The sequence below is a fragment of the Pseudomonas sivasensis genome, from assembly GCF_013778505.1.
Classification (GTDB): domain Bacteria; phylum Pseudomonadota; class Gammaproteobacteria; order Pseudomonadales; family Pseudomonadaceae; genus Aquipseudomonas; species Aquipseudomonas sivasensis.
In genome coordinates this window covers 1-57,671 of sequence record NZ_JAAOWU010000022.1, presented here as the reverse complement: position 1 = coordinate 57,671, position 57,671 = coordinate 1, and the positions used below count along the sequence as shown (strand labels likewise).

The window sequence follows — 57,671 nt, the reverse complement described above, 5'->3', positions numbered from 1 at the left end:
TGATCCGACAAAGTCTTCCAACATCACCTACCGTCAACTGCATCAAAACGTCTGCCGCCTGGCCAACGTGCTGAAAAGCCGTGGCGTGAAGAAAGGTGACCGGGTGTGCATCTACATGCCGATGATCCCGGAAGCGGCCTACGCCATGCTGGCCTGCACGCGGATTGGCGCGGTGCACTCGGTCGTGTTTGGTGGTTTTTCGCCGGACGCCCTGCGCGACCGCATTCTCGACGCCGACTGCCGTACCGTGATAACCGCCGATGAGGGCGTGCGCGGCGGCAAGCCCGTGGCTTTGAAACAGAATGTCGACAAGGCCCTGGCCAGTTGCCCGAATGTCAGCACCGTCTTGGTGGTGCAACGCACCGGTGCCGACGTGAACTGGAGCGAAGGCCGCGACCTCAAATACCAGCAGGCCGTTGACGCTGCGAGCGACGATTGCCCGCCAGAGCCGATGGACGCCGAAGACCCGCTGTTCATCCTCTACACCTCCGGTAGCACCGGTAAACCCAAGGGCGTGTTGCACACCACCGGCGGTTATCTGCTGCAGGCAGCGATGACCTTCAAGTACGTACTCGACTACCGTGACGGCGAGGTGTTCTGGTGCACCGCCGATGTGGGCTGGGTCACCGGCCATAGTTATATCGTGTATGGCCCGCTGGCCAATGGCGCGACCTCACTGATGTTCGAGGGCGTGCCGAGCTACCCGGACAGCTCGCGGTTCTGGCAGGTGATCGATAAACACCAGGTGAATATTTTCTACACCGCGCCGACAGCCCTGCGCGCGTTGATGCGTGAGGGCCACGGACCACTGGAAAGCACCTCCCGCGCCAGCCTGCGTTTATTGGGCAGCGTGGGCGAGCCGATCAACCCGGAAGCCTGGGACTGGTACTTCAACGCTGTGGGCGAACAACGCTGCCCGATTGTGGATACCTGGTGGCAGACCGAGACCGGCGGCATCATGCTCAGCCCGTTAGTCAGCGCCCAGCGGATCAAGCCGGGCTGCGCGACTCAACCGATGTTTGGTGTGCAACCGGTGTTGCTGGATGAGCAAGGCAAGGTCATCACCGGTGCCGGCAGCGGCGTACTCGCCATTAAATCAAGCTGGCCGGGACAGATCCGCAGCGTGTACGGCGACCCGCAGCGCATGATTGACACCTATTTCAAACCCTACCCCGGTTACTACTTCACCGGAGATGGCGCGCGCCGCGATGAAGACGGCGACTACTGGATCACCGGGCGTATCGACGATGTGATCAACGTGTCCGGCCACCGTATCGGTACCGCCGAGGTGGAAAGTGCGCTGGTGTTGCATGACCAAGTGGCCGAGGCCGCTGTGGTGGGCTACCCCCACGACGTCAAGGGCCAGGGCATCTACGCCTTCGTCACGCCCATGAACGGTGTGGAACCCAGCGATGCGCTGAAAAAACACCTGCTTGAGCTGGTCAGCAAGGAAATCGGCAGCTTTGCCAAGCCGGAACTGATCCAATGGGCACCGGCCCTGCCGAAAACCCGCTCAGGCAAGATCATGCGCCGGATCTTGCGCAAGATCGCCTGCAACGAACTCGACAGTCTTGGTGATACCTCGACCCTGGCCGACCCCAGCGTCGTGGACGGCCTGATCGACAAACGCCTGAACCGCTAGGAAAACCTGAGCCGCCATGGAATTTATCCGCAGCCGTATCGAAACCCAGCTGATGAGCCTCACCGGCTTGTCACTGGGGCAACTGGACCTGGAAAACCCCAAGGGCGATCCCGGCCTGTTCGGGCCAGACTCGGTCAGTTGGCAAGTCCATGGTGACTTCAGCAGCATGCTGATCGGCGGCATCAGCGCATTGATGCTGCAAGCCTTGCACCCACTGGCCCTGGCCGGCGTTTGGGACCATTCGAACTTTCGCCAGGACATGCTCGGGCGCCTGCGGCGTACCTCGCAGTTCATTTCAGGTACTACCTTTGGTTCGCGCAAAGACGCCGACTGGCTGATCGAAAAAGTGCGCACCATCCACCTGCAGGTGGTCGGGCATGCGCCGGATGGACGGCCTTATTCGGCGAGCGATCCCGAGCTACTGACTTGGGTTCATGTAGCCGAGGTGAGCAACTTTATGGCCGCTCACTTGCGCTATCGCAACCCGACTCTGTCTAGCCGCGATCAAGATCGTTACTACAGCGAAATCGCCCTGGTGGCGGAGCGCTTGGGGGCGCGGCATGTACCGCGCTCGCGGCAGGAAATTTCCGATTATCTGGAGCGTATCCGTCCGCAATTGCTGTGTGACGAACGCAGCCGCGAAGTACTGCGCCTGCTGCTGAACGCCCCCTCGCCCAGTACTTTAGCCAAGCCGTTTGGCTTCTTGATGATGCAGGCCGGGATCGATCTGCTGCCAGACTGGGCCAGCACCATGCTCGATCAGCATCAGAACCCGCTGCAACGTCAGATGATCCGTGCAGGGGTCAAGCGTAGCGCGCCGTTATTGCGCTGGGCGATGCGCAATGGCTCGGTGCAACGGGCACACAGGCGGATGGGGTTGGTGTAGGCAAGGCACCATAGCTGTTAAACTTCGCGCCCTCATTTACAGCCAGGCGCGCTCCATGTCTCCCTTGAATCAGGCGCTGCGCGCCGCCCTCGATCATCGCCAAGACCTGATCAACGAGCTGCATGCCCAGGGCACCGATTGCTATCGCCTGTTCCACGGCAGCCAGGAGGGCGCCGGCGGCCTGACCATTGACCGTTATGGCCCGCAGTTGCTGGTGCAAAGCTTCCACCAGTCGCTGGAAACCACAGACCTACTGGACCTGCATCAACTGATTAACCAGTACCTGGGCCTGGAGTTGCTGCTCGTGTACAACGACCGCTCCCGCGGCAATTCGCGGATCGACCGCGAAGACACGGTATACCGAGCCGAACCCGCAGCACTGGAAGACATGGTCGGGCACGAATGGGGCCTCAATTACCGTGTTCGCGGGCGCCATGCCGGGCAGGATCCGTTGCTGTTCCTCGATCTGCGCAATACCCGCGGCTGGGTCAAAGATCACAGCGCCGGTAAAAGCGTACTGAACCTGTTTGCCTACACCTGCGGCGTGGGCCTGAGCGCCGCCGCTGGCGGCGCGCGTGAGGTGTGCAATTTGGACTTCGCGGAAGGCAACCTGGCGGTCGGGCGTGAAAACGGCCAGCTCAACCCGCAGCTGCCGAGTATGGAGTTCGTGCAGTCGGACTTCTTTCCGGCGATTCGCCAACTGGCCGGGCTGCCGATCACCCAGCGGCGCGGGCAGAAACTGCCGAGCTACCCGCGTCTTGAACAGCGTCAATATGACTTGGTGCTGCTCGATCCTCCGGCCTGGGCCAAGAGCGCGTTCGGCACCGTCGACCTGTTGCGCGACTACCAGAGCCTGCTCAAGCCCGCACTTCTCGCGACTGCTGACAACGGTGTGCTGATCTGCTGCAACAACCTGGCAAAGGTCAGCATGGAGGATTGGCGCGAGCAGGTCCTGCGATGCGCGGAGAAAGCCGGTCGCCCAGTGCGCGACTGGCAAATCATGACGCCGGGTGCGGATTTTCCCTCACAGGATCAGCAGCCCCCCTTGAAAACGCTGATACTCCAGCTGTAGGAAGCGTCCCAACGCCCCGGCTCTTCGGAACCGAAAACCCGTGCCATACTCCAAGGCACTCCTGTTCGATATAGATGGCGCCGCCCCATGCCCAAAGGATTGATTCGCGCCACTGGCGCCTTGTTGACCGCCCTTGCCCTGTACAGTTTGCTGGGCTTTTTGATTCTGCCGGGCATCGCCCTTCGCGTTGCCAACCAACAATTGGCCCATTACGCCACGGTGCCGGCGCGGCTTGAGCGCATTGAACTCAATCCCTTCAGCCTGGAAGTCACCGCATGGGGCTTGAAGATTGGCGAACCCGGCAAGGAACAGGTGGGCTTCGAGCGCCTTTACGCCAATCTGCAGATTGACAGCCTGTGGACCCGGGCACTGCATTTGGCCGATGTGCAAATGGATCAGCCCAAGACGGAGCTGCTGTTCGACAAGTCTGGCCAATTGAACCTGGCGCAGTTGTTCAAGCTCCCTGCAAGCGAACCCTCCCCTGCCGACCCCAATGCCAAGCCGTTCCCACTGCGTATCGACAGCATCAAGCTGGCAGGCGGCTATGTGCACTTTCAAGATCTGCGCCCCAGCGAACCTATCGAATTTCTCTACAACAAACTCGACTTCGAGCTGAAAAACCTCAGCACCTTGCCTGAAGACAACGCCGATATGACTCTGGTCGCGGCAGGCCCTGAAGGTGGTCAAATTGATTGGAAAGGCAACTTCAGCCTGGTGCCGATCACGTCCGAAGGTACGCTAAAGGTCACTGACGGCAAGATGAAAGCCTGGTGGCCATATGTGCGTGACGCGCTCCCCCTGGTACTCGAAGACGGTGTGCTCAATTTCAGCACCGACTACAAATTCAGCCTGGCCAAAGAAACCGAACTGAACTTGACCAACACCGCCGCCAGCATCGCGCCGTTCGCTCTAAAGGCACCGGATGGCCGCCCGCTGGTGCGCCTGGAACGCCTGGACGTCAGCGAGACCACGGTGGACCTCGCCAAGCAGCAAGTGGTGGTCGGCAAGATCCGCAGTAATAAGCTGGAGACCTGGGCTGCTCGTGAGGCCGATGGGCAATTGGACTGGCAGAAACTGTTCGCCAGCCAACCGAGCAAACCAGCCAAGGCGCCGGAGCCTGCCACTGCGCCAGCTACAGCCGACTCTCCAAAGCCTGCCCCGACTGCGCCAAGCAAGCCTTGGCAAGTGCTGCTCAAAGACGTGCAACTGCGCAACTATCAAGTACATCTGGCCGACCGTCAGGCCAAACCTGCGGTAGCGCTGGAGCTGGGCCCGTTGAATGTGGATGTACAGAATTTCGACAGCCTCAACCAGAGCCCCTTTAACCTCAAGGTCGACAGCGGCCTGGGCAAGCAAGGCAAGATTCAGGCAACGGGCGTGGTCAACCTCAACCCAGTCAGCGCCAAGCTGAAGGTCACCACCAAAGATATTGACCTACGGGTTGCCCAGTCCTATATCAGCCCATTTATCCGTTTGGAGCTGCGTAGCGGCATGCTCGGCAGTGACCTCGACGTGAACCTGAAGAGCACCGAGCCCCTGGCGCTGCAGATTACCGGCCGAGCGCAGGTCGACCAGTTGCATACCCTGGACACCCTCAAGACACGTGACTTCCTGAAATGGCAGCGTCTGGTCGTCGAGGGCCTGAACTACCAGCACGGCGACAGCCTGTCGATCGACAAGGTCAACCTGCTGCAACCATATGCGCGGTTCATGATCAACGATGACCGCACCACCAACGTCGATGACCTGCTGATCCCGCAGCCGGCCGACAGTGGCGCCAAGTCGGCCCCCAAGCCTGCGGCAAGCAAAGATAAACCCCCGGGCATTCGTATCGGGCAGATTGCGATCAACGATGGCTCGGCCAACTTTGCCGACTTCAGCCTGACACCCAACTTCGCCACTGCCATCCAACAGCTCAACGGGCAGATCGGCACGATTGACAGCCGTCAGGCCAAACCAGCCAGCGTCGACATCAAGGGCAAGGTGGACCGTTACGCGCCAGTGACGATCAAAGGCAGCGTGAACCCGTTCGATCCGATGGCGGCGCTGGATATCGCCACCAGCTTCAAGCGTGTCGAGCTGACGACCCTGACGCCCTACTCAGGTAAGTTCGCGGGTTTCCGTATCCGCAAGGGACGCCTCAACCTGGACCTGCACTATGTGATCACCAAGGGCCAGCTGAAGGCCGAGAACAAAGTGGTGGTCGAGCAACTGCAACTGGGTGAGAAAGTCGACAGCGCCGATGCCGTGGACTTGCCGATTCGCTTGGCAATCGCCCTGCTTAAAGACACTGACGGCAAGATCTCCATCGAACTGCCGGTGACCGGTGACCTGAATAACCCGCAATTCAGCGTGATGCCGATTGTGTGGCAGACCCTGCGTAACCTGGTGGTGCGTGCAGCGACCGCACCGTTCAAGTTCATCGGCGGGCTGGTCACCGGCGGCGGAGCGGAAGATCTGAGCAACGTGTCCTTCGCTGCCGGCTCAAGTGAGTTGAACAAAGACGCCGAAAGCGCGCTAAACACCCTGGCTAAAGCGCTGAAGGAACGCCCTGCCCTACGCCTGGAAATTGAAGGCACGGCCGCTGCCAACAGCGATGGCCCCTTCCTCGCAGCGCAACGTCTGGAACGTGAATACCAGTACAACTATTACAAAATCCTGCAGCGCCGTGGCGACAAGGTTCCGGCCCAGGCGTCCTTGCTGGAAGTCCCGGAAAGCGAAAAAGCGCCATTGCTCGAAGGCATCTACCGCATCCGCGTGAAACAACAGCCACCGGCGGAGTGGAAAGACCTGAGCCGCGATGACCGCACGGCCAAGCTGCGTGACGGCGTGATCAAGTTCTGGAGCAACAGCGACGTGCTACTGCGCCAACTCGGTCAGGACCGCGCGAGCACTATCAAAGACTACTTGGTGGATAAGGGCCAGTTGGAAGACGACCGCGTGTACTTCATTGATGCCCACCTGGGACAGGCGGAGAAAGATGGTCGCGTTGTAACGCCTATGCATCTGGATGCTGAATAACCACCGGCACCAGAAATAGAACAGGCCCCGACACAAGTGCCGGGGCCTGTAATGACCACATCCATATGGTCAGTCGCATGAACCTTAGAGGTGCATTTGAGTGGATATCTAACTCACTCGTGGCCGCCGCTTAATTCAAACGAACTGTCGAGCGTTACTCTGCTTTCAGGCCGTCGGCCGATACAGCTTTAACGCCTTTGATTTTCTTGGTGATTGCTACGGCGGTGGCTTTCTGTGCGTCGGTAACAGCTACAGTCGACGACAGGGAAACAACGCCTTTGTTGGTTTCGACTTTGATGTCGGTGCCAGGAATACCTTTCTCGGTAACCAGGTCAGCTTTTACCTTGGTGGTGATCCAAGTGTCGCTGGTGGTTTCTTTGGCGTCATGAGCGGCGCCTTTGGTTTTATCGATACCGTCTGCTTTGGTAGCACCGCCAGCCATCAGGCCATCAGCGGAAACAGCGGTTACGCCTTTGATCTTTTTGGTGATCGAGACAGCAGTAGCTTTCTGTGCGTCAGAGATAGCGACTGTCGAGGACAGGGAAACCACGCCTTTGTTGGTTTCAACCTTGATGTCCGAACCAGGAATGCCCTTCTCGGTCAGCAGGTCGGATTTAACTTTGGTGGTGATCCAAGTATCCGAAACGCTTTCCTTAGCCTTGGTAGCTTCGCCAGCCGCCAACGTCATAGGGGCTTGGGAAGTCTGAGCAAAGGCTACGTTAGCACCCATGGCCAGAGTCAGAGCGGTAGCAGTAGCGAGAGCGAACTTCTTCATACGAGTAACTCCTGTTTTATTAAAAGTCTGCAGTACGTAAACCTTGATGCTGCAGCGTTAACAGGGATATTGCAGGCAGTGTGCCAAGTCGAAGCTCTAAATTAAATCCTTATAAAACAATGACTTAACAATAATGCTAATTTCCGGAATCGTGCAACTTGCATGAAGCCCATCATGCCTGCATGCAAGTTGCGGCTTTTGCAGAGGGCTAAACGGCTGATTTCACTTCACTTTCCCTCGCCCATAAAAAAAGGACCCCGAAGGGTCCTTTCTTTCAGCATAAGCCAGGGGTAATTAAACGCCCGAAGCCTTAGCTGCTGCTACGTCTTTGATGGACAGCTTGATGCGGCCGCGGTTGTCCACGTCCAGCACCAGCACTTCCACTTCCTGACCTTCTTTCAGAATGTCGGTCACTTTCTCAACACGAGCGTCGCTCAACATGGAGATGTGAACCAGACCGTCTTTGCCCGGCAGGATGTTGACGAATGCGCCGAAGTCGACGATGCGCTCAACCTTACCGACGTAGATCTTGCCGATCTCGGCCTCAGCTGTGATACCCAGAACGCGCTGACGTGCTGCCTCAGCCGCTTCCTTGGTTTCGCCGAAGATCTTGATCGAACCGTCGTCTTCGATATCGATCGAAGCCTTGGTTTCTTCGCAGATCGCACGGATGGTCGCGCCACCTTTACCGATAACATCACGGATTTTGTCGGTGTCGATTTTCATAGCGATCATGGTCGGAGCATTTTCCGACAGCTCGGTGCGAGACTGACCAATGATCTGGTTCATCTGGCCGAGGATGTTCAGGCGCGCTTCCAGGGCTTGGCCCAGAGCGATCTCCATGATTTCTTCGGTGATGCCTTTGATCTTGATGTCCATCTGCAGCGCGGTAACACCTTTAGCGGTACCGGCTACTTTGAAGTCCATGTCGCCCAAGTGGTCTTCGTCACCCAGGATGTCGGTCAGGATGGCGAACTTCTCGCCTTCTTTAACCAGACCCATGGCGATACCGGCAACCGGTGCCTTCATCGGCACACCAGCGTCCATCAGTGCCAGGGAAGCACCACAAACGGAAGCCATGGAGCTGGAACCGTTGGACTCGGTGATTTCCGACACAACACGGATGGTGTAAGGGAACACGTCAGCAGCAGGCAGCATGGCCTGAACCGAACGACGCGCCAAACGGCCGTGACCGATTTCGCGACGACCAGCGCCGCCCATACGACCACACTCGCCCACCGAGAACGGAGGGAAGTTGTAGTGCAGCATGAACGGGTCTTTTTTCTCGCCTTCCAGGGTGTCCAGCAGTTGTGCGTCACGGGCAGTACCCAGGGTCGCGACTACCAGAGCCTGAGTTTCGCCACGGGTGAACAGTGCCGAACCGTGAGTTTTCGGCAGAACACCAACTTCGATATTCAGCGGGCGCACAGTGCGAGTGTCGCGACCGTCGATACGTGGCTTGCCGTTAACGATGTTCTCGCGAACGGTGCGGTATTCGATTTCACCAAATGCAGCTTTGACGTCGCTGGAAGATGGCTGACCTTCTTCGCCCGAAAGCTTGGCAACAACCTGGTCCTTCAGCTCGCCCAGGCGAGCGTAACGGTCGGCCTTGACGGTGATGGTGTAGGCGTCGGAAATGGCGGCGCCGAACTCGGAGCGGATAGCGCCCAGCAGTTCGGTAGCTTCGGCTTGCGGAGCCCAGGCCCAAGTAGGCTTGGCGGCTTCAGCAGCCAGTTCTTTAACGGCGTTGATCACAACCTGGAATTCGTCGTGAGCAAACAGTACAGCACCCAGCATCTGGTCTTCGGTCAGCTCTTTAGCTTCCGATTCAACCATCAATACGGCTTCCGAAGTACCGGCAACGACCATGTCCAGGCTCGATGCTTTCAGTTGCTCGTAAGTTGGGTTGAGCAGGTAGCCGGTGCTCTCGTGGAAAGCAACGCGGGCAGCCCCGATAGGGCCATCGAAAGGAATGCCGGAGATAGCCAGGGCAGCCGAAGTACCGATCATCGCAGCGACGTCCGGATCGGTTTTCTTGCTGGTGGAAACGACGGTGCAGACAACCTGCACTTCGTTCATGAAGCCTTCTGGGAACAGCGGACGGATCGGACGGTCGATCAGTCGGGAAGTCAGGGTTTCTTTCTCGGAAGGACGGCCTTCACGCTTGAAGAAACCGCCAGGGATCTTACCGGCAGCGTAAGTCTTTTCCTGGTAGTGAACAGAAAGAGGGAAGAAGCCTTTGCTCGGGTCAGCGGTCTTGGCGCCAACAACGGTCACCAACACGGTGACGTCGTCATCAACGGTAACCAGCACTGCGCCGGAGGCTTGACGGGCGATACGGCCTGTCTCAAGGGTAACGGTCGACTGACCGAACTGGAATTTTTTGATAACCGGGTTCACGGTGTCCTACCTTCTTTGTGGCTCTTGGGGAACTTGTTTTCTTACGAAATTCTTGGGCAATGTCGGGAATCGGCCCAACCCTTGTCCAGGGGGTAAAACGTGTATCCAGATAAAACTTGAGGCTGGGAGCCTACCATGGGCCAGCGGGAATCCCACTGACACACGGCAGACAACCAACCTCTAGCGCAATCGCTTATTAGCGACGCAGACCCAGGCGACCGATCAGAGTCTGATAACGACCCAGATCCTTGCCTTTCAGGTAATCCAGCAGCTTACGACGCTGGTTTACCATGCGGATCAGACCACGACGGGAGTGGTGATCTTTACCGTTGGCCTTGAAGTGACCTTGCAGCTTGTTGATGTTGTGGGTCAGCAGTGCAACTTGCACTTCTGGCGAACCAGTGTCACCAACAGCTTGCTGATAGTCAGCAACGATTTGTGCTTTTTCTTGAACGTCGAGAGCCATGAGGCAATCCTTTTTTCAGGAAACCACCCAAAGGGCAGTCTCAACAGGCCAGGGACAAATCCCTGTATCTAAAAATGAGTGTTGACCGTGCCTGTTAACAGCCACACTCGTTCGGTCATTCTGACCGAATCAGTCTACGTGGCGCGATGCGCCCGTCTTCGCTCACTTCACCGATACCGATAAAGCGACCGTTATGATCCTGTACTCGCACCATGCCGAACTTAGGGGCATCCGGGGCACGTACCGGCTGGCCGTTAAGCCAGTAGAACGCGCTGTGCTCCGAGAAGTGCAGCAATGGCCAATCCAGCAAACCACTGTCCGATGGCATCAGGAAGCGATCAACCGCTTCATTGCCGCCTTCGGCGTGTACCGCTTCCAACTCTTCCAGCGTAACCGTCTGGGCCAGGCTGAAAGGTCCGGCCTGAGTGCGTCGCAGTTCTGCGACGTACGCGCCGCAACCGAGCTGTTCACCAATATCTTCCACCAGGGTACGGATATAGGTGCCTTTGCTGCAGTCCACGGCCAGTCGTGCGGTTTCACCCTCACAAGCGAGCAATTCCAAGCGCGCAATAGTAACAGAACGCGGTTCACGCTCCACTACTTCGCCGGCACGTGCCAGCTTGTAAAGTGGCTGCCCGTCACGCTTGAGAGCCGAGTACATCGGCGGTATCTGACTGATTTGCCCACGAAAAGCGGGCAAAGCGGCTTCGATATCAGCACGACCAACGGTCACGTCGCGAACCTGTAAAACATCACCTTCAGCATCCGCTGTGGTGGTGGTCTTGCCCAGTTGCATCAGGGTTTCGTAACCCTTATCGGAATCAAGCAGGTATTGCGAGAACTTGGTCGCTTCGCCAAAGCACAGCGGCAGTACGCCGGTGGCCAGTGGGTCGAGGCTACCGGTATGCCCGGCCTTCTCGGCATTGAGCAGCCAGCGGACCTTCTGCAACGCCGCATTGGACGTAAAGCCAATGGGCTTATCAAGCAGAATGATGCCGCTGACGTTGCGACGGATACGTTTGACCTGAGCCACCGCTTACTCCTTGGCGTCTTCAGGTGTGGACGGATGCTGGCTGTCTTCAGCCACGGCGCGCTCGATCAATGCAGACAAGTGCGCGCCACGCACGACGCTTTCGTCGTAGTGGAAGTGCAACTGCGGAACACTGCGCAGCTTCATTTCGCGGGCCAACTGCATGCGCAGGAAGCCGGCAGCCGAGTTGAGCACTTTGATGCTTTGTGCGATTTCTTCGCTGTTGTCCTGGCCCATCACGGTGATGAAAATCTTGGCGTGACCCACGTCACGGCTCACTTCAACAGCGGTGATGGTGACCAGGCCAACGCGTGGGTCTTTGACTTCGCGACGGATCAGTTGGGCCAGCTCGCGCTGCATTTGATCGCCGATACGTTGGGTACGGCTGTATTCTTTTGCCATGTCTTGTTACCTGTTACTGCCACACGGTGAAACCCATGGGGTCTGAAAGCGGCAAACGCCCGGCCTGACAAAAGCCAGACCGGGCGTTGCGTTTAGAGTCCGTACGCTGCGCGAGGCATTTGCATGCCCACACGCGGCGTGGCTCCGGAAGTGCGCGAGTTAGAGGCTGCGAGCAACCTGAACCTTCTCGTAGACTTCGATCTTGTCGCCAGCCTTGACGTCGTTGTAGCTCTTGACGCCAATACCGCATTCCATGCCGGCACGTACTTCAGAAGCGTCATCCTTGAAGCGGCGCAGGGATTCCAGCTCGCCTTCGAAGATAACGATGTCTTCACGCAGTACACGGATTGGACGGTTACGGTACACAGTGCCTTCGACAACCATGCAACCGGCGATCGCGCCGAATTTCGGCGAACGGAACACGTCACGTACCTCGGCGATACCCAGGATATTCTCCCGAACGTCACTGCCAAGCATGCCGGTAAGGGCTTTCTTGACGTCTTCGATGATGTCGTAGATGACGTTGTAGTAACGCATGTCCAGGCCTTCCTGCTCGACGATCTTCCGTGCGCCAGCATCAGCACGCACGTTGAAACCGAACAGTACAGCGTTGGAAGCCAGTGCCAGGTTGGCGTCGGATTCAGTGATACCACCGACACCGCCACCGACAACACGCACTTGCACTTCATCGTTACCCAGGCCATTCAAGGCGCCGTTCAACGCTTCGAGAGAACCACGAACGTCAGATTTAAGGACGATGTTAAGCGTCTTCTTCTCTGCCTGACCCATGTTCTCGAAGATGTTTTCCAGCTTGCCAGCGTGAGCGCGAGCCAGTTTGACTTCACGGAACTTGCCTTGACGGAACAGAGCCACTTCACGGGCTTTCTTCTCGTCGGACAGCACGCTCATCTCGTCGCCAGCGTCCGGGGTACCATCCAGGCCGAGGATCTCGACAGGGATGGAAGGACCCGCTTCTTTGATTGGCTTGCCGTTCTCGTCGAGCATGGCACGTACACGGCCATAGTTCGAACCGACCAGCACCATATCGCCTTGGCGCAGGGTACCGTCTTGAACCAGCACGGTCGCAACCGGGCCACGACCTTTGTCGAGACGCGATTCAACCACAACGCCACGACCTGGGGCCGATGGAGTTGCTTTCAGTTCGAGTACTTCAGCTTGCAGCAGGACCGCTTCGAGCAGTTCGTCCACGCCAGTACCGACTTTCGCCGAAACCGAAACGAATGGCGTATCACCGCCCCACTCTTCAGAGGTCACACCGTGAACCGACAGTTCGCTGCGGATGCGATCGAGATCGGCGCCCGGCTTATCGATCTTGTTCACAGCAACAACCAGTGGAACACCAGCGGCCTTGGCGTGCTGGACAGCTTCAATGGTCTGCGGCATCACGCCGTCGTCCGCTGCAACTACCAGGATCACGATATCAGTCGCCTTGGCACCACGGGCACGCATTGCGGTAAACGCGGCGTGACCTGGGGTGTCGAGGAAGGTGACCATGCCGCGCTCGGTTTCAACGTGGTACGCACCGATGTGCTGAGTGATACCACCGGCTTCGCCAGCAGCTACCTTGGCACGACGAATGTAGTCGAGTAGCGAAGTCTTACCATGGTCAACGTGACCCATTACGGTCACAACTGGCGCACGGGAGAACGTCTCACCTTCAAACTTCAGGGACTCTGCCAGGGAATCTTCCAGGGCGGTGTCGCTGACCAGGGTCACTTTGTGGCCCAGTTCTTCGGCTACCAGTTGAGCAGTTTCCTGATCAAGCACCTGGTTGATGGTCGCTGGAGTACCCAGTTTGAACATGAACTTGATGATTTCAGCAGCCTTGACCGACATCTGATTGGCAAGATCGCCAACAGTGATGGTCTCGCCAATCTGCACATCACGCACGACAGGACCGGTTGGGCTCTGGAAACCGTGGGCGTTGCGCTTCTTCAGCTTGGCCTTGCCGCGACCACCGCGACGGAAGCCATCGCTCTCTTCGTCGGTAGTACGTGGAGCAACGCGTGGAGCAGGCGCTTTCTCTTTGACCGAAGCACGATGCGGAGCGTTTTTGCGCTCGCCATCGCCACCACCACCGCGACGATTGTTATCGTCGGCACGTGGTTTGTCCGGACGACGAGGTTCCTCACGCTTACGGGCATCAGCAGCAGGTGCTGGTGCAGCGGCAACCGGAGCGGCCTCACGCACAGCTTCCACAGGAGCGCTAGGCGCGGCGACCGCATCAGCCGAAGCAGTTTGCGCAGCAGCAGGCTGGCGACGCGCTTCTTCTTCGGCGCGACGCTTGGATTCTTCTTCAGCCTTCTGACGAGCAGCATTATCTACTGCGCGACGTTCATCCAGTTCACGCTTGCGCTCGGCTTCAATTTCTTCCGGGCTGCGCTGTACGAAGACTTTCTTCTTGCGTACTTCAACGCTGATGCTCTTGCTACCAGCAACACGCAGGGTGCTGGTGGTTTTGCGCTGCAATGTAATCTTGCGCGGTTCTTCCACTTTCGCCTTGTGGCTGCTCTTCAAGTGAGTCAGCAAAGACTGCTTCTCACTATCGCTCACACCTTCATCGGCGGCGGTGTGCGGCAGACCTGCCTCACGCATCTGCTGCAACAGGCGCTCTACCGGTGTTTTGACCTCATCGGCCAGTTGTTTCACCGTGACTTGCGTCATGCACTTCTCTCCTCAGGCCGCGCCTAATTACTCGAACCAATGGGCTCGGGCGGCCATGATCAACTTGCCGGCACGATCATCGTCAATGCCGTCGATGTCGAGCAGATCGTCAATAGACTGCTCGGCCAGGTCTTCGCGGGTAATTACGCCGCGCACCGCCAGTTCCATCGCCAAATCCTTGTCCATACCCTCAAGCGAGAGTAGGTCTTCGGCCGGATGGGCGTCTGCCAGCTTTTCCTCAGTAGCGATGGCTTTAGTCAACAAACGATCCTTGGCCCGAGCGCGAAGCTCGTTGACGGTGTCTTCGTCAAAGCCGTCGATGTTGAGCATTTCTTCCAACGGTACGTAGGCAATCTCTTCCAGGCTGGTGAAGCCTTCATCTACCAGCACCTGTGCCAGGTCTTCGTCGACTTCCAACTCGTCAATGAAGTTGCGCAGGATGTCACCGGTTTCAGCTTGCTGCTTAGCCTGGATGTCCGATTCGGTCATCACGTTCAGGGTCCAGCCGGTCAATTGGCTGGCCAGACGCACGTTCTGACCACCACGACCAATGGCCTGAGCCAGATTGTCTGCGCCAACGGCGATGTCCATTGCATGGGCATCTTCGTCAACGATAATTGCCGCCACTTCAGCAGGCGACATGGCGTTGATCACGAACTGCGCCGGGTTATCGTCCCACAGGACGATGTCCACACGCTCACCGCCCAATTCGCCCGACACTGCCTGGACGCGCGAACCGCGCATACCGATGCAAGCGCCTTGCGGGTCGATGCGTTTGTCCTTGGAACGGACCGCGATCTTGGCGCGCGAACCCGGGTCGCGGGACGCAGCCATGACTTCGATCAGGCCTTCGGCGATTTCCGGCACTTCGATACGGAACAGCTCGATCAGCATTTCCGGCGCGGTACGCGACAGGATCAACTGAGGGCCACGGTTCTCGGTGCGGATTTCCTTGAGCAGCGCACGCAAACGCACGCCGACACGGAAGGTTTCGCGAGAGATGATGTCTTCGCGGGCCAGCAACGCTTCGGCGTTGTTGCCCAGATCGACGATCACATTGTCGCGGGTAACTTTTTTCACGGTGCCGGAGATAATTTCTCCCAGCCGCTCGCGATAGGCGTCAACGACTTGAGCGCGCTCGGCTTCACGAACCTTCTGCACGATGACCTGCTTGGCGGTCTGTGCAGCAATGCGGCCGAACTCGATGGACTCGATCTTTTCTTCGACGACATCACCAACCTGGGCACCTGGGTGCGTTTCGGCAACCTTGCTTGGCCAGGTTTCGATGGCCGGATCATCAAGATCGGCTTCTTCGACGACCGTCCAGCGACGGAAAGTCTCATAGGCACCGGTGTGGCGGTTAATTTCCACACGCAGATCAACTTCGTCTTCAAAACGCTTTTTGGTAGCAGTGGCCAGAGCCAACTCCAGCGCTTCAAAAATCACGTTTGCCGGTACGCCCTTTTCATTGGATACCGACTCAACAACCAGCAGTACTTCTTTGCTCATCGTACGCCTCGCCTTTCGCAAGCCATTGGATCCGCGGGATCCGCGTCTCAGTCAAAACTGGGAATAATGTTGGCCTTGTCGATCATATCGATCGGCAACAGGAACTCATGGTCTTCTACCTGCACCACGACATCCTGTTCTTCTACACCGCGCAGAAGGCCCTGAAAGTTGCGTCGTCCTTCAAAAGGAGATCGCAGCTTGATCTTCACTTGTTCACCGGCAAATTTTGCAAACTGATCAATAGTGAACAGTGGGCGTTCCATGCCTGGCGAGGAAACTTCGAGGGTGTATTCAACGGAAATTGGATCTTCAACATCCAGCACACCGCTGATCTGACGGCTGACAATGGCACAATCGTCCACCAGCACACCGCCCTCTTTATCGATATAAACGCGCAACATTGAGTGGCGACCTTGAGCCGAAAACTCAACACCCCAGCATTCATAGCCTAGGGCCACGACCACCGGGGCCAACAAGGCCTGCAACTCTTCTAGCTTGCTCGACACCTGAACCCCCTCGTGCATGTATGTGCATGCTGTGCAAAATAAAAAAATGGGCGAAACGCCCATCCTTGAAACGCCGTCGAACAGCGGCGTTGAAAGTGTCCAGCTAACAAAAAGCCCCTTAAAAGGGGCTCCGCTAAAACTGGTTGCGGGGGCCGGATTTGAACCGACGACCTTCGGGTTATGAGCCCGACGAGCTACCAGACTGCTCCACCCCGCGACAAAGCTGGGGCGGAAGTATACGACCGATCCCTTACAGGGTCAATGTAACCTTCCACCTACAAGAAAGCCCGCAACAGCGGGCTCTCCTGATAATTGGTACCGAGAAGGGGACTCGAACCCCTACACCCTATGGGCACAACCACCTCAAGGTTGCGTGTCTACCAATTCCACCACCTCGGCAATACAGCGCTTACAACCCTTCTTACTTCTGCTCTTGAGCTGGAGGTACGTCAGTCGCTGGAGTAGCCGACTTTTGCTCTTGAAGCACCGGGACATCATCAGAAGCCGGTTTTGCTTTTGGTACTTCCAACACTGCTGGGTTTGGCAAACCTACTTGAGTCAGCACATGAGCTTTCTCTTTAGCAAAATAACCTAACCCTAAGCTGGTTATGAAGAAACCGGCGGCAAGTATAGCAGTAAACTTACTAAGAAAGGTAGAGGAACCTTGGCTTCCGAATACAGTATTTGAAGCACCTGCACCAAAAGACGCACCAGCATCCGCACCTTTACCCTGTTGCAACAAAACCAGGGCAACTACGCCCAGGGCTGCCAACAGATGAAAAACGACTACGACTGTTTCCAGCATTTTTTCAGTTTCCCGCGGCGCGACAAATCGCACCGAACTCATCTGCATTCAGGGAAGCTCCACCAATGAGCCCCCCATCGATATCCGGCATGCCGAACAGTTCGACCGCATTGGCCGCCTTCACGCTGCCGCCGTATAGAAGCCGCACACCTTGTGCGATTTCAGAATTCTCTGCCGCTAACTGCGCACGGATGGCTGCGTGCACATCCTGCGCCTGTTGCGGTGTAGCAGTCAGCCCGGTGCCAATGGCCCAGACCGGCTCGTAAGCAATTACCGCCTTTGCGAAAGCACCAACACCCAGCTCCTCGATAATGCTGCCAAGCTGACGCGAGACAACCTCAAGAGTCTTGCCAGATTCACGCTGCTCAAGGGTCTCCCCAATACACAGCACCGGAATCAAGCCACAAGCCTGTGCAGCTGCGAACTTGCGATTGAGTGTTCCATCACGCTCGCCCATCATCTGACGGCGCTCGGAGTGCCCAACAAGCACATAGGAACAACCCGCATCAACCAGCTGACTCGGTGCAATCTCACCGGTCAACGCACCTTGCATGGCTTCCACCGCAGAATTCTGCGAGCCGACCTGAATCGACTTACCTTTCAAGCCATCAACCACTTGGGTGATATGCAAGCAAGGCGGGAACACCGCGATGTCAACACCGCTAGGCAAGGCCAAGTGACGAAGGCCATTGATCAGCTCAGCGACACTGGCGCGGGTACCGTGCATCTTCCAGTTACCAGCTACCATAGTGCGACGCATGCTGTACCTCGTCGGTCAAAGTGGGCGCAGATGTTACCCAACCACATCATCACTGGCAAGCCGAATTCAGGCGCAAACTTCAGTTACCAGTTTTGCCAGGTCTTCGGCGTGGCCGCGAACCTGTATTTCATCGTCACCTTCGACCATAACGCGCACCAAAGGCTCTGTGCCGGACTTGCGTAGCAATACCCGTCCACGACCAGCCATTGCCAGGGTCGCGCGCTCGCAAGCCTCTTTGACAGCAGGGTGGTCGATCGGGTTTTCTCCACCTGCGAAACGCACGTTAAGCAATACTTGCGGGCATTTGCGCAAAGCCTGACGAGCCTGAGCCAGGCTCTCTTCGCGGCGACGCAAAGCCAATAGCACCTGCAACGCAGCAATAATCGCGTCACCGGTGGTGGTGTGCTGGAAGCACACCACGTGCCCGGAGTTCTCACCACCTACCTGCCAGTTACGCTCCAGCAGCTCGGCGATCACATATCGGTCACCGACATTGGCGCGAACAAAAGGAATACCCAGGTCTGCCAACGCAAGCTCAAGCCCAAGATTGCTCATCAGCGTACCGACGACACCGCCTTGCAGCTTGTTGCGCTCATGCAGGTCGCGGGCAATGATAAACAACAGATCATCGCCATCGACCACGGCACCCGTGTGGTCAACCATCAGCACGCGGTCGCCGTCACCGTCGAAGGCAATACCGAGGTCGGCATGCTCGGCCAGGACAGCAGCTTGCAGCTGCTCCATATGGGTCGAGCCGCAGTTCTCGTTGATGTTCAGTCCGTTGGGCTGAGCCGACAGCACAGTCACGTCTGCGCCCAGCTCCTTAAATACGCTTGGCGCGACTTTGTAGGTCGCACCATGGGCGCAGTCGACGACAACCTTCAGGCCGGCAAAGTTGGTACTGGTTGGCACACTGCTCTTGCAGAACTCGATATAACGACCGGATGCGTCATTGATCCGCGACACCTTGCCCAGCTTGCTGGACTCGACCACGGTCATCGGCGCATCCAACAGCTCTTCGATCATCAACTCAATCTCGTCCGGCAATTTGGTGCCCTGCCCCGAGAAAAACTTGATGCCATTGTCGTCATGAGGGTTGTGCGAGGCGCTGATCACAATACCTGCTTCAGCGTGAAACGTACGCGTCAGGTAAGCGATCGCCGGAGTCGGCATCGGGCCCAGCAACATCACATCAGCACCTGCGGCGGACAAGCCAGCCTCTAGCGCAGACTCAAACATGTACCCGGAAATCCGGGTGTCCTTGCCCACCAGGATGCGGCATGCGCCCATGCTGCGGAACGCCATGCCTGCCGCCCAACCCAGCTTGAGCATGAAATCTGGAGTAATCGGAAACTCGCCGACCCGACCACGGATCCCGTCGGTGCCAAAGTATTTTTTTGTCATAAGTGCTCCATCATTCTTATTCGGCAGATTCTACAGCGGCAATCATGCGCACCACATCCACGGTTTCTGCAACGTCATGCACACGCAAGATGCGTGCGCCTTTGGTCACTGCAAGTGCCGCCAGTGCGAGGCCACCATACAACCGCTCACCCACCGGACGGCTCAATGCCAGCCCTATCATGCTTTTGCGCGATACACCGACCAACAGGGGCCGACCAAGGGCATGCAAGGACTCCATGTGTTTGAACAAACTTAAATTGTGTTGCAGGGTCTTGGCGAAACCAAACCCCGGATCAAGGATGATCCTTTCAGGCGCAATACCTACCGCAGCGCATTGGGCAACGCGTTCTGAGAGAAAACCACTCACCTCACCAACCAGGTCATCATAGTGCGGACTGTCCTGCATATTGCCGGGCTCACCCAGCATATGCATCAAACACACCGGCAAACCGGTAGCCGCAGCTGCATCCAGAGCGCCGTCGCGCTGCAGGGACCGCACATCGTTGATCAAGCCGGCACCTAATCGCGCAGTCTCACGCATCACGGCCGGGGTGGAAGTATCAACCGAAATAATCACATCCAACTCTCGAGCGATGCGCTCGACAATCGGCGCCACGCGCTCCAACTCTTCCAGAGGAGAAACAACGCGAGCACCAGGCCGAGTTGATTCACCACCGACATCAATCAAGGTCGCGCCGGCCGCCACCATGGCTTCTGCGTGACGCAGTGCAGCATCAAGTTGGCTGAAGCGGCCACCATCGGAAAAGGAGTCAGGGGTTACATTAAGAATGCCCATAACATGTGTATGGGCCAAATCAAGAACCCGGTTGCCGCAAGGCAACCGGGGGGAGGACGAAGCAAAAGTCATTTCAAACCTTAGTGGTCAGCTGCCGGGCCACCGATTGGGGTTTCAGGGCGCTCGTTCTGAACCACAGGCGGGGTGCCCGAAGTACCCGAACCACCTTCCCAATCACGAGGCTCACGAGGTGCACGACCGGCCATAATGTCGTCGATCTGGTCTGCATCGATGGTCTCGTACTTCATCAATGCATCAGCCATTGCATCGAGCTTGTCGCGATTATCGGTCAGGATTTGTTTGGCCGTGCCATAGCACTGGTCAATGATACTGCGCACCTCGGAGTCAATCAGCTTGGCTGTCTCACCGGAGAAACTGGCGTTTTGACCACCGCCGCCACGACCCAGGAATACTTCACCTTCTTCCTCGGCGTACATCAAAGGACCGAGCTTTTCCGACAAACCCCACTTGGTCACCATGTTTCGCGCAATCTGACTGGCGCGCATGATGTCGTTGGAAGCCCCAGTGGTCACGCCGTCGAAGCCCAATGTCATCTCTTCAGCGATTCGACCGCCGTACAGAGAGCAGATCTGACTGATCAACGCACGCTTGGAGAGACTGTAACGATCCTCTTCCGGCAGGAACATGGTGACACCCAAGGCGCGACCACGAGGAATGATCGACACTTTGTAGACTGGATCATGCTCAGGCACGACACGCCCCACAATGGCGTGACCCGCTTCGTGATAAGCAGTGTTCTGCTTCTCTTTTTCGGACATGACCATGGATTTGCGCTCAGCGCCCATCATGATCTTATCTTTCGCCAGTTCGAACTCTTTCATTTCAACAATGCGCTTGCCGGTACGGGCTGCAAACAGCGAAGCCTCGTTCACCAGGTTGGCCAAGTCAGCACCGGAGAAGCCTGGAGTACCACGGGCAATCACAGCCGGAGCTACGTCGTCACCCATTGGGACTTTGCGCATGTGCACTTTCAGAATCTGTTCACGACCACGAATGTCCGGCAGACCAACCACAACCTGACGGTCGAAGCGGCCCGGACGAAGCAGTGCAGGGTCAAGCACGTCTGGACGGTTGGTTGCGGCTATCACGATGATGCCGTCATTCATCTCAAAACCATCCATCTCGACCAGCAGCTGGTTGAGAGTCTGCTCACGCTCATCGTGGCCACCACCCATGCCGGCCCCACGATGGCGACCAACGGCGTCGATTTCATCGATAAAGATGATGCATGGCGCGTGCTTCTTGGCCTGTTCAAACATATCGCGAACGCGGCTGGCGCCGACACCAACGAACATTTCAACGAAGTCAGAACCGGAAATCGTGAAGAACGGCACCTTGGCTTCGCCAGCAATCGCCTTGGCCAGCAAGGTTTTACCGGTACCTGGAGGGCCGACCATCAGCACGCCGCGAGGAATACGACCACCCAGGCGCTGAAATTTGCCTGGATCGCGCAAGAACTCCACCAACTCGCCGACTTCTTCCTTCGCCTCATCGCAACCTGCTACGTCAGCCAGGGTGGTCTTCACCTGATCCTCAGAGAGCAGGCGCGCCTTGCTCTTGCCGAAGCTCATCGGCCCGCCCTTGCCCCCCGCACCGCCCTGCATCTGGCGCATGAAGAACATGAACACGGCAATGATCACCAGGATCGGGAAGCTTGCCACCAGGAGTTGAGTCCAAATGCTCTGCTGCTCAGGCTGCTTGCCTTCGACAACCACGTGGTTATCCACCAGGTCACCGATCAGACCGTTGTCCTGGATTGCCGGACGAATGGTCTTAAAGCTATCGCCATCGTTGCGTTTGCCGGTGATCACGTAGCCATCAACCGCTACGCGCTCGACCTTGCCATCCTTAACTTGCTGGATGAAGTCGGAATAGTTGAGGGTCTGCGGCTCGTTAGGACTGGAGAAGTTGTTCATCACCGTCACGAGGACAGCCGCGATGATCAACCACAGGATCAGATTCTTTGCCATATCGTTCAATTAACTACCCTCTGAAGCAAGCTCCGCTACTGGCGCGCGCTTCGCATGATATTCACCGGCCTAACTTACTACATTACCTACAACTCTGGCAGGCGCCGTCTGTAACCCTTTGTGAAACTTTGACTACATAATATTCGTAAAGCTTCGTGACGAAAGCGACATAAAAAAACCTATCGCCCTCCTCGAATAAATCAAAAACGCTCTTCACTCGCCGCGCCTTCAACCTCGCGGAACCCGCGGCACAGCAGGTATTGCTCGCGAGACCGGTCCCGGGAAGAGTCCGGCTTTCGCGTCTGCACCTTGTCGAACAGCTTGCGAATGTTCTTGTGATACTCGTCAAAACCTTCGCCCTGGAAGACTTTCACAAGGAAATCACCGCCCGGACGCAACACCCGGCCCGCCAAATCCAGTGCCAATTCACAGAGGAACATGGCCCGCGGCATATCGACGGCCGGTAATCCACTCATATTGGGGGCCATGTCGGAAATCACAAGGTCTACCTGCGAATTTCCCACGGCCTCCAGAATCTCGGCCAATACCGAGTCCTGGGTGAAGTCGCCGTGCACAAAGGTCACATCCGGGATGCTGTCCATCTCAAGGATGTCGGACGCGATCAATCTTCCCTGGCCACCAATCAGACGACTGGTCACTTGAGACCAGCCACCCGGCGCCGCGCCAAGATCAATCACGCTCATGCCCGGACGAATCAATTTGTCCTTGTCTTGGATCTCCAGGAGCTTGTAACTGGCCCGCGAACGGTAGCCGTCCTTCTGCGCCTTTTTGACGTAAGGATCGTTGAAATGCTCTTGCAGCCACTTAAGGCTAGTTTTGGAACGGGCCACGGGCCACCTCGAAAATAAAACGGGTCGTGATTAACTGGGCGGTCCCGGACTCGCTCGGGTAAACTGGCCGCCGCTTTTTACAAGATCAGACGCAGGGGTCAGATTATGCCGCTCACTCAAGAGCAGAAGAAACAGTACAAATCCATTGGCCACCATCTGAAACCAGTTCTGATTGTGGCAGACAACGGTTTGACTGAGGGTGTGTTAGCCGAACTTGAACGCGCATTGGGCGATCACGAACTGATCAAGATTAAGGTCAACATCCTTGACCGCGAAGCGCGCCTGGCCGCCATTGCAGAACTGTGCAAGGTTGGCAAAGCGGACCTGGTTCAGGTCATCGGCAAGATGGCGCTGCTGTATCGCAAGAACTTCAGCGTCAACAAGCAACTGTCGAACGTTCATCGCTTCAAATGACACAAGGGTCACGGGCGTGCTTTGCGCGCCCTGCCACTCCATCCTGGCGCGGGCTGTACTACCAACACCAAGCCGGAAAACCCTAGCACAAGATAGCTGAATAGCTGCCAGCGCAACGCTTCCGGCAGCCAAACATGCACGATGCAATACATTGCACACGCATACAGCGCCATCAACAGCAGTTGGCCGCGAATATCCCGCCACAAACTCACAAAACCCTCAGCCTTGACCAGCACCAATGCCTGAAGGGTCACGCACGCCGCTGCAAACCCCACCAGCAACGCGCTCAGCAATCCATCGATCTCATCGATCAACAGCGGAGCCAGGCCAATAAGGCCCAGCACCGGGAGTACACCAATGTGCAGCAACCACAGGCCACCCACCCAAAGCATCTGGGAGAGCTGCCAAAGCATGGCGCCCGCACGAAGCGGGCGCCGCCTTTCAGACGTGACGAACTTCAACAATCTCGTACTCGATCACGCCACCAGGTGTTTTTACAGCGACCACATCACCCTCTTCCTTGGCAATCAAGGCGCGGGCGAGCGGCGAACCGACAGAGATCTTGCCGAGTTTGAAGTCAGCTTCGTCTTCGCCAACGATGTGATAGACCACGCTTTCGTCCGTCTCGACGTTAGCGATTTCCACGGTCGTGCCGAAAATCACCTTGCCGGTTTTCGGAATGGTCGTGACATCGATGATGACCGCATTCTGCATGCGCCCTTCGATGTCACGGATCCGCGCCTCGACCATACCTTGCTGCTCGCGAGCAGCGTGGTATTCAGCGTTTTCCTTCAAGTCACCCAGCTCGCGGGCCGTACCGATGTCCTGGCTCAACTTAGGACGTACGACCTTGGTCAGATGGGCGTGCTCCTCTTCCAGGGCCTTTGCGCCCTGGACGGTCATTGGGTATTTGATCATGCCTTCAATCCTGCGTGTAGATCCTGCAAGCGGCGCACGGTCTTTTCTGGACCGAACTTGAGCGCTTCACAGATAGCTTCGCCAGCAGCAATGGTGGTGGTGCAGTAGATCTTGTGCTGCAAGGCATTACGGCGAATAGAGTAGGAATCCGCGATCGACTGACGACCTTCGGTGGTGTTGATGATCAGAGTAACTTCGTCATTCTTGATCATGTCGACCACGTGCGGACGGCCTTCCGTCACCTTGTTTACGCGTCGCACCTTCAGGCCTGCCGCTTCGATCAGCTTGGCGGTACCTGCTGTGGCAACTACTTCAAAGCCCAAGCTGATCAGATCACGGGCAACGCCCGCAACTAGTGGTTTGTCGTCATCACGCACACTGATAAACGCAGTTCCGCCGGTCGGTAGCACTTCGCTGGCGCCCATCTGAGCTTTGGCAAATGCTTCACCGAAGGTATCGCCCACGCCCATCACTTCACCGGTGGACTTCATCTCTGGGCCCAGGATTGGGTCCACACCAGGGAATTTGGCGAATGGGAACACCGCCTCTTTCACGCTGTAGAAGTTCGGAATGATTTCCTTGGTGAAGCCGATTTCCTTCAGGGTCTTACCAGCCATCACACGGGCAGCGATCATGGCCAGGGACACACCGATGCACTTGGATACAAACGGTACGGTACGCGAAGCACGTGGGTTAACCTCAATGACGTAGATGTCTTCGCCTTGCAGCGCCAACTGAACGTTCATCAGGCCGACAACACCCAACTCAAGGGCCATTTTTTTGACCTGCTCGCGCATCTCATCTTGGATGTGCAGCGGCAACGAATATGGCGGCAGCGAGCATGCGGAGTCACCGGAGTGAACGCCTGCCTGCTCGATGTGCTGCATGATCGCGCCGATCACCACGTCGGTGCCGTCACAAACCGCATCGACGTCCATTTCGATGGCGCAGTTGAGGAAGTGGTCCAGCAGCACCGGGCTGTCATTGGACACTTTCACCGCATCACGCAAGTAACGCTTGAGCTCGTCCTCTTCGTAGACGATTTCCATCGCCCGACCGCCCAGCACATAGGAAGGACGCACCACCAGCGGATAGCCGATCTTGCTGGCTGCACGGATGGCTTCATCTTCGCTGCGAACGGTAGCGTTTGGCGGCTGACGCAGGTTAAGGCGCTCAACCATTTGCTGGAAGCGTTCACGATCTTCAGCGCGGTCGATAGCGTCCGGGCTGGTACCGATAATCGGCACTCCAGCAGCCTCAAGCGCACGCGCCAGTTTAAGCGGGGTTTGGCCGCCATACTGCACGATCACGCCTTTCGGCTTCTCAACGCGCACGATTTCCAGCACGTCTTCCAGTGTCACTGGCTCGAAGTACAGGCGATCAGAGGTGTCGTAGTCGGTGGAAACAGTTTCCGGGTTGCAGTTGACCATGATGGTCTCGTACCCGTCGGCGCGCAGAGCGAGCGCGGCGTGCACACAGCAGTAGTCGAACTCGATGCCTTGGCCGATACGGTTAGGACCACCGCCCAGGATCATGATCTTGTCACGACCCGACGGCGCAGCCTCGCACTCTTCCTCGTAGGTGGAGTAAAGGTACGCGGTATCGGTGGAGAACTCGGCCGCACAGGTATCAACGCGCTTGTAGACCGGGAAGATGTCCAACTTATGGCGATGCGTGCGCAGGTTCTTCTCGGTCACACCCAGCAGTTTGGCCAGGCGTTGATCGGAGAAGCCTTTGCGCTTGAGGCGGAACATCATGTCGCGGTCGATGCTAGCCAGCCCCAGGGTCTTGACCTTCTCTTCTTCCTTGATCAGATCTTCGATCTGTACCAAGAACCATGGGTCGATCATGTTCATGCCGAAGATGTCTTCGACAGTCATACCGGCACGGAAGGCGTCAGCGACGTACCAGATACGCTCGGCGCCCGGCACAGTCAGCTCACGCTTGAGCACGCTCATGCTTTCCGGGTTGCTCAGGTCGAGCTTCTCGTCGAGGCCGCAAACCCCCACTTCCAGACCACGCAGAGCTTTCTGCAAGGACTCCTGGAACGTACGGCCGATGGCCATAACTTCGCCGACCGACTTCATCTGAGTGGTCAGACGCGCGTCAGCCTTGGCGAATTTCTCAAAGGCAAAACGTGGAAGCTTGGTCACTACGTAGTCGATGGACGGTTCAAAGGACGCAGGGGTCTTGCCGCCGGTGATGTCGTTCGACAACTCGTCCAGGGTGTAACCCACAGCCAGCTTGGCCGCGACCTTCGCAATCGGGAAGCCGGTAGCTTTAGAGGCAAGGGCCGACGAACGGGAAACACGCGGGTTCATCTCGATCACGACCATACGACCGGTGTCCGGGCAGATGCCGAACTGGACGTTGGAACCGCCGGTTTCCACACCGATCTCACGCAATACCGCCAGGGAGGCATTACGCAGGATCTGATATTCCTTGTCCGTCAGGGTTTGTGCAGGAGCAACAGTGATCGAGTCACCGGTGTGCACGCCCATCGGATCGAAGTTTTCGATGGAGCAGACGATGATGCAGTTGTCCTTCTTATCGCGGACAACCTCCATCTCATATTCTTTCCAGCCGATCAGGGACTCGTCGATCAGCAGCTCTTTGGTCGGAGACAGGTCCAGACCACGGGCGCAGATTTCTTCGAACTCTTCACGGTTGTAGGCGATGCCGCCACCGGTGCCGCCCATGGTAAAGGACGGACGAATGATGCACGGGAAACCGAGGGTTTCCAGGACCGCATAGGCCTCTTCCATACTGTGGGCGATGCCGGAACGCGGGCACGCCAGGCCGATGGATTTCATGGCCTTGTCGAAACGCGAACGGTCTTCAGCCTTGTCGATGGTGTCGGCATTGGCGCCGATCATCTCTACGCCGAATTTTTCCAGGACGCCTTCGCGCTCCAGGTCCAGGGCACAGTTCAGAGCGGTCTGGCCACCCATGGTTGGCAACAGGGCGTCCGGACGCTCCTTCTCGATGATCTTGGCAACGGTTTGCCATTTGATCGGCTCGATGTAGGTGGCGTCAGCCATGTCCGGGTCGGTCATGATCGTGGCCGGGTTGGAGTTCACCAGGATGACGCGGTAGCCCTCTTCGCGCAGGGCCTTGCAAGCCTGGGCGCCGGAGTAGTCGAATTCGCAAGCCTGGCCGATTACGATCGGGCCAGCGCCGAGAATCAGGATGCTTTTTATGTCTGTACGTTTTGGCATGGGTTTGTCACTCAAATCCGCAGGTCAATCGGCAAGCCGTCTTGAACAATCTTTGAAGAACCTGCGGGGGCCACCGGGTTTCGGGGCCGCCCGCAGGCCGCTCAGTCAGCGTCGCTTGGCCATCTCATTAATGAAACGGTCGAACAGCGGCGCTACGTCGTTCGGGCCCGGGCTGGCTTCAGGATGGCCCTGGAAGCTGAACGCGCTTTTGTCGGTGCGTTCGATGCCTTGAAGGGAACCGTCGAACAGCGACTTGTGAATTGCCCGGACGTTGCCCGGCAAGGTCGCTTCATCCACCGCAAACCCGTGGTTCTGACTGGTGATCATCACAACGCCTGTATCCAAGTCCTGCACAGGGTGGTTGGCACCGTGATGGCCATGACCCATTTTCAGAGTCTTGGCACCGGAGGCCAACGCCAACAGCTGGTGGCCCAGGCAGATACCGAATACCGGAATCTCGGTTTCCAGCACTTCCTTGATGGCCTGGATGGCATAGTCGCAAGGCTCCGGGTCACCCGGGCCGTTGGACAGGAACACACCGTCCGGTTGCAGGGCCAGAACATCGCTGGCCGGGGTTTGCGCAGGAACAACGGTCACGCGGCAACCGCGCTCAACCAGCATGCGCAGGATGTTGTATTTAACGCCGTAGTCGTAAGCGACCACGTGATAAGGCAGGTCAGCCGCGTCGATGGTCTCGTGGCTATCGGTCTTCAAGTCCCAGACCGTAGAGCGCCACTCGTACTGCTCCTTGGTGCTGACGACTTTCGCCAGGTCCATGCCTTTCAGGCCTGGGAAGCCTTGCGCCGCGGCAATCGCCGCTTCTTCGGAAATATTGTCACCGACCATGATGCAGCCATTCTGCGAGCCTTTTTCACGCAGGATGCGTGTGAGGCGACGCGTATCGATACCGGCGATCGCCACGACGTTATTGGCTTTCAGGTAATCCGACAGCGACATCGTGTTACGCCAGTTGCTCGCAACCAGTGGCAGGTCACGAATGACCAGGCCGGCCGACCATACACGATCAGACTCGACGTCTTCCGGTGTGGTACCGGTATTGCCGATGTGCGGATAGGTCAGGGTAACGATTTGCTGGGCGTAGGAAGGATCGGTAAGGATTTCCTGATAGCCGGTCATGGCGGTGTTAAACACCACCTCTCCAACGGTTTGACCGTCGGCTCCAATGGCTTCGCCGCGAAAAATGCTGCCATCAGCAAGGGCGAGTATGGCTGGCTTAGTCAAGAAGACCTCCCGTAAATAAAGCCTGAAAGGGCGATCGCAGGTTGTAAAAAAGCGGAGTGACGTATGGACACGTCACCCCGCTTCTTCACTGAATTATTCTGCGCGCTTTTAGTGGACACACTAAAGCTGTAGCTTACAGAAAAAGGCTTTTTTGGTCCACCGCTAATGAGCCTTAAAGGCAGGAGAATGCGACAGGAAGTCGCTTAGCGGGTAAAAACGGGGCCTTAGGATAATCCTGAGACCCCGTTTTAGCTACTGATTAGTGAAGATCCAGTACATCGCGCATGTCGTACAGGCCTGCTTCACGACCTTCCAACCAAAGCGCAGCACGCACCGCCCCCTTGGCGAATGTCATGCGACTGGAAGCCTTGTGTGTGATTTCCAGGCGCTCGCCCTCGGTAGCGAACAGCACGGTGTGGTCACCCACAACATCACCACCGCGAACGGTCGCAAAGCCAATGGTGTCACGCGCTCGCGCACCGGTATGGCCTTCACGACCGTAAACGGCCACTTTAGACAGGTCACGCCCCAGCGCATCAGCAATAGCTTCGCCCATGCGTAGCGCTGTGCCCGACGGCGCATCGATCTTGTGACGGTGATGCGTTTCGATAATCTCGATATCCGCCTCATCACCCAACACGCGCGCCGCCATATCCAGCAACTTGAGCGACAGGTTCACGCCAACACTGAAGTTGGCAGCGAAGACGACAGGAATATCCTTGCCCGCCTCCACCAACAACTGCTTCTGCTCGGCAGTCAAACCCGTGGTACCGATCACCATCGCCTTGCCCGCCTTACGGCAGAATGCGAGATTTTTCAGCATCACTTCCGGCAGCGTGAAATCGATCAGCACGTCGAATTCGTCAGCCACCTGTTCCAGGTTGCCGGACAACGACACACCGATACGCCCCAGCGAAGCCAACTCACCCGCATCCGCACCAATCAACGTGCTGCCAGGGCGAACAATCGCCGCCGTCAGCCCAGAGGCCGGCGAACGCTGCTGCACGGCTTCGATCAGCGTCTTGCCCATGCGCCCGGCAGCGCCCATTACGGCTATACGTCGCATACTCACTTCCTTACAGGTCGCCGAAGAAGCGCTTCACGCCTTCGAAGAAGCCAGTGGTTTTCGGCGAATGGGTGTCATCGCCCTCCAACGAACTGCGGAACTCTTCAAGCAGTTCACGCTGACGGCGCCCCAGATTGACGGGAGTTTCCACCGCAACACGACACATCAGGTCGCCAGCACCGCCACCGCGCACCGGCGCTACGCCCTTGCCACGGATGCGGAACTGTTTACCGGTCTGCGTCCCCTCAGGAATCTTGAGCTTGACTCGACCATCAAGGGTCGGAATCTCCAACTCGCCACCCAAGGCCGCATCGACAAAGCTGATCGGCACTTCGCAGAACAGGTGCTTACCATCGCGCTGGAAGATCGAGTGCTCGCGCACATTGATCACCACGTACAAGTCACCCGTTGGTCCACCCTGCGTCCCGGCCTCGCCCTCGCCAGAAAGGCGAATACGATCACCAGTATCAACACCAGCCGGCACTTTCACCGAGAGGGTCTTGTACTCTTCGACGCGGCCCTCACCGTGGCACGAATCACACGGATCGGAAATGATCTTGCCTTGGCCATGGCAGCGCGGGCAGGTCTGCTGCACCGAGAAGAAGCCCTGCTGCATACGAACCTGGCCGATACCGCCGCAGGTTGGGCAGGTAATCGGCGAAGAGCCTTTCTTAGCCCCCGAACCATCGCACGGCTTGCAGTTAACCAACGTCGGTACGCGAATATTGACGCTGGTCCCGCGCACGGCCTCTTCCAGGTTCAGTTCCAGGGTGTAACGCAAGTCGCTACCACGCTGGGCGCCACCACGCTGACCACCCCGGCCACCGCCAAAGAAGTCACTGAATACGTCACCGAAAATATCGGAGAAGTTCTGACCACCAAAACCAGCACCGCCACCACCCATACTTGGGTCGACACCCGCATGACCATACTGGTCGTAGGCTGCACGCTTGTTGGGATCAGACAGACATTCGTAGGCCTCATTGGCCTCTTTGAACATTTCTTCGGATTCTTTGCTATCCGGATTACGGTCCGGGTGGTGCTTCATCGCCAAGCGACGGTAAGCCTTTTTCAGGTCCGCCTCGCTGGAGCCGCGCTCCACACCCAATACTTCGTAATAGTCACGCTTTGCCATAAGTCTTTGCACTCTTAAGGACGTTCAGCCAGACCCTCCTGAGCCCGACTAAACTCGTTGAGCCCCAATACAGGCCCGGACCCAACTCACGTCAATTCAACGATCCTGGTCATTACTACTTTTTAGCCAGGGACCCGGCCAAAAAAGCGGTATTTATTGATCGGAAAGCAGGAGCATTCCCGATCACACCGCCAGCATCCGAGCGTTGTCGCATGCTGTAAAAATTCACATACCCCAGACACGCCAACGCGGGAGCAAGCTCCCGCGCGGCGACATCCTACCAGTCACCGCTTGATAGCGGTCAACCGGGCGACCAACTTACTTGGTCTCTTTAACTTCTTCGAACTCAGCATCGACAACGTCGTCGTGCTTGGCTTCAGGCTCTGCCTGTTGCGCAGCAGCGTCAGCAGGCTGACCTTGTTCGGCGTACATCTTCTGAGCAACTGGCGCGGAGACTTTCGACAGCTCCTCAACCTTGGCATCGATAGCAGCCTTGTCGTCACCTTTTACAGCGGCTTCCAGCGCAACTACAGCGGCTTCAATTGCGGCCTTCTCTTCAGCGGTCACTTTCTCGCCAGCATCAGCGATCATTTTGCGCGTCGAGTGAACCAGTGCGTCACCCTGGTTACGAGCACCAGCCAGTTCTGCGAACTTGGCATCCGCATCAGCATTGGCTTCAGCATCACGAATCATCTGTTGAATTTCTTCATCAGACAGACCGGAGTTAGCCTTGATGGTGATCTTCTGCTCTTTGCCGGTAGCCTTGTCTTTCGCGCCGACGTGCAGGATGCCGTTGGCGTCGATGTCGAAGGTCACTTCAATTTGTGGCACGCCACGTGGTGCTGGTGGAATCTCAGCCAGATCAAACTTGCCCAAGGACTTGTTCTGAGCAGCCTGTTTACGCTCACCCTGCAGCACGTGAATGGTCACAGCACCCTGGTTGTCATCGGCAGTCGAGAACACTTGGGATTTCTTGGTAGGAATCGTAGTGTTTTTCTCGATCAGCGCAGTCATCACGCCACCCATGGTTTCGATACCGAGGGTCAGCGGACTTACGTCCAGCAGCAACACGTCTTTCACGTCACCGGCCAATACCGCGCCCTGGATGGCAGCACCCATGGCAACCGCTTCGTCCGGGTTTACGTCTTTACGTGCTTCTTTGCCGAAGAACTCGGTAACCAACTTCTGAACCAGTGGCATACGGGTCTGACCGCCCACCAGGATTACATCGTTGATAGCACCAACGTCGATACCGGAGTCCTTCAGCGCGATGCGGCAAGGCTCGATAGTGCGCTGAACCAGGTCTTCAACCAGCGCTTCCAACTTGGCGCGAGAGATCTTCACGTTCAAGTGCTTAGGACCGGTAGCGTCTGCCGTGATGTACGGCAGGTTAACGTCGGTCGACTGAGCGGAAGACAGCTCAATCTTGGCTTTTTCAGCGGCCTCTTTCAGGCGCTGCATCGCCAGCGGGTCACCTTTGAGGTTCATGCCGCTTTCTTTCTTGAATTCATCAACGAGGTAGTCGATCAGACGAATGTCAAAGTCCTCACCACCCAGGAAAGTGTCGCCGTTAGTAGCCAACACTTCGAACTGGTGTTCGCCGTCCACTTCAGCAATTTCGATCACGGAGACGTCAAAGGTACCGCCACCCAGGTCATAAACGATCACAGTGTGGTCGCCTTTGGCCTTGTCCATACCGTAAGCCAGAGCAGCTGCGGTTGGTTCGTTGATGATACGTTTTACGTCCAGACCCGCGATGCGGCCGGCGTCTTTGGTCGCCTGGCGCTGGCTGTCGTTGAAGTAGGCCGGAACGGTGATCACCGCTTCAGTCACTGTCTCACCCAGGTAGTCTTCGGCAGTCTTCTTCATCTTTTTCAAGATTTCAGCCGAGATCTGTGGCGGCGACATTTTCTGGCCGTTTACTTCAACCCAAGCGTCACCGTTGTCAGCCTTGGCAATTTTGTACGGAACCATCTTGATGTCTTTCTGTACGACTTCTTCGTCGAACTTACGACCGATCAGACGCTTTACCGCGTACAGCGTGTTATGCGGGTTAGTCACTGCCTGACGCTTGGCCGACTGACCAACCAGGATTTCACCGTCGTTGGCGTAAGCAATGATCGACGGCGTGGTACGCGCGCCTTCGGCGTTTTCGATTACTTTTGCCACGCCGTTTTCCAGCACGGAGACGCAGGAGTTGGTGGTCCCCAGGTCAATACCGATAATTTTGCCCATGATTTACTCTCCCGAAACTTGAATTTGGTTGCCGCAGCAGTGGTGGCTAACTGCGGTAGCACTTAAACGCTTGACTTATAGATGGGGGCCTTGCGGCGGATTTCAAGCCTGCTCATCAATAGAAGGTGCAACCGGTGCAGGAGCCTTGCTCACCACTACCATTGCCGGACGCAGCAGACGGCCGTTGAGCTGATAACCCTTCTGGAACACTTTCAACACACTATTAGGTTCCAGATCATGGCTTTCCTGCATGGCCATAGCCTGGTGATGCTCAGCATTGAACGGTTCGCCGCCTTGCGGATCGATGGCTTCAAGCTGATAACGCTTCAGAGTGTCCTGAAACATTTTCAAGGTCAGCTCAATACCTTCGCGCATCGGGCGGATGTTTTCGTCATCCGGATTAGACAATTCAAGACCACGCTCCAGGCTGTCGATGATCGGCAGCAAGTCATTGGCGAATTTTTCCAGCGCGAATTTGTGAGCCTTTTCTACATCCTGCTCGGCACGGCGGCGGACGTTCTGCAGATCGGCGGCGACACGCAACGACTGATCCTGCGCAGCGGCCAACTGCTCTTCGAGCACTTGCACACGAGTTGCCAGTTCATCACCGGCAGCCGAATTGGCGTCTGGAGTTTGCGTATCCTGCGTCTGTTCGTCAGCCATAGATTTCTCCTTTCAAAATCATGCGCGAACTCAACTCGCGCTTCTGTTCCGGTATATGGGGCCACAATTTCCAGGTTCAAGGGCGCAGGCGTTACCAAAAGTCTTTCGCCTGCCACAGATCAATTCCCGCACCACCATTCTTCTTTGCGCTAAAAAACCTGCTCGACCGAGCAAATCGAGCTAAGCATCAGGATTGTCAGCCCCAAACAAAACACTGTATAAATAACCAGACCTAAAGCCTGGGAGCGGCCTTCATGCTCGTGCACCTGTCCGTACATAACTACGCCATCGTTGAACATCTGGATCTCGAACTGGATCGCGGGATGAGCGTAATCACAGGCGAAACCGGCGCCGGCAAATCGATCATGCTCGACGCATTGGGCCTGACCCTGGGCGACCGAGCCGATAGTGGCGTAGTGCGCCCAGGGGCGGACAAGGCCGACATCCTGGCCACCTTCGACCTCGCCGATATCCCCGAAGCCGAAGTCTGGCTAGCCGAGCGCGACCTCAATAATGACGGCCCATGTATCCTGCGCCGCGTCATCACTGCCGAAGGACGCTCGCGCGGCTATATCAATGGAACGCCCTGCCCCCTCGGCGACTTGAAAGCCCTGGGTGAACTGCTGATAGACATTCATAGCCAGCATGAGCACCAGTCCCTGCTCAAAACCGATACCCACCGCCGCCTGCTCGACGAATACGCCGGCGCCACCGACCTTGCCCGGCAAGTACAACTGGCTGCCCAGCGCTGGCGCCAGACTCGCCAGGAGCTGGAGCGACTGTCGAACTCCGGCGACGAGCAGCGCGCTCGCCACCAACTGCTCAGCTATCAACTTGAAGAACTGGAAAGCCTGGGTCTTGGAGAAACTGAGCTCGAACAACTGGAGCAGGAACACAAGAACCTCACCAACGCCGAAACCCTGCTGGGTATCTGCCGCCAAGTGGTTGAGCAGTGCAGTGAGAGCGACTCCGGCAACGTGCTCAATGCGCTCACGGCGAGCCTAAACAGATTGTCCAGCGTTAACAGCGCTTCGGGCTCATTAAGTGAAGCCACAACCCTACTGACCAGTGCGCAAATCCAAGTAGAAGAAGCAGTAGGCGAGCTCAACCGCTTCCTGGATCATTTCGACGCCGACCCGGCGCGCCTGCAGGAAATAGAAGAGCGTCTTGACACCATCTACACCCTGGCGCGCAAACATCGAATCCAACCCACTGAAGTAGCAACCATGCAGCAAAAGCTGCTGGATGAAATCGAGACGCTGAACGCGAATGACGAATCCATCGAGCGACTAGGCGAAGAGCTCGGCTCTTTTGCCCGCCATTACCAGGAAAAGGCCCGCGAACTGAGCGAGCTGCGCCAACAGGCCGCCAGCAGTCTGGCAGATGCCGTTGAGCAGGAAATCCAGCGCCTGGGGATGCCGGGCGGGCGCTTCACCATTGAATTGCGCGCCAACACCACTACTGAGTTGCAGCCACACGGCCTGGAGCAGGTTGAGCTATTGGTCAGCGCCAACCCAGGGCAGCCGCTCAAGGCGCTTGCAAAAGTGGCGTCCGGTGGCGAGCTGTCGCGTATCAGCCTGGCGATCCAGGTGATTACTGCGCAAACATCCCGGGTACCTACGCTCGTGTTCGATGAGGTTGACGTAGGCATCGGCGGCCCTACCGCGGAGATTGTTGGCCAGTTGCTGCGTCGCCTGGGAGATCGAGGGCAGGTACTGACGGTCACTCACTTGCCACAAGTAGCAGCCCAGGGGCATCAACACTTATTTGTGCACAAGGTAAGAGGAAGCGATGCGACACACACGGCAGTATCTAAGCTGAGCAAGTCGGAACGCGTTGAAGAAGTGGCCCGAATGCTCGGGGGTATCGACCTGACTAAAGAGTCTTTAGCACACGCTAAGAAGATGGTCGTAACCACCAAGGCCTGACCAAGACTTTTCCTTATGTAGAAAGCACGAAGGCGACCCTAGGGTCGCCTTCAATCGTTTTGCAGAGCGAATCTGCATCGATTTTTACTTTTTCTTACGGATGTACAACACGAGATTGTGGTCAACCAAATCGAAGCCATGCTCCTCAGCAATCTTATGCTGCAGCGCTTCGATCTCTGGGCTAGTGAACTCGATAACCTCATTGGTATCTAGGTCAACCATATGGTCATGATGACCACCGTCGGCCAATTCGAACACTGCATGACCGCCGTCGAAATTATGACGAACCACCAGCCCTGCGGCTTCAAACTGGGTCAGTACACGGTAAACCGTGGCCAGGCCGACGTCCTCGTTAGACTCCATCAGCGCCTTGTAAACATCCTCGGCACTCATGTGGCGCTGCTCAGCAGAATCGAGCATTTGTAGAATCTTGACTCGTGGCAGAGTCACTTTAAGACCGGCTTTGCGTAGTTCGCTATTTTCAACCATGGTTAGCTTTCTCGCGGATGCTGCTTCGCAGCTTCTCTTAATACGGGTATGATCGGCGTTTACGTTGTCCCAGCCAAGATAGTGGAAGTCGCCCACCGATGCAAAACACCAAGCTCTTGCTAACCAGTTTCACCTTTGTGGGACTGCTCGCACTCGCCGGTTGTTCATTCCCCGGGGTTTACAAAATCGACATCCAGCAGGGCAATGTCGTCACGCAGGACATGATAGACCAGTTACGCCCGGGAATGACCCGACGGCAAGTACGGTTTATTATGGGCAACCCCCTGCTGACCGACACTTTCCACGCCGATCGCTGGGATTATCTCTACAGCCTGCAGCCTGGTGGCGGTGAACGCCAACAGGAACGTGTCAGCGTCATTTTCAATGGCAATGACCAGCTTGTCAGCCTGTCGGGTGACTTCATGCCTGGCGTAAGCCGAGATGAAGCCCTGCTAGGTAAAGACAACGGCACCAACGTGACTGCACCTGCGCAGGAAAGCGAGAAGCCGAAATCCGAAGTGCCAGCGAAGCCAGGCTCGTTGCTCGACAAGATCCAGAAGGACGTCGACGGAGTGGAAACCGTTCCGGTACCGACGCCTCAGCCGCTGGACACCAGCCCGCAGTAACATTGCGGCACCTACAAAAAAGCCCGGCACGCCGGGCTTTTTGTTGCCTGATGATTAGCAATCTTATGAGTTCTGCTGCTTGATCAACGCCGCCTTGGCGGCACGCAGCCTTCGCACCTCTTTAGGGTCGACGAGCAAAGGGCGATAGATCTCAATGCGATCACCCGATTGCACAACGCGCGCTTCAGCGTCGGCGACAACCTTACCGAATATCCCCAAAGGACAATCAGCCAGATCCAACTCGGGAAACCGCACTGCAATTCCTGACGCCTGCACCGCCCCTCGCAGACTGGTACCCGAAGCCACCGTTACCGCCAGCAAGACCTGCTGATCTAGGGCAGCGTATACCACCTCAATCTCAACCATGCAGTTGCTTGGCCCGCTGACAGAACGCATCTACCAGCGTATTGGCCGCCTGATTGAACAATGGCCCCAATGTCGCCCGCACAAGCGGGCCAGCGTAATCAAACGACAGGTCCAAGCTGATCTTGCAGGCCTTGTCGGTCAGCGCCTTGAATACCCAGATACCGTGTAACTGGGTAAAGGGGCCTTCCTGCAGATTCATTTCAATGGACTTGCCCGGCACCAACACATTGCGCGTGACAAAGTGCTGGCCCAACCCACCTTTCGCCACACCGACACTGGCGACCATGTGCTCATCAGTGCTTTCAAGCACCTCAGCCGTTGAACACCAAGGCAGGAATTCCGGGTAACGCGCCACGTCGTTGACCAGGTCATAGAGCGCCTGCGCCGGATAGGGCAGCAGGGCCGAACGTTGAATATGCGTCGTCATGTGCGCGTTATTTCCACAGCTGAGCGGCAAACATCGCGAAAGAACAGCTCGTTCCGCGAGAGAAAAAAACCAAAGAACTGCCAGCATTGTCCGGGATTCGACCAACACGCTCAAGCACGTAGGTTGACCGTAGCCGACACGCTCGCAACTCCCTATAATGCCGCCCCTATGGCTAAACAAAAGAAACACCCCACAGGGACCATCGCGCAAAATAAAAAGGCGCGACACGATTACTTCATCGAACATCGGTTCGAGGCTGGTCTGGTCCTGGCCGGCTGGGAAGTAAAAAGTCTGCGTGCCAGCAAGCTGCAACTGGTCGACAGCTACGTATTGCTCAAGGATGGCGAGGCATGGCTGCTGGGCAGTCATATCACCCCGCTGACCACTGCGAGCACCCACGTAATTGCCGACCCGGTGCGCACGCGCAAACTATTGCTCAACGCACGCGAACTGGAAAAGCTCGCCGCTGCCGTGCAGCAGAAAGGCTACGCCTGCATCTGCCTGTCCTGGTACTGGAGCAAGCATCTGGTCAAGTGCGAGATCGCACTGGGCAAGGGCAAGAAGGAATACGACAAGCGTGATACCGAGCGCGAACGCGATTCCAACCGGGAACTGCATCGCGCTGTGCGCAACAAGGGCAAGGAAGAGTAACCCTTGTGACGATGTAGCCTCGGAATAAATCCCCCGGCTACATCCCTTTACGACGCTCCGCTCGCGCCACGCGCTGAACCTCCTGACGCACTTCCGCCAACACTTCCTGCACGTATTCCAAATGACGCGTTGAGACTTCTCGCGCCTGCTCTGCCCGCCCCTCAATAATTGCCAGGTACAACTCCCGATGCTGACTGATCAGCATGTCGCGAGTTTCCGTACGCTGCTGATACATGCCGCCAATATTGGTCACCACGTTACGCTTGAGCAGGTCGAACAGGCCGCGAATGGTGTGCAGCAACACGGCGTTATGACTGGCCTCCGCAATGGCCAGATGAAATCTTGCATCCGCAGCACCCTCCTCGACCCGACTCACTTCATCAACGCGGCCATAGCAATCCTGCAGCGCCTCGAATGCAGCGGTCAGCCGCTCGCGATCGACCTCGGTGGCACGCAACGCAGCGTAATAAGCACAGGATGCTTCGAGGGTCTGGCGGAACTCCAGCAGGTCACGCTGCGCCTCGGGGTTGTTTTCCAACAGGTGTAGCAACGGATCACTGAACGTCGAGCCCAGTGACTCGGCAACATAATTGCCTCCGCCCTGCCGACTCACCAACAACCCCTTGGCCGCCAGTTTCTGAATGGCCTCCCGCAGCGACGGACGCGACACGCCAAACCGCTCAGCCAAAGCGCGCTCAGCCGGCAAGCGCTCACCCGACTTCAGCGTGCCCTCAAGGATCATCCCCTCAAGCTGCTCGACAATATCGTCAGACAAACGGCGCTGACGCACCTGATCAAACCCCATAACTCACTCTCCACCATCCCGACCACTCGCCGGGCCCTCTATTCTGGCCTATCGCCGCCCTTCCAGCACCTATCAGAACAGCTTCGATTCAACCGATCAGATGGTCTTACCCAATGACCTACGACCAAAGTTTCGCGAGCGGCAAATTGACACATCCCCTGAAGGCTTTTAACCTACCCTCCAGCGATTGTAAATTGGTAATACCAATTATCCAGATCGACTAAAAAGTGCCTGACCAACAACAATTAGGGGCCACCCCATATGCAAACCTGGCAACAGCTTTACAGCCCGCTCGGCAGCCTCGGCCTGTCCGCATTGGCCGCCGTTATTCCGATCGTATTTTTCTTCCTGGCCCTGGCCGTGTTTCGCCTCAAAGGCCACGTGGCCGGCAGCATCACGTTGGCGCTGTCGATACTGGTGGCAATCTTTGCCTTCCAGATGCCAGTAGATATGGCGCTGGCCGCTGCTGGCTACGGCTTCGCCTACGGTCTTTGGCCTATTGCCTGGATCATTGTCGCGGCGGTGTTTCTCTACAAACTAACGGTCAAGAGTGGCCAGTTCGAGATCATCCGCAGCTCGGTGCTGTCGATCACCGATGACCAACGCTTACAGGTGCTGCTGATCGGTTTCTGCTTTGGCGCGTTCCTGGAAGGCGCTGCCGGTTTCGGTGCCCCCGTGGCAATTACCGCCGCATTGCTGGTAGGCCTGGGGTTCAACCCGCTGTACGCAGCCGGCTTGTGCCTGATTGCCAACACCGCGCCCGTTGCCTTTGGCGCCCTGGGGATTCCGATCATCGTTGCCGGGCAAGTGACCGGTATCGATGCCTTCAAGATCGGCGCCATGACCGGACGCCAGCTGCCCCTGTTGTCGCTGTTCGTGCCGTTCTGGCTGGTATTTATGATGGATGGCCTGCGCGGTGTGCGCGAAACCTGGCCGGCTGCGCTGGTCGCTGGCTTGAGCTTTGCCATCACTCAATACTTCACGTCCAACTTCATCGGCCCGGAACTGCCGGACATCACCTCGGCTTTGGCCAGCCTGATTTCCCTGACCCTGTTCCTGAAAGTCTGGCAACCCAAGCGCACCGCAGGCGCGCAGATTGCGGGCGCAACCTCCGGCGTAGCCATTACCGCCAGTGTTGGCGGCTTCGGCTTGCCACGCAGCACCGTCGCCTCGCCTTATAGCCTGGGGCAGATCTTCAAGGCTTGGTCGCCATTCCTGATCCTCACCGTGCTGGTCACTATCTGGACGCTCAAACCGTTCAAGGCGATGTTCGCCGCCGGCGGCTCTATGTACAGCTGGGTATTCAACTTCGCGATCCCACACCTGGACCAACTGGTGGTCAAGGTCGCACCCATCGTGACCAACCCGACTGCCATTCCAGCGGTATTCAAGCTGGACCCAATTTCAGCCACTGGTACCGCGATTTTCTTCTCCGCACTGATTTCGATGCTAGTACTGAAGATCAACATCAAGATTGGTCTTACCACTTTAAAAGAGACGTTCTACGAACTGCGCTGGCCAATCTTGTCGATCGGCATGGTGTTGGCCTTTGCCTTCGTCACCAACTACTCCGGCATGTCGTCGACCATGGCGCTGGTATTGGCTGGTACCGGTGCAGCCTTCCCGTTCTTCTCGCCGTTCCTTGGCTGGCTGGGCGTTTTCCTGACGGGCTCCGACACTTCGTCCAACGCCCTGTTCAGCTCGCTGCAAGCCACTACAGCGCACCAGATCGGCGTCAACGACACCCTATTGGTAGCCGCGAACACCAGCGGCGGCGTCACCGGCAAAATGATCTCGCCGCAATCGATCGCAGTGGCCTGCGCCGCAACCGGCCTGGTGGGCAAGGAATCCGATCTGTTCCGCTTCACCCTCAAGCACAGCCTCTTCTTCGCCACAATCGTCGGGCTGATCACGCTGGCTCAGGCCTACTGGTTTACCGGCATGCTGGTGCACTAAAGCCACAAGCAATAGGGTAATAGCCGACGCCGGGCGGTAACCTCGGCGTCGGCATTGCGCATTCGTGTCAATACGGCGCCCTGGGGGTGCTGTTCCTGGAGGCCCCATGAGTCTGCCTGCCGCTTTCTTAGCTGACGTCGCACAGCTGATCCCAAAAGATCGGCGTTTCGACGATCCACTTTCCACCCTCGCATTCGGCACCGACGCCAGTTTTTACAGATTGGTCCCACAACTAGTGATCCGCGTGGAGTCGGAAGGTGAAGTGGTAGCTCTGCTGCAACTGGCCCAGCGTGAGCGCGTGCCAGTGACCTTCCGCGCGGCCGGCACCAGTTTGTCCGGTCAAGCGATCAGCGACTCCGTACTGATCGTGCTGGGAGACAATTGGAACGGCCGCGAGATTCGCGGGCACGGGACTCAGATCCGCCTGCAACCCGGCGTAATCGGTGCCCAGGCCAACGCCTGGCTGGCGCCGTTCGGGCGCAAGATCGGCCCGGATCCCGCATCGATCAATGCCTGCAAGATCGGCGGAATCGTCGCCAACAATGCCAGCGGCATGTGCTGCGGCACCGCGCAAAATACCTATCACACCTTGGCTGGCATTCGTCTGGTGCTGGCCGACGGCAGTTGCCTGGACACCGAAGATGCGGCCAGCGTCAGCGCCTTTCGTGAGCGGCACGGCGCGCTGCTTGAACGCCTGGCGACACTGGGTCGCGAGACGCGGGCAAACGCCGAACTCGCCGCGAAAATCCGCCACAAATATCGTCTGAAAAACACCACAGGACTGTCACTCAATGCCCTGGTGGATTTCGATGAACCACTGGATATTCTTAGCCATCTGCTGGTCGGCTCCGAGGGGACGCTGGGCTTTATAAGCGCAGTGACCTACGACACCGTGATCGATCATCCCAACAAAGCCTCGGCATTGATTGTGTTCCCCAATGTGGAGACGTGCTGCAACGCAGTAACCGCGTTGAAAACCCAGCCGGTCTCAGCCGTAGAGCTGCTGGATCGACGCAGCATGCGTTCGGTCCAGAACAAACCCGGCATGCCCGCCTTCGTACAACACCTGTCGGAAAATGCCTGCGCGCTGCTCATCGAATCCCGAGCGGCATCACCTTCTTTGCTGCATGAGCAAATGGCGCTGATCATGGCGTCCCTGGCCGTTTTCCCCGTCGAGAAACAGGTCGATTTCACCGAAGACCCTGTAGAAAACGCCCGACTCTGGGCGATTCGCAAGGACACCTTTCCTGCCGTCGGCGCTGTGCGCAAAACCGGCACCACGGTGATCATCGAAGACGTAACCTTTCCCGTCGAGCAACTCGCCATCGGCGTAAACCGTCTGATCGAACTGTTCGACAAACATCACTACGACGAAGCCATCCTTTTCGGACACGCCCTGGAAGGCAATCTGCACTTTGTGTTCACCCAAGGCTTCAACAGCGCCGAAGAAGTCACACGCTACCAAGCGTTCATGGATGACGTGGCGCAACTGGTGGCCGTCGAGTTCGGCGGCTCACTGAAAGCCGAGCATGGTACCGGACGCAATATGGCGCCATTCGTCGAGTTGGAATGGGGCAGCGATGCCTACCAACTGATGTGGCAGCTCAAGCGCCTGCTCGACCCCAACGGCATTCTCAACCCCGACGTAGTGCTCAGCAACGACCCGCAGATTCACCTCAAGCACCTCAAACCACTGCCTGCAGCCGACGAGCTTGTGGATAAGTGCATCGAGTGCGGCTTCTGCGAGCCTGTGTGCCCCTCAAAAGGCCTGACGTTGAGCCCACGCCAGCGCATCGTGATCTGGCGCGACATTCAGGCGAAGAAACGCGCCGGCGTCGACACCACCGAACTGGAAGCCGCCTACCACTACCAAGGCATCGACACCTGCGCAGCCACCGGGCTATGCGCCCAGCGCTGCCCTGTGGGAATCAATACCGGCGACTTGGTGAAAAAGCTGCGCAGTCGTGACGCCGACCGTACGAAAACAGCCGAATGGCTCGCCACCCATTTCGCCACCGCACTGCAAGGTGCGCGCTTTACCCTGCATGTCGCCAATGGTGCTCGCATGCTGCTCGGCGCTCCTCGCCTGGCGAAGCTGTCTGCCACCGTGACCAAGCTGTCCAAGGGACAAATTCCGCAGTGGAGCAGCGCTATGCCACGGCCGGAAAAGGCGATTCGTTTCAGCCCGGCTGTGACGGATGAGCGGCCTCGAGTGGTCTACCTGGCGGCGTGCGTCTCACGCGCCATGGGCCCCGCGTCCGGCGATAAAGAGCAGATGTCGCTGTACGACAAAACCCGGGGCCTGCTGGAAAAGGCTGGCTACCAGGTCGTCTTTCCCGACAACCAAGACAGCCTGTGCTGCGGCCAGCCGTTCGCTTCCAAAGGCTATGCCGAACAGGCAGAGCACAAGCGCCAGGAGTTGATCGGCGCCCTGCTCCATGCCAGCCGCGGCGGCCTCGATCCGATCTATTGCGACACCAGCCCGTGCACCCTACGTCTGGTGCAAGACCTGGGCGAAACCCGCCTGGACCTCTACGACCCAGTACGCTTTATCCGCACGCACCTGATGGACCGCCTTGATTTCATGCCGCAGGAAGCACCGATCGCCGTACACGTCACCTGCAGTACCCAACACCTGGGAGAAAGCCAGGCGCTGATCGACCTAGCCCGTCGCTGCGCCAAAACCGTCGTGATTCCAGAAGGCATCCACTGCTGCGGGTTTGCCGGCGACAAAGGCTTCACCACGCCAGAACTCAATGCCCACTCACTGCGCACCCTCAAGGATGCCGTGCAATATTGCAGCGAAGGCATCTCCACCAGCCGCACCTGCGAAATCGGCTTGAGCCAGCATGGCGGCATTGATTATCACGGGCTGGTGTACCTCGTGGACCGCGTCACCCAGGCCCGCGCCCAATAATCCTGCAAAAAAAACAGAACCCCTGCACGCCAGCGTAGTCACTTGAATAGGCCTCGACGAACGAGGCCAATCAGTGATGTCGCTGGCAGCGCTTGAAGGCCAGCAGCGTCGAGCCCTTTGCGCAAGGAGATACCCTATGAAGCGTTCCGCTCTTGCTGGCTTGTTCGTTACCGCTGCGATGCTGGCGTCCCCGGTCTTCGCGGCCGACAGTGAAAAAGACCTGTGCCAGATCAATATAGACAAAATTAACAACGCCAAAGCGACACTCGCCACCGACACCACCGGCAAGAGTGGGGAAATAGACACGGTTGTCTCCCAAGCCAAGGCATTTCACGCGTCTGGCGATGATAAGCAGTGCATCGAAGTCACCAACAAAACCCTGCAAGACCTGCAAAACAGCAACAAAGGCGGCAAGTAAGCAGTAAGGCCAACCTTCGGGTTGGCCTTCGGTGACCGTATGGCGTACACTGCACAGGCTTGTCACTCACTATGAAACAACGAGTTACAAGCACGGGGCCGTTTAGGATTCGACGCCGGTCGCGAAACTTTAGGTGCATGCCGAGTTGGTAACAGAACTCGTAAATCCACTGTTGCAACTACTTATAGTTGCCAATGACGAAAACTACGGCCAGGAATTCGCTATCGCTGCGTAAGCAGCCTTAGACCTGAGCTTCTGGTACCTTCGGGTCCAGCAATCACCAGGGGATGTCTGTAAACCCAAAGTGATTGTCATATAGAACAGAATCGCCGTGCAGTACGTTGTGGACGAAGCGGCTAAAACTTACACAACTCGCCCAAAGCACCCTGCCAGTCGGGTCGCTGAGGGTTAACTTAATAGACACGGCTAAGCATGTAGTACCGACAGCGGAGTACTGGCGGACGGGGGTTCAAATCCCCCCGGCTCCACCACTTCATCATCTAAAGACGTCCACGGACGTCTTTTTTTGTGCCTGAAATCCAGTGAATACGGGGGTTTCAGGGCTATTGGGGGCTTTCGAGGTTTTTAGAGTTCCAGGCGATTTGGTATTCCCAATGGTATTCCCGGCTACCCAGGGCTAATCTTGGGAATACCAAAAAGTGTCATGGAGTACTTCTCATGTGCGCTCAAACCACCCGCCTCTCCGACCGCCAGCTCAAGGCGATCAAACCGAGAGACAAGGATTACGTCCTCACCGATGGCGACGGGCTTCAGCTCCGTGTCAGAGTCAATCGCTCGATGCAGTGGAATTTCAACTACCGGCATCCCGTCACCAAGAATCGAATCAACATGGCACTCGGCTCTTATCCCGAGGTTTCTCTTGCGCAAGCCAGAAAGAAAACCGTTGAGGCTAGAGAGCTGCTTGCACAGGGCATCGACCCCAAAGCTCAGCGTAATGAACTGCAGGAAGCCAAACGAGCGGAAACGGAACATACGTTCGAGAACGTAGCCACCGCGTGGTTCGAATTGAAGAAGGATTCCGTCACCCCGGCGTATGCCGAAGACATCTGGCGCTCACTCACGCTGCATGTATTTCCGAGCATGAAATCAACGCCGCTATCAGAAGTGAATGCCCCGATGGTCATCAAGCTCCTTCGGCCGATTGAGGCCAAAGGTAGCCTCGAGACCGTGAAGCGGGTAAGCCAGCGCCTTAACGAGATCATGACCTACGGGGTCAATTCCGGAATGATCTTTGCCAACCCTCTCAGCGGCATTCGAGCGGTCTTCAAGAAACCCAAAAAAGAGAACATGGCCGCGCTACCAGCTGATGAGCTTCCCGAGCTCATGATGGAAATCGCGAACGCCAGCATCAAGCGGACGACCCGCTGCCTGATCGAATGGCAGCTGCACACCATGACCCGCCCCTCCGAAGCGGCGACCACCCGATGGGCAGATATCGACTTCGACAAACGCCTCTGGACCATCCCTCCGGAGCGAATGAAAAAGCGTCGTCCGCACACAATCCCGCTGACCGAACATGCACTCTCGTTATTGGAGACGCTTAAGCCCCATAGCGCCCACAGGGAATATGTGTTCCCGTCAGATAGAAACCCGCGCACCCACGCGAATAGCCAAACAGCCAACATGGCGTTGAAACGAATGGGTTTTCAGGACCGCTTGGTCAGCCACGGAATGCGCTCCATGGCCAGCACAATCCTGAACGAACATGGATGGGATCCGGAGCTGATCGAAGTCGCGCTGGCGCATGTCGATAAAGACGAAGTTCGAAGCGCCTACAACCGGGCGGATTACATCGAACGCCGGCGTCCGATGATGGCCTGGTGGAGTGAACATATCCAGAAGGCAGCCACCGGCAGCCTGTCGGCATCCGCCATCAATCAAACCAGGGACCGTAACGTCGTGCCGATACGCTGAGCCGGCGACAATCCGTGTCGTGCAGCAGGGCGACTGAAGTGGCGACTGTCGCTAAATCTGCCGCATGCCTGCGCTTCTTCGGCCAAGCCCCTGAGTATGGGAAGGCTCCGCATTCCCATACTCAGGGGCTCACGCTTAAAAGCGTCTATCAGACAACCACGAGTTGCGCCTTTCTGCGGCGGATCAGCCCTACTGTTAACTCATAGTAATAGACGGTCGCTGGTGCTGAGCAACGCAGATAGTGCTCTAAAAACCATCTGGTGTGCTTTTCCTTCCAGGACCAGGGGGTCGCACAACTCCAGCGCTCACGAATCGCCTTGTGCATCCTTTCTGCCTGCCTGATATGCCGCTGCCGCGTGGCATGCGCACCTTTGAGCACGGGACTCAGAAACAACGCCATATCGAACTCGGACTTCATCAACGACCTCCGATGTAGGCACTCACCACGTCGATGCGGTTATGCCCCAACTCGTGGCTGATCTGCTGGCGTGCACGCTGATCGAGTGCTCGATCGTCTCGATGACCACGACCGCCATTGATGGGCGCGGAGAAGCCGGTCAGTTGCTCATAGCGCTCACAGGCGTAAGCCGCCCGCAGTTCATGAAAGCCTTTCAATCCATGCTCATGCAGGATGTCCCGTGCCGGTCGCACGATTGTCTGTAAGAAATCTTTGTAGCTTTCATCAGGTGTTAACAGATTCCGACTGCCCTTGGGTGAAGCCTCGCTGGCCCTGTCGAGGGCGCCACGAACTTGATCCGTGACCGCAATCCAACGCGGTGCAGATGCGCCTGATCGACCGCCTTTGGTGCCGTCCTGGATATTGATCTTGCCCAGTAGCCGAGCCTCACGTTGCAGCCGGGGCAAGTCCGCCAAGATCGCTTCACGCAGGCGCATGCCGGTCTCCCGAGCAAGGAGCACAATGGCACTCACCCTCGATTGCTGGCCTCGCTCTGACAACGCCTGTGTGATCAACTCGACCTGGACACGGTCTTGGCCTTGCGGGGCCTCACTACGCACACCTGAGCGCTGCAAGCCAAGCGCCTTGCTCGGACTGGGGATTTTGACGTACTGATCACCGCGCAGCGCGGCCATCGTTCGGTTCACGCTGGACAGGCGGTTCTGTGCGGTGGCGATGCCGACGTTGCCCTGATCAACCTGCTCGCGCAAATGGAAGGCGTACCGCATAAGGATCTCGCGGTCGATCTGTCGCGCGTCATTGAGCCTTGGCCCTTCCTCGGATCGACACCAACGCACGAATGCCTGCCAGCGATCGCTATGGGCTTTGACGGTAGCAAAATGGCCGTCGCCAAACAGATCTCTCAGTGCTTGCGGTCCGGCATAGCTGAGCTGGCGACCGAAGCCAAAATTACGTCCCGCTCGCTTACCGACCCGAGCCATTTTTCTGTTCCTGATCGACTGCAGCGAGATCATGCAAAAGGGCTTGCCAGTACGCACTCACGATGGCGAGCTGGGCCCAATCCGTCGGACGAAAACACAGCCTGTTATCGGAGACGTAGAGATGCGCGCCCTCCTCTTTCAACCATTGGATGATGGCTGTCGGCGAGGTGATAGCTTTATGGGTGGTGGCGACACCGGCGACACCGGCGACACCGGCGACAACCCTTGTCCTGCCTGGCTTTGAGCGTGGCGACAAAGTGGCGACAGTCGCGGCGACAAACCGCGCTTTCGGCTCCTTTTGGCGCTGAGCCAGGTGGTTGCGCAGCGCTTCATCAAGATTGAACATGGCGCACCTCGAAGGTACAACCGTCGGTGCTCAGCCACTGATGATCAATCAACTCGACCAACAGCTTGGCGGCATGACGACTGCTCTTACGGGCAAATCGGGGACCATTGCGATTCAGCTCCCGAATACTGAAGCGCTTCCAATCTTTGACCTGCAGCCAGCGCAGCAGCCGGTCTGCCTCCTCTTTTACCCGGCACACCGGTTCCTGTTCGGTCAGGCGCTGGATCTCGGAGAGGTAATAGCCGACTAAGGCCGAGGCCCGTTGGATATGATCGACCTCCACGACGCTGCTCTCCTCCACGACTGCCAGATTGCCGGCGACGCGCAGCAGGTCGTCGGCGGCCTTCGATCCGCTAGGCCGTACGCTGGCCAACTCGCCAAACTCACCCAACTGGGCCTCGATGGCATCATGCAGATCAATCCAGCGACGACGAGCCAGTGGACTGAGGCTCAGCGGTGACAGCCGCAAGGCACCGTCAGCGGAAAGCGACCAAGGCTGATGAAACAGGGCCGAAAGACGGTGGTGATATCGCTTTAGGGCGGGGTCTTTGGACAAGTCGACAGCCTGGTAACTGCGTTGTCCGGCCAGGCTGGTGGGCCAGGTCATGAGGCAGCGACCGAGAATGCCTTGCCCCAGCAGCAACGGGTCACTGAGTAACTGCATGGCTAGATACGGTTGCAGCATCAGGTGCAGGCTTAAGCGTCGATCGTAAGCTCGCAAGCTTTCACCCACCATGGACCGCGCGCGATCTATCGGACTGCCGTCCCAGAGTGACGACAAGGTCGTAACCGCTTTCAAACGGTTATCTCGACTCATGGTGCTGCTACCGAGGAATTGTCCCCCCTCGTCACAGAACAGGCCCATGCTCGGCAAGTCATGGCAGAGTCCCTTGATCAGGGCCTCGATAGTCGGATCCGTGGTGATCAGCCTAGGTGCAGAGGGCTCCGCTTCAAGCGGTACGCCGTTTGTGGGGTCGGGATAGCCAGGGTTGATACGCTGCGCCTGCCGCTGCGCGACACGGTACCGGGCGAGTTGTTCACGGTAGCGCTGCCACTGCTCACGCTCCCATTGCCGTGCTGGCAGCAATGCAAAACGATCTGCCGCGGTCTTGCGATCACCTGACGCGGCCACTGTAATCAGGAACAGCGACAGGGGGTAATTTCGTCCATCGAGTTGCAAGCCCGCATGACCTTGAGTGGCTAGCGCCGAGGCAGCCAAGACCGATTGTGCGGCCAGTGCCTGGGGCACGCCGATGACCTCGGCCATGCGCTCAACCGCAGGCCCAAAAATTCCACCCAGTGCCTGGACCGGATAAGGCTCGGCCACGGGGTTTGACTCAATCAGCGGTCGAGGCGGTCGTGGTAGTTCAAGCTTCGGATCTAACTGCTGCATGGGCCCTCTCCTCGGTAATTGCTGGTTGTCCTCACGTAGTCCCGCCACGGCTGTTGAGTGTTATCAGGGATCAAGGCCCCTGCGGCCTGTGAGGTGTTCACTGACGCGGAACACACGGCTCCTTACGACCGGGAGCGAGGGCATGAACCCATGAATCTGGCCTCCTTAGTCGCATCCGAAGATGCGGGCGGGTGGAGGCTGTGCCGACACTGACGAGTTCGGCACCTGGAGATCCTGAGCAGGAGAAGGCAACGACATGGACACCTGGGGCATGCCTGACTGTCAGTCAGGTGCAGCCCTTCCAAAGGCTGCGGCACCGGTGCCTGTATCGATGCGGATGGCGACGAATCAGATTTGTCAGGCCGATTGTCACGAGGAGAGTTGCGGCAATGCCTTGTACGGCGTGGTTTGCAGCAGTGGTACGAGCGCCCGTCTCTTTCCAGCAGAAAGAGACGGGCGCAGTCTGGCGCAACGAAGTGTGCCGAAAGGTGAGGTTGCTGCAGCGCAGCGAGGAAGGTTCATCGTCTGCCGCAGAGGGCAGATCAGTCGAGTGGGCATCCATCACTCTTGGGGAGTGACCGTGCGAGCCGCCGGACGCTAATCGCACTTCGGGAGAACCACCACGCAAGTGGCGTAGCCTTAAAGGTTCTGGCTACCTGGGCTGGTGCTGTCAACAACAGCGGTCCGTGCACCAATTTTTATACCCACTCGAAAAGACGGTCAAGCGTCACGGCCAAAGCGTGCAAAAAGTGGCGACTGTCGCCACTTTTGTCGCCACGCTCCAGGCCCCGTGCTGCATGGGTTGTCGCCGCTGTCGCCGGAGTCGCCACATCTCTAGACATAGTTCTACGACAAGCTCGGTTCTAATGCTGAAACTGCGTTGCACTTGACAGAGATTGAGGGCAATTACTGATGGGTAAAAGAGGAGTGACGCTAATCAAATTTGAAATGGAAGGATGGAACGAAGTGCCTTCGACAAAAAGCGAGTGAACCCTCCGATCGGCGCGATCAAAGATCGCTTGATCAGAGGGTTTGGCGGGAAAAGCAAAGTCTCAAGCATCGAAACTTGTTGATCGGGATACAGCAGCTTCACGAAGGTTGAGCAGCGTCTGCTGCAAACGCAGCAGAAAACCGGCCTCAAACGCTTCCTGAAAGTCCCCTGGACGATGACGTTTTCGGTTCTGCGCAGTGCGATTCATTCAACAATGAACTGATTCATCCCTGAGGGGACTGATTTAGGCAGAGCTTCATCAGTTGACAAAATAGGATCTGATTGCAGTGCCTCTAGAAACGCGACGACTGCCCCCACGTCGTTTGGCGCCATCGGGTAGATCTCGGCAAGGATGGGGGAGCGGTACCTCAGCAGCCGCCCCGCGAGTTCCGCTTCGCGAGGTCGGCCTTTCTGCGCGGCAAACATTAATGGAATGGGGTTGAAGTGATGACTAATGACTTCTTCCAAGGATGTGAATACACCGTTGTGCCCCCATGGCCCAGTGCGCGTAACATTACGTAGCGGTGGAGTGCGAAATTGAAAGCGATCTATGGCCAACCCCGTCGCTTTTGCCCTTCCATAATCTAAATAACCTCCGTGTTTGCCAACGTCGAGTTGCGGCACGGCAAGTCCGTGATATTTAAAATCCGAGAACTCCTCACCTGTATGACAAACCGCACAGCGCCCTTTCCCGAAGAAAATCATCGCTCCTTTTTTTTGCTGCTGGGATAAAGCGGAGATTTCTCCTCTTACATAGCTATCCCAAGCTGCTGGCTTAAGCTGAAACGCCAAGGAAATGTAAGCTGCCAAGGCATTGCCAATATGAGTAATATCAAACTCGCTTGTAGCCGGATAAGCTGATTGGAAGAGTTTTCTATATTCTGATTGCATAGGGGTCGAGGCGGCCGAAGTGCCTAACAAACGTTTAACCAAATTACTATAAACATTCAATGTCCGCTCTTGAAAGTTGTCAGGGTCGACTGTCATATCGACTAGATCCGCATGGTAGGTGGCTTGGTTCTCACCTCCGCGGCGTACAGATCGGCCCAGCATCTCATCAGGTTCAACTTGGGGAAAGCTTGCTGCGACGGCAAGTAGATTTTCGAATCCCTTTGGCAGTTTATTACCCATAGGCGATTCAAAATTCCCATTTTCACCCAACTGTACTCGTCCATCCCAAAATAGAGCGGTAAAATCGCTTTCTCCACGATTAAAAAACGGGAGCACATTTCTGGGTATGACAAAAGCTTCTGGAGATTGAAGCCTTTGCTCTCCCACTCCGCTTGAGCCGATACCCACAGCCATAGGCAACCCGTCAACACTGCCTTTGCTACGGACGTGACAAGTCGCGCAAGTCGTGTTGTTTGGCCCCCCCATGACGGGATCAAAAAACAGCATCTGCCCTAACTTTTCCTTCGGCCCCATGAACAACGGCCTGGTAGTCATGGGCTCAACACGATAGGCAGTGAGCACTTTCCTCAGAAGTTGATCTTCATGGTTAAGTTGCGACGCCTGCAGATGGCTAATCCAGGAGAGGAAAATAAAATACGTAAGAATCGACTTCCTCATATTAAAATCTATCCATGCGATGAGCATCGACCATCTGCTGTACCGTGATTTGTTCTACTTCAAGTACCTCCAGGCCTAACATCGCCAGTTGGTCTTCTGATAGACCCTGAATTAATAGCTGTTTACGAAGTATGTCGTAGTCGTGACAGACCATCATCCCAACGTCTGCACTTAACCTGAGACGTTCGGACTGTGGATCATTTCCGATCAATCCCCGTAGCGCAGCTTCCTCATGCATTGCCAGGTCGCACTCTAAAGCGAGTCGCTTGTACTCATCACCGTGACTATATTCGGCAATAAGCGGTCGAACATAATCATGGAAGACAATGAAGCCCAGTCCGATCACGGATATCACGGGAGCCCAAAATCGAATATATCTATAGACCTTATGATTCATTTGGGAACAATCACGCCTAAGGCGTTCAGTGTTTGCGTACCCATCATGCCATCTGCAGGCAAGCTGTTATGAGACTGGAATAATTTCAGTGCCAAACGAGTTTGCTCGCCCATCACGCCGTCTATGGTGCCAGGTTCATAACCTTTGATAATCAAACCCATCTGTACGCGCCGAATTAGCTCCATGAGTTTTTTATTATTAGGATCGAAATCTGAGCTGATGGGGCTGACTGTCGAAGGCCTTCCTGCGTCTACAGGATTGCGGCTACCGGTGGAACCACCAAGACTGTTCGAACCGCTCGTTCCAAAGTTGCTCGAGTAAGGTGTTTTTGGTGCTGAATAGGCAGGACTAGGGGGGGAATAAGTCTTACTTGGAGCCGTGTAAGTCCGGCTTGGAGCAGAGTAGGAACCGCTTCCTGAACTGTGAGATGAATGCGAGGAATGTGACGAGTGGGATCGATGGGCTGCGTATAGGTTATCGCCGGGCATGTTAAGCGGACGCAAGCTGACCGGATCGAGTCTGCTGCCGAAAGGGTTCTTCAGCCCCTGCTCCAGGGCTTGCACATCCGTGTTCACCAAAGAAGTTCCGGCAATGAATGCTGACAGCGACGTGATGAATTTAGACATTGATAATCCCTTCAATTTTTTGGATTTTCATCGAATGTTTACCTGGGTGATGCCATGAGAAAAGGCCTGCACACTCTGTTTTCACTCTGCACGTAGCACAGTCCTCAGCAAACGTACGTTTCCAATCGGAGATGCTTTTGTGTGCATACGGCCACAGAGTTTGTGGCAGAGCGCAGAGTGGGGCATTCATCAAAATGGCAGGTACCTTCGCTCGCTTCAGTGTCCTGAAGCCGTGACTGAGCTCCGTGCTCCAGTCTCGAAGGTCAATGTCGGTCAGTTCAGGGTTTGCCAAAGCAAAGCCAATGGGTTCACATGCCATTAATGCGACCTCACGGACGAAAGGCAAATTACGACCAATGAATTCGCAAAGCGCTGCAAGGTTTTCCAAAACAGGGCGAATCAGCACAATTCTCAACTGAACGGCTTGCCCAAATCGACGAAGATTCAATAGACCAGCCAGTGTCTCCTCAAATGCCCCCGGACTCTGCACGACAAAGTCATGTAGAAAGTCAGCATGCCCATAGAGCGGCACCATCCATGTCACGCGCTCACTCAACCCCTTTAACATGTGCTCAGCATAGATCGGATCAGCTAACAGCCTGCCGTTGCTCAACACGTCGTACCGAGTGCTAGGATGTTGATGAGCAAAGGTATCAAGCACTAGACGCAGATGCTCACCCAGCAACAAAGGCTCTCCTCCGGAAAATCCCAATGTATGCGGAGAGCTAGCTATATGATTGGCGACTTCTACCGCCTCGTTCACCAACCAGCTATCGTCATGTTTTGTCGGGGGCTGCGAGCACATTAGGCAATAGCTATTGCACCGATTGGTGAGGAAAACAGTGTGGTGCTGGTCTGTATACCGAAATAGGACATGCGCGTGATTCATGTGGTCGGCGACGGCTACTACGTCTTCGTCCATCAGAATGCCGCCGGTTTCAACCACAGTCTCTGCCTGCCATTGGCCTGCGGCATGGAGATTAGGTGTCAGTAAAATTAGGTTGGTTAGCCCAGCACTACGCAGTTGCGCAACTTTGGTGATCCCCTCCGCATCTGCGGCCCTCACTAAAAATCTCAATTCGGGTCGCCACTGCGCGCTCAAATTCTCGAGCGAAATGACTCTAGCTACTGTTCGATATCCAACGCCATGCGTTCGTACACGGACCTTACGCATCAGAATATCCAGCGGGGTGAGCCCAGCGATAGGCAATATCGAGAAAATCGTCGTCGGCAGTTCGTAACTTACGAAAAAAGTATTCGAAGAGCCATTTATATCGTTTGCAGTGTTCAGTAAGCAAAGCAACAGTCCTCATGTCACCAAACTCAGCTTGCGCCCCCACTGGATCAGGCCCGCAAAAACTATTGAACGCGCAAATTTCACAGCCCACTGCTTGAGTAGAAATACTTGTTTCTATCAGCTGCCTCATGACAGGAGAAGTCATTAACTGTGCAAGGGACTCACCAATAGAACCTAAACGCAAAGAACAATCTCCCGTTTCGGCGAGCATCCGTGCCTCGTCGCTTGGATAGACATAACCATCGTAGTTGTAGACCAGAACAGCAAGGCCAGACCCTGTCGGGCTTTGCAAATCGACGTAACCCGCATCGAAGGGTGATAAAAGTTTGTTAAAAATTAGTGCGGCGGTACCTTCACGCAACTCAGTACCTCTGGCGTTCCATTCTAAGACACGATGCAAAGCTTTCTGATAGAAGTTTGTGAACTCTGGAAGGGTGTATCCCAAATGCTTGATGTTGCGTTTGGCAAATCCATACAAGCTTAACGGTCGTATGAAAATTTCGGTGAATCCATTTTTTACATACTCATCCACAATGGCCTCAGGGTACGCAAGAGAGGCTTTAGTTGTGGTCATCAATGCTGCAACCGCGTGTGGCCCCATGATACGCCGTGCCAGTTCGATTCCTGCCAAAGTCCGGGCATGCGAATCACGCGATGGTAATGGGCGGTTTTTATTGTGCAACGTCGCCGGGCCGTCAAGGCTCGTTGAGAGGTAGACCTGATTATTTCTAAAGTACTCACACATTCCAGAGGTTAATTGGTGCAACGTTGATGCAACCACGAAACGAATACGGCGCTTGTGTTCCAGATTCATCTTTTGAATAAGATCAATTGCTCGTTGAATAAGATCGAAACGGAGCAGCGGGTCGCCACCTTGAAACTCAATTGTCAGAGCATTGGCCTGACTTTGAAAAATAGTCGCGCAAGCAGCATCAATCTGAATTGGGGTCATTGAATGACCCACATCTTCAAGACGTCTGCTGACTTGGCAGTATTGACAAGAATGTTCGCATTGAAGGGTAGGCACAATTATGTGCAAAGACTGACCTGCCAATACAGTTTCTTTCCGGGCCGCTATTCGTGATCGTAATAGCTCTAGAGTTCCGAAAGAACTTTTTCCGGTCAAAAAATACTTAGATTGTAGTTCCGCGCGCTTTTTGAACTCTAATTTTTCAGGTGCTTGGACTAGAGCCGACAATTCCTGTTGCGTCAAAAAGGCATGGTCACCTGCAGCACTAACGGCTACAACGGACTGATCGTCGAGCCGATGAAAACCGAATGGCAGCAGGCTTCCCACAACGAAGTTAGCGTTCATTCAGAGGCCTCCATAAACATATCCAGCCGCACTAATGTATTTAGTGGAATTTTCCTACGAGTAACTTCGTCATCCAACAGTTGCGTCAAAAGCTCATTGAACGTAGGAATGTTCGATTTTTCTGAACAAAGCGCCTGAAGGCCCGCGTCCACCTGCCGCAACTCGTACCCTCTATGAATCAATTCAGCTTGAAGAGCAAGCGATAAAGGGCGGTTGATATCTACCCAAAGCTTGGCCGGAGATGACTCAGGATAGATGAGATTGATATTCGTCACGGGCAACATTCCATTGATTTGCTTTATACATTGGCTCCATTCCAAAGAGCTAATTGCATGCTGACGTGTTCTGCCGATGAGACCAATTCCAACATTACGTTTTTACTCTGAACTTAAATCTTGACGAAAGATAGCAATATGATGTCGCTCCGTCCAAGTTTTTTTGGCTGACACAAACCCGCGCAGCTAACGGTGGCTTGCCTGTCAAAAAATAGGTGGGCTAGAACCCAAATCTTGCACCTCTGACTGACAGCTTTTGGCCGATTCTGTTGGAAAAGTCGGTCTGCCCAAACTGCCTGATCATTGACTGGTGAAAACGCCTTTTTTGCACGCGGCTACGTGAAGTCCGAATCCGGAAGCCCCTGCCAAAAGTAAAGATTTCAATCTCGGACGCGTACTTTTCTGATGCGCAAACCATGGCCGACTTTTTCAACAGAATCGGCCGGTTTCTGCCTGTCGCCACCTTCCGACTCGGATCGATTGCTACCTGTTGTCCCGACCGCTGTAAGAAGATCACTGCTTATCATGGATGCGAAGCAAGGTTTTCAGATCGAATACAAGCGAGGGTCAATGGAATGCTATTTCGTGAGGTATTCCAATTGGTATTCCAATCAAAATACAAAACTAATATTAACGATAATAATCAATAGGATAAATTACCGTTTCAAATTACCCCGGCCCACCACTTCATCATCTAAAGACGTCCACGGACGTCTTTTTTTGTGCCTGAAATCCACTGAGTTCAAGCATTACAGCACTTGCGACACCCACCCAATACCCACTCCGCAAGCTGCAGCGTTCAATTTCCCACAGATCATTCGATCCATACGGGTACCGGTGAACACAGCTACGCCTTTCCCCCGTTAACCCTCCACAACAATTCCACAAACCCGTAGATCTTTTACGCCTATCAGACGGTGCCATACCCGTCCCAAAGCAACGTTCTCTCTGAACTGGCTCTTTGGCCCATACAAAACGGTGCCAGCCCCCCAAATCACCTTCGATTGGACCCGTGAATATGATTTCGTATGAAGCACCAACGGTGACGTGGTCCCGGCGTTGTGGCTCGAAGCCTCGGAAGACATCCCCGGCGACCTGACGGATAAGAACGTCAGTCAACATGCCGTCGTTTTGTACCCCCGAGTAAATAGAAAGCGACCGGTTCGCTCATCATCCATACCTAACCGGACAAACGCCTTGCAGTTGGTATGAGAGTGAGGGCTGCGCGGCCTTCTTAATGGATCCCGGTCTAAATCTCACCCGTCGGTTGCCTCCGACTCCGACTTATTGAATCGCGGCCGTTTCGGACATAGGCGGACGAACCATCCGTGATGTCACTTCCGTCAACCGAGCCAACAAGTGATGCCCCCTGACAATATTTACGCGCTGCCTATGGACTGGGGCCGAATCACCACCGGGTGACTGTCTAAGGGAAGAAAGGGCTGGCCGGTAGACCTTTCCACGCAATGGAGGTGTTGGAAAATACGCCTTGTGGCCGCTGTGCGTGGGGCATTTTCGGATTCGCCGGGCTCGTTGATTATTGGTCTGGCAACCCGCGTACGGTCGCCACTTCTTTCGTTTAGGAGCGATGCATGGCGACTCCATCAATAAAGGAGGTTGCGCCATGAGAAAATCTCCCCTATCCCCTTAATCC

The 57,671-nt window shown here is 56.4% G+C and carries 48 protein-coding genes, 2 tRNA genes and 1 other RNA gene (1 of these 51 running past the window's edge); 13 read left to right on the top strand and 38 right to left on the bottom strand.

Translation table 11 applies throughout. The features are described 5' to 3' along the window. From acs to G9Q84_RS25825, 4 genes are all read left to right on the top strand, one after another. Positions 1 to 1,642: the 3' portion of an acetate--CoA ligase gene (gene acs, locus G9Q84_RS25840; RefSeq protein ID WP_122755955.1), read on the top strand. 296 nt of this gene lie to the left of the window's left edge; the window shows 1,642 of its 1,938 coding nt (coding positions 297–1,938); its start codon lies beyond the left edge, outside the window; it ends in the stop codon at positions 1,640 to 1,642. Between the two features lie 16 nt (positions 1,643 to 1,658). Further along, a complete protein-coding gene (locus G9Q84_RS25835) occupies positions 1,659 to 2,528 on the top strand; it encodes an oxygenase MpaB family protein (RefSeq protein WP_181644299.1) in 870 nt (289 codons plus the stop codon). A gap of 55 nt (positions 2,529 to 2,583) precedes the next feature. After that, positions 2,584 to 3,600 (top strand): class I SAM-dependent rRNA methyltransferase, encoded by a 1,017-nt coding sequence (locus G9Q84_RS25830; RefSeq protein ID WP_181644298.1) that lies wholly within the window; start codon positions 2,584 to 2,586, stop codon positions 3,598 to 3,600. An 87-nt stretch (positions 3,601 to 3,687) separates the two neighbouring features. Continuing rightward, entirely contained in the window at positions 3,688 to 6,621 is a 2,934-nt protein-coding gene (locus G9Q84_RS25825) for a DUF748 domain-containing protein (RefSeq protein WP_181644297.1), read from the top strand. 154 nt (positions 6,622 to 6,775) lie between these two features. Here the strand turns inward: G9Q84_RS25825 and G9Q84_RS25820 are convergent, their stop codons facing one another. From G9Q84_RS25820 to rlmE, 16 genes are all read right to left on the bottom strand, one after another. Then, on the bottom strand, positions 6,776 to 7,396 hold the full coding sequence (locus G9Q84_RS25820; RefSeq protein ID WP_032884723.1) for a BON domain-containing protein: 621 nt from the start codon (positions 7,394 to 7,396) through the stop codon (positions 6,776 to 6,778). A gap of 294 nt (positions 7,397 to 7,690) precedes the next feature. Next, a complete protein-coding gene (gene pnp / locus G9Q84_RS25815) occupies positions 7,691 to 9,796 on the bottom strand; it encodes a polyribonucleotide nucleotidyltransferase (RefSeq protein WP_095186251.1) in 2,106 nt (701 codons plus the stop codon). Between the two features lie 196 nt (positions 9,797 to 9,992). Beyond that, positions 9,993 to 10,262: a 30S ribosomal protein S15 gene (rpsO, locus tag G9Q84_RS25810; RefSeq protein WP_003177875.1), complete on the bottom strand. Its 270-nt coding sequence runs from the start codon at positions 10,260 to 10,262 to the stop codon at positions 9,993 to 9,995. Positions 10,263 to 10,377: 115 nt separating this feature from the next. Beyond that, positions 10,378 to 11,295 (bottom strand): tRNA pseudouridine(55) synthase TruB, encoded by a 918-nt coding sequence (truB, locus tag G9Q84_RS25805; RefSeq protein ID WP_032884721.1) that lies wholly within the window; start codon positions 11,293 to 11,295, stop codon positions 10,378 to 10,380. A gap of 3 nt (positions 11,296 to 11,298) precedes the next feature. Next, entirely contained in the window at positions 11,299 to 11,694 is a 396-nt protein-coding gene (gene rbfA, locus G9Q84_RS25800; RefSeq protein ID WP_003176137.1) for a 30S ribosome-binding factor RbfA, read from the bottom strand. A 159-nt stretch (positions 11,695 to 11,853) separates the two neighbouring features. Further along, positions 11,854 to 14,379: a translation initiation factor IF-2 gene (gene infB / locus G9Q84_RS25795; RefSeq protein WP_032884720.1), complete on the bottom strand. Its 2,526-nt coding sequence runs from the start codon at positions 14,377 to 14,379 to the stop codon at positions 11,854 to 11,856. A gap of 27 nt (positions 14,380 to 14,406) precedes the next feature. Beyond that, entirely contained in the window at positions 14,407 to 15,888 is a 1,482-nt protein-coding gene (gene nusA / locus G9Q84_RS25790; protein WP_003212187.1) for a transcription termination factor NusA, read from the bottom strand. A gap of 47 nt (positions 15,889 to 15,935) precedes the next feature. Further along, positions 15,936 to 16,394, bottom strand: a complete 459-nt coding sequence (gene rimP / locus G9Q84_RS25785) for a ribosome maturation factor RimP (RefSeq protein WP_032884784.1) — start codon at positions 16,392 to 16,394, stop codon at positions 15,936 to 15,938. Positions 16,395 to 16,534: 140 nt separating this feature from the next. Continuing rightward, a tRNA-Met gene (locus G9Q84_RS25780) sits at positions 16,535 to 16,611 on the bottom strand. A gap of 96 nt (positions 16,612 to 16,707) precedes the next feature. Next, positions 16,708 to 16,793: transfer RNA gene (locus tag G9Q84_RS25775), tRNA-Leu, on the bottom strand. Between the two features lie 22 nt (positions 16,794 to 16,815). Then, positions 16,816 to 17,199 (bottom strand): preprotein translocase subunit SecG, encoded by a 384-nt coding sequence (gene secG / locus G9Q84_RS25770; RefSeq protein WP_010206600.1) that lies wholly within the window; start codon positions 17,197 to 17,199, stop codon positions 16,816 to 16,818. Positions 17,200 to 17,203: 4 nt separating this feature from the next. Beyond that, positions 17,204 to 17,959 (bottom strand): triose-phosphate isomerase, encoded by a 756-nt coding sequence (gene tpiA, locus G9Q84_RS25765; protein ID WP_032884719.1) that lies wholly within the window; start codon positions 17,957 to 17,959, stop codon positions 17,204 to 17,206. Between the two features lie 66 nt (positions 17,960 to 18,025). Next, positions 18,026 to 19,363, bottom strand: coding sequence for a phosphoglucosamine mutase (gene glmM, locus G9Q84_RS25760; RefSeq protein WP_032884717.1), 1,338 nt, complete (start codon positions 19,361 to 19,363; stop codon positions 18,026 to 18,028). 16 nt (positions 19,364 to 19,379) lie between these two features. After that, positions 19,380 to 20,231: a dihydropteroate synthase gene (gene folP, locus G9Q84_RS25755; RefSeq protein ID WP_032884716.1), complete on the bottom strand. Its 852-nt coding sequence runs from the start codon at positions 20,229 to 20,231 to the stop codon at positions 19,380 to 19,382. Positions 20,232 to 20,239: 8 nt separating this feature from the next. After that, positions 20,240 to 22,150 (bottom strand): ATP-dependent zinc metalloprotease FtsH, encoded by a 1,911-nt coding sequence (gene ftsH / locus G9Q84_RS25750; protein ID WP_027605365.1) that lies wholly within the window; start codon positions 22,148 to 22,150, stop codon positions 20,240 to 20,242. Positions 22,151 to 22,350: 200 nt separating this feature from the next. Continuing rightward, on the bottom strand, positions 22,351 to 23,001 hold the full coding sequence (gene rlmE / locus G9Q84_RS25745; protein WP_181644296.1) for a 23S rRNA (uridine(2552)-2'-O)-methyltransferase RlmE: 651 nt from the start codon (positions 22,999 to 23,001) through the stop codon (positions 22,351 to 22,353). A 105-nt stretch (positions 23,002 to 23,106) separates the two neighbouring features. Here rlmE and G9Q84_RS25740 point away from each other — a divergent pair, with 105 nt between their 5' ends. Continuing rightward, the gene (locus G9Q84_RS25740) at positions 23,107 to 23,415 is read left to right on the top strand and encodes a YhbY family RNA-binding protein (RefSeq protein ID WP_017139256.1); all 309 of its coding nucleotides are present in this window, start codon (positions 23,107 to 23,109) and stop codon (positions 23,413 to 23,415) included. An 8-nt stretch (positions 23,416 to 23,423) separates the two neighbouring features. Here the strand turns inward: G9Q84_RS25740 and G9Q84_RS25735 are convergent, their stop codons facing one another. The 8 genes from G9Q84_RS25735 to grpE all read right to left on the bottom strand — a co-directional run bounded on the left by G9Q84_RS25735 (position 23,424) and on the right by grpE (position 33,892). After that, entirely contained in the window at positions 23,424 to 23,828 is a 405-nt protein-coding gene (locus G9Q84_RS25735) for a hypothetical protein (protein WP_032884715.1), read from the bottom strand. Between the two features lie 28 nt (positions 23,829 to 23,856). Next, complete coding sequence (gene greA / locus G9Q84_RS25730) at positions 23,857 to 24,333, bottom strand: transcription elongation factor GreA (RefSeq protein ID WP_032884714.1); 477 nt, start codon at positions 24,331 to 24,333, stop codon at positions 23,857 to 23,859. Next, positions 24,330 to 27,551, bottom strand: coding sequence for a carbamoyl-phosphate synthase large subunit (carB, locus tag G9Q84_RS25725; RefSeq protein WP_032884713.1), 3,222 nt, complete (start codon positions 27,549 to 27,551; stop codon positions 24,330 to 24,332). Before carB ends, greA begins: the two co-directional genes overlap by 4 nt. 105 nt (positions 27,552 to 27,656) lie before the next feature. After that, the gene (gene carA / locus G9Q84_RS25720) at positions 27,657 to 28,793 is read right to left on the bottom strand and encodes a glutamine-hydrolyzing carbamoyl-phosphate synthase small subunit (RefSeq protein WP_032884712.1); all 1,137 of its coding nucleotides are present in this window, start codon (positions 28,791 to 28,793) and stop codon (positions 27,657 to 27,659) included. A 259-nt stretch (positions 28,794 to 29,052) separates the two neighbouring features. Then, on the bottom strand, positions 29,053 to 29,859 hold the full coding sequence (dapB, locus tag G9Q84_RS25715; protein ID WP_181644295.1) for a 4-hydroxy-tetrahydrodipicolinate reductase: 807 nt from the start codon (positions 29,857 to 29,859) through the stop codon (positions 29,053 to 29,055). A gap of 10 nt (positions 29,860 to 29,869) precedes the next feature. Next, entirely contained in the window at positions 29,870 to 30,994 is a 1,125-nt protein-coding gene (gene dnaJ, locus G9Q84_RS25710; protein WP_032884710.1) for a molecular chaperone DnaJ, read from the bottom strand. Between the two features lie 318 nt (positions 30,995 to 31,312). Next, positions 31,313 to 33,229 (bottom strand): molecular chaperone DnaK, encoded by a 1,917-nt coding sequence (dnaK, locus tag G9Q84_RS25705; RefSeq protein ID WP_032884708.1) that lies wholly within the window; start codon positions 33,227 to 33,229, stop codon positions 31,313 to 31,315. Between the two features lie 102 nt (positions 33,230 to 33,331). After that, the gene (gene grpE / locus G9Q84_RS25700; protein WP_017139264.1) at positions 33,332 to 33,892 is read right to left on the bottom strand and encodes a nucleotide exchange factor GrpE; all 561 of its coding nucleotides are present in this window, start codon (positions 33,890 to 33,892) and stop codon (positions 33,332 to 33,334) included. Positions 33,893 to 34,146: 254 nt separating this feature from the next. On the opposite strand from grpE, the gene recN reads away from it, so the two are divergent. After that, a complete protein-coding gene (recN, locus tag G9Q84_RS25695; RefSeq protein ID WP_032884707.1) occupies positions 34,147 to 35,820 on the top strand; it encodes a DNA repair protein RecN in 1,674 nt (557 codons plus the stop codon). 84 nt (positions 35,821 to 35,904) lie between these two features. Here the strand turns inward: recN and fur are convergent, their stop codons facing one another. After that, positions 35,905 to 36,309, bottom strand: coding sequence for a ferric iron uptake transcriptional regulator (gene fur / locus G9Q84_RS25690; protein ID WP_003194220.1), 405 nt, complete (start codon positions 36,307 to 36,309; stop codon positions 35,905 to 35,907). Between the two features lie 98 nt (positions 36,310 to 36,407). Between fur and G9Q84_RS25685 the strand changes: the two genes are divergently transcribed. Continuing rightward, complete coding sequence (locus G9Q84_RS25685) at positions 36,408 to 36,935, top strand: outer membrane protein assembly factor BamE (RefSeq protein WP_017528805.1); 528 nt, start codon at positions 36,408 to 36,410, stop codon at positions 36,933 to 36,935. Between the two features lie 63 nt (positions 36,936 to 36,998). On the opposite strand, the gene G9Q84_RS25680 is transcribed toward G9Q84_RS25685, so the two are convergent. Together G9Q84_RS25680 and G9Q84_RS25675 are read right to left on the bottom strand one after the other, a co-directional pair. After that, complete coding sequence (locus G9Q84_RS25680) at positions 36,999 to 37,301, bottom strand: RnfH family protein (RefSeq protein WP_032884706.1); 303 nt, start codon at positions 37,299 to 37,301, stop codon at positions 36,999 to 37,001. Further along, positions 37,294 to 37,728: a type II toxin-antitoxin system RatA family toxin gene (locus tag G9Q84_RS25675; RefSeq protein ID WP_032884705.1), complete on the bottom strand. Its 435-nt coding sequence runs from the start codon at positions 37,726 to 37,728 to the stop codon at positions 37,294 to 37,296. The genes G9Q84_RS25680 and G9Q84_RS25675 overlap by 8 nt, the downstream gene beginning before the upstream one ends. A gap of 168 nt (positions 37,729 to 37,896) precedes the next feature. Between G9Q84_RS25675 and smpB the strand changes: the two genes are divergently transcribed. After that, positions 37,897 to 38,379, top strand: coding sequence for an SsrA-binding protein SmpB (gene smpB / locus G9Q84_RS25670; protein WP_003176160.1), 483 nt, complete (start codon positions 37,897 to 37,899; stop codon positions 38,377 to 38,379). Between the two features lie 37 nt (positions 38,380 to 38,416). Here the strand turns inward: smpB and G9Q84_RS25665 are convergent, their stop codons facing one another. Continuing rightward, positions 38,417 to 39,184 (bottom strand): FCD domain-containing protein, encoded by a 768-nt coding sequence (locus tag G9Q84_RS25665; RefSeq protein WP_032884703.1) that lies wholly within the window; start codon positions 39,182 to 39,184, stop codon positions 38,417 to 38,419. 261 nt (positions 39,185 to 39,445) lie between these two features. Here G9Q84_RS25665 and G9Q84_RS25660 point away from each other — a divergent pair, with 261 nt between their 5' ends. From G9Q84_RS25660 to G9Q84_RS25640, 5 genes are all read left to right on the top strand, one after another. Beyond that, positions 39,446 to 41,140, top strand: coding sequence for a lactate permease LctP family transporter (locus G9Q84_RS25660; RefSeq protein ID WP_032884701.1), 1,695 nt, complete (start codon positions 39,446 to 39,448; stop codon positions 41,138 to 41,140). 106 nt (positions 41,141 to 41,246) lie between these two features. Then, complete coding sequence (locus G9Q84_RS25655) at positions 41,247 to 44,057, top strand: FAD-binding and (Fe-S)-binding domain-containing protein (protein WP_181644294.1); 2,811 nt, start codon at positions 41,247 to 41,249, stop codon at positions 44,055 to 44,057. 136 nt (positions 44,058 to 44,193) lie between these two features. Then, entirely contained in the window at positions 44,194 to 44,475 is a 282-nt protein-coding gene (locus tag G9Q84_RS25650) for a hypothetical protein (RefSeq protein WP_032884699.1), read from the top strand. A 94-nt stretch (positions 44,476 to 44,569) separates the two neighbouring features. Next, positions 44,570 to 44,966: a transfer-messenger RNA gene (gene ssrA / locus G9Q84_RS25645) on the top strand. A 187-nt stretch (positions 44,967 to 45,153) separates the two neighbouring features. Next, positions 45,154 to 46,410, top strand: coding sequence for an integrase domain-containing protein (locus G9Q84_RS25640; protein ID WP_073452177.1), 1,257 nt, complete (start codon positions 45,154 to 45,156; stop codon positions 46,408 to 46,410). Positions 46,411 to 46,558: 148 nt separating this feature from the next. On the opposite strand, the gene G9Q84_RS25635 is transcribed toward G9Q84_RS25640, so the two are convergent. From G9Q84_RS25635 to G9Q84_RS25585, 10 genes are all read right to left on the bottom strand, one after another. Continuing rightward, positions 46,559 to 46,828, bottom strand: coding sequence for a hypothetical protein (locus G9Q84_RS25635; protein WP_181644293.1), 270 nt, complete (start codon positions 46,826 to 46,828; stop codon positions 46,559 to 46,561). Continuing rightward, on the bottom strand, positions 46,828 to 47,808 hold the full coding sequence (locus G9Q84_RS25630) for an integrase domain-containing protein (protein WP_181644292.1): 981 nt from the start codon (positions 47,806 to 47,808) through the stop codon (positions 46,828 to 46,830). The genes G9Q84_RS25635 and G9Q84_RS25630 overlap by 1 nt, the downstream gene beginning before the upstream one ends. Continuing rightward, the gene (locus tag G9Q84_RS25625; RefSeq protein ID WP_181644291.1) at positions 47,792 to 48,154 is read right to left on the bottom strand and encodes a hypothetical protein; all 363 of its coding nucleotides are present in this window, start codon (positions 48,152 to 48,154) and stop codon (positions 47,792 to 47,794) included. The genes G9Q84_RS25630 and G9Q84_RS25625 overlap by 17 nt, the downstream gene beginning before the upstream one ends. Then, on the bottom strand, positions 48,141 to 49,547 hold the full coding sequence (locus tag G9Q84_RS25620; protein WP_181644290.1) for a YfjI family protein: 1,407 nt from the start codon (positions 49,545 to 49,547) through the stop codon (positions 48,141 to 48,143). Before G9Q84_RS25620 ends, G9Q84_RS25625 begins: the two co-directional genes overlap by 14 nt. Positions 49,548 to 50,742: 1,195 nt before the next feature. Further along, positions 50,743 to 52,134: a His-Xaa-Ser system-associated MauG-like protein gene (locus tag G9Q84_RS25610; RefSeq protein WP_242461483.1), complete on the bottom strand. Its 1,392-nt coding sequence runs from the start codon at positions 52,132 to 52,134 to the stop codon at positions 50,743 to 50,745. Further along, complete coding sequence (locus G9Q84_RS25605) at positions 52,109 to 52,504, bottom strand: TIGR03982 family His-Xaa-Ser system protein (RefSeq protein WP_095145084.1); 396 nt, start codon at positions 52,502 to 52,504, stop codon at positions 52,109 to 52,111. The genes G9Q84_RS25610 and G9Q84_RS25605 overlap by 26 nt, the downstream gene beginning before the upstream one ends. Continuing rightward, positions 52,501 to 53,130, bottom strand: coding sequence for a His-Xaa-Ser repeat protein HxsA (gene hxsA, locus G9Q84_RS25600; protein ID WP_095145085.1), 630 nt, complete (start codon positions 53,128 to 53,130; stop codon positions 52,501 to 52,503). The genes G9Q84_RS25605 and hxsA overlap by 4 nt, the downstream gene beginning before the upstream one ends. Then, the gene (gene hxsC / locus G9Q84_RS25595) at positions 53,123 to 54,304 is read right to left on the bottom strand and encodes a His-Xaa-Ser system radical SAM maturase HxsC (RefSeq protein WP_095145086.1); all 1,182 of its coding nucleotides are present in this window, start codon (positions 54,302 to 54,304) and stop codon (positions 53,123 to 53,125) included. The genes hxsA and hxsC overlap by 8 nt, the downstream gene beginning before the upstream one ends. Further along, on the bottom strand, positions 54,297 to 55,742 hold the full coding sequence (gene hxsB / locus G9Q84_RS25590; protein WP_095145087.1) for a His-Xaa-Ser system radical SAM maturase HxsB: 1,446 nt from the start codon (positions 55,740 to 55,742) through the stop codon (positions 54,297 to 54,299). Before hxsB ends, hxsC begins: the two co-directional genes overlap by 8 nt. Further along, the gene (locus G9Q84_RS25585; RefSeq protein ID WP_141234448.1) at positions 55,739 to 56,017 is read right to left on the bottom strand and encodes a hypothetical protein; all 279 of its coding nucleotides are present in this window, start codon (positions 56,015 to 56,017) and stop codon (positions 55,739 to 55,741) included. The genes hxsB and G9Q84_RS25585 overlap by 4 nt, the downstream gene beginning before the upstream one ends. Between the last annotated feature and the right edge of the window lie 1,654 nt (positions 56,018 to 57,671).

What these genes read in the sequence shown, in the direction of transcription:
- G9Q84_RS25635 (WP_181644293.1), bottom strand. Translation starts at nt 46,828, where the DNA reads ATGAAGTCCGAGTTCGATATGGCGTTGTTTCTGAGTCCCGTGCTCAAA.
- recN (WP_032884707.1), top strand. Translation starts at nt 34,147, where the DNA reads ATGCTCGTGCACCTGTCCGTACATAACTACGCCATCGTTGAACATCTG.
- G9Q84_RS25650 (WP_032884699.1), top strand. Translation starts at nt 44,194, where the DNA reads ATGAAGCGTTCCGCTCTTGCTGGCTTGTTCGTTACCGCTGCGATGCTG.
- G9Q84_RS25620 (WP_181644290.1), bottom strand. Translation starts at nt 49,547, where the DNA reads ATGCAGCAGTTAGATCCGAAGCTTGAACTACCACGACCGCCTCGACCG.
- glmM (WP_032884717.1), bottom strand. Translation starts at nt 19,363, where the DNA reads ATGACAAAAAAATACTTTGGCACCGACGGGATCCGTGGTCGGGTCGGC.
- G9Q84_RS25630 (WP_181644292.1), bottom strand. Translation starts at nt 47,808, where the DNA reads ATGGCTCGGGTCGGTAAGCGAGCGGGACGTAATTTTGGCTTCGGTCGC.
- nusA (WP_003212187.1), bottom strand. Translation starts at nt 15,888, where the DNA reads ATGAGCAAAGAAGTACTGCTGGTTGTTGAGTCGGTATCCAATGAAAAG.
- ftsH (WP_027605365.1), bottom strand. Translation starts at nt 22,150, where the DNA reads ATGGCAAAGAATCTGATCCTGTGGTTGATCATCGCGGCTGTCCTCGTG.
- greA (WP_032884714.1), bottom strand. Translation starts at nt 24,333, where the DNA reads ATGATCAAATACCCAATGACCGTCCAGGGCGCAAAGGCCCTGGAAGAG.
- dnaK (WP_032884708.1), bottom strand. Translation starts at nt 33,229, where the DNA reads ATGGGCAAAATTATCGGTATTGACCTGGGGACCACCAACTCCTGCGTC.
- carB (WP_032884713.1), bottom strand. Translation starts at nt 27,551, where the DNA reads ATGCCAAAACGTACAGACATAAAAAGCATCCTGATTCTCGGCGCTGGC.
- grpE (WP_017139264.1), bottom strand. Translation starts at nt 33,892, where the DNA reads ATGGCTGACGAACAGACGCAGGATACGCAAACTCCAGACGCCAATTCG.
- folP (WP_032884716.1), bottom strand. Translation starts at nt 20,231, where the DNA reads ATGACTTTTGCTTCGTCCTCCCCCCGGTTGCCTTGCGGCAACCGGGTT.
- G9Q84_RS25605 (WP_095145084.1), bottom strand. Translation starts at nt 52,504, where the DNA reads ATGAATCATAAGGTCTATAGATATATTCGATTTTGGGCTCCCGTGATA.
- hxsB (WP_095145087.1), bottom strand. Translation starts at nt 55,742, where the DNA reads ATGAACGCTAACTTCGTTGTGGGAAGCCTGCTGCCATTCGGTTTTCAT.
- G9Q84_RS25735 (WP_032884715.1), bottom strand. Translation starts at nt 23,828, where the DNA reads ATGCTTTGGCAGCTCTCCCAGATGCTTTGGGTGGGTGGCCTGTGGTTG.
- G9Q84_RS25680 (WP_032884706.1), bottom strand. Translation starts at nt 37,301, where the DNA reads ATGGTTGAGATTGAGGTGGTATACGCTGCCCTAGATCAGCAGGTCTTG.
- hxsC (WP_095145086.1), bottom strand. Translation starts at nt 54,304, where the DNA reads ATGCGTAAGGTCCGTGTACGAACGCATGGCGTTGGATATCGAACAGTA.
- G9Q84_RS25830 (WP_181644298.1), top strand. Translation starts at nt 2,584, where the DNA reads ATGTCTCCCTTGAATCAGGCGCTGCGCGCCGCCCTCGATCATCGCCAA.
- rbfA (WP_003176137.1), bottom strand. Translation starts at nt 11,694, where the DNA reads ATGGCAAAAGAATACAGCCGTACCCAACGTATCGGCGATCAAATGCAG.
- rpsO (WP_003177875.1), bottom strand. Translation starts at nt 10,262, where the DNA reads ATGGCTCTCGACGTTCAAGAAAAAGCACAAATCGTTGCTGACTATCAG.
- G9Q84_RS25665 (WP_032884703.1), bottom strand. Translation starts at nt 39,184, where the DNA reads ATGGGGTTTGATCAGGTGCGTCAGCGCCGTTTGTCTGACGATATTGTC.
- dapB (WP_181644295.1), bottom strand. Translation starts at nt 29,859, where the DNA reads ATGCGACGTATAGCCGTAATGGGCGCTGCCGGGCGCATGGGCAAGACG.
- G9Q84_RS25660 (WP_032884701.1), top strand. Translation starts at nt 39,446, where the DNA reads ATGCAAACCTGGCAACAGCTTTACAGCCCGCTCGGCAGCCTCGGCCTG.
- G9Q84_RS25675 (WP_032884705.1), bottom strand. Translation starts at nt 37,728, where the DNA reads ATGACGACGCATATTCAACGTTCGGCCCTGCTGCCCTATCCGGCGCAG.
- G9Q84_RS25685 (WP_017528805.1), top strand. Translation starts at nt 36,408, where the DNA reads ATGCAAAACACCAAGCTCTTGCTAACCAGTTTCACCTTTGTGGGACTG.
- G9Q84_RS25640 (WP_073452177.1), top strand. Translation starts at nt 45,154, where the DNA reads ATGTGCGCTCAAACCACCCGCCTCTCCGACCGCCAGCTCAAGGCGATC.
- G9Q84_RS25820 (WP_032884723.1), bottom strand. Translation starts at nt 7,396, where the DNA reads ATGAAGAAGTTCGCTCTCGCTACTGCTACCGCTCTGACTCTGGCCATG.
- G9Q84_RS25740 (WP_017139256.1), top strand. Translation starts at nt 23,107, where the DNA reads ATGCCGCTCACTCAAGAGCAGAAGAAACAGTACAAATCCATTGGCCAC.
- G9Q84_RS25610 (WP_242461483.1), bottom strand. Translation starts at nt 52,134, where the DNA reads ATGCTCATCGCATGGATAGATTTTAATATGAGGAAGTCGATTCTTACG.
- G9Q84_RS25625 (WP_181644291.1), bottom strand. Translation starts at nt 48,154, where the DNA reads ATGTTCAATCTTGATGAAGCGCTGCGCAACCACCTGGCTCAGCGCCAA.
- secG (WP_010206600.1), bottom strand. Translation starts at nt 17,199, where the DNA reads ATGCTGGAAACAGTCGTAGTCGTTTTTCATCTGTTGGCAGCCCTGGGC.
- smpB (WP_003176160.1), top strand. Translation starts at nt 37,897, where the DNA reads ATGGCTAAACAAAAGAAACACCCCACAGGGACCATCGCGCAAAATAAA.
- G9Q84_RS25655 (WP_181644294.1), top strand. Translation starts at nt 41,247, where the DNA reads ATGAGTCTGCCTGCCGCTTTCTTAGCTGACGTCGCACAGCTGATCCCA.
- hxsA (WP_095145085.1), bottom strand. Translation starts at nt 53,130, where the DNA reads ATGTCTAAATTCATCACGTCGCTGTCAGCATTCATTGCCGGAACTTCT.
- G9Q84_RS25825 (WP_181644297.1), top strand. Translation starts at nt 3,688, where the DNA reads ATGCCCAAAGGATTGATTCGCGCCACTGGCGCCTTGTTGACCGCCCTT.
- dnaJ (WP_032884710.1), bottom strand. Translation starts at nt 30,994, where the DNA reads ATGGCAAAGCGTGACTATTACGAAGTATTGGGTGTGGAGCGCGGCTCC.
- infB (WP_032884720.1), bottom strand. Translation starts at nt 14,379, where the DNA reads ATGACGCAAGTCACGGTGAAACAACTGGCCGATGAGGTCAAAACACCG.
- fur (WP_003194220.1), bottom strand. Translation starts at nt 36,309, where the DNA reads ATGGTTGAAAATAGCGAACTACGCAAAGCCGGTCTTAAAGTGACTCTG.
- tpiA (WP_032884719.1), bottom strand. Translation starts at nt 17,959, where the DNA reads ATGCGTCGCACTATGGTAGCTGGTAACTGGAAGATGCACGGTACCCGC.
- G9Q84_RS25835 (WP_181644299.1), top strand. Translation starts at nt 1,659, where the DNA reads ATGGAATTTATCCGCAGCCGTATCGAAACCCAGCTGATGAGCCTCACC.